Source organism: Acidimicrobiales bacterium, assembly GCA_036399815.1.
Classification (GTDB): Bacteria; Actinomycetota; Acidimicrobiia; order Acidimicrobiales; family DASWMK01; genus DASWMK01.
Window position 1 is genome coordinate 1 of record DASWMK010000010.1, and the last position, 53,458, is coordinate 53,458.

51 protein-coding genes and 1 tRNA gene are annotated in these 53,458 nt (G+C 75.0%); 31 read left to right on the plus strand and 21 right to left on the minus strand.

Translation table 11 applies throughout. The features are described from left to right. Positions 1 to 65: 65 nt before the first annotated feature. On the plus strand, positions 66 to 767 hold the full coding sequence (locus VGB14_00500; protein HEX9991382.1) for a PHP domain-containing protein: 702 nt from the start codon (positions 66 to 68) through the stop codon (positions 765 to 767). Positions 768 to 872: 105 nt separating this feature from the next. Beyond that, the gene (locus tag VGB14_00505) at positions 873 to 1,706 is read left to right on the plus strand and encodes an undecaprenyl-diphosphate phosphatase (GenBank protein ID HEX9991383.1); all 834 of its coding nucleotides are present in this window, start codon (positions 873 to 875) and stop codon (positions 1,704 to 1,706) included. Between the two features lie 11 nt (positions 1,707 to 1,717). On the opposite strand, the gene cpaB is transcribed toward VGB14_00505, so the two are convergent. The 3 genes from cpaB to VGB14_00520 form a co-directional block, all read right to left on the minus strand. After that, positions 1,718 to 2,350: a Flp pilus assembly protein CpaB gene (gene cpaB, locus VGB14_00510; protein ID HEX9991384.1), complete on the minus strand. Its 633-nt coding sequence runs from the start codon at positions 2,348 to 2,350 to the stop codon at positions 1,718 to 1,720. A gap of 574 nt (positions 2,351 to 2,924) precedes the next feature. Then, on the minus strand, positions 2,925 to 3,749 hold the full coding sequence (locus tag VGB14_00515) for an S-methyl-5'-thioadenosine phosphorylase (GenBank protein HEX9991385.1): 825 nt from the start codon (positions 3,747 to 3,749) through the stop codon (positions 2,925 to 2,927). Beyond that, positions 3,750 to 4,190: an FmdB family zinc ribbon protein gene (locus VGB14_00520; GenBank protein ID HEX9991386.1), complete on the minus strand. Its 441-nt coding sequence runs from the start codon at positions 4,188 to 4,190 to the stop codon at positions 3,750 to 3,752. 91 nt (positions 4,191 to 4,281) lie between these two features. On the opposite strand from VGB14_00520, the gene galU reads away from it, so the two are divergent. The 9 genes from galU (at position 4,282) to VGB14_00565 (ending at position 11,419) form a co-directional block, all read left to right on the plus strand. Next, a complete protein-coding gene (gene galU / locus VGB14_00525) occupies positions 4,282 to 5,166 on the plus strand; it encodes a UTP--glucose-1-phosphate uridylyltransferase GalU (GenBank protein HEX9991387.1) in 885 nt (294 codons plus the stop codon). A gap of 46 nt (positions 5,167 to 5,212) precedes the next feature. After that, positions 5,213 to 5,665 (plus strand): SRPBCC family protein, encoded by a 453-nt coding sequence (locus VGB14_00530; GenBank protein ID HEX9991388.1) that lies wholly within the window; start codon positions 5,213 to 5,215, stop codon positions 5,663 to 5,665. Continuing rightward, a complete protein-coding gene (glp, locus tag VGB14_00535; GenBank protein HEX9991389.1) occupies positions 5,662 to 6,888 on the plus strand; it encodes a gephyrin-like molybdotransferase Glp in 1,227 nt (408 codons plus the stop codon). The genes VGB14_00530 and glp overlap by 4 nt, the downstream gene beginning before the upstream one ends. Positions 6,889 to 6,899: 11 nt before the next feature. Further along, entirely contained in the window at positions 6,900 to 7,904 is a 1,005-nt protein-coding gene (moaA, locus tag VGB14_00540; protein HEX9991390.1) for a GTP 3',8-cyclase MoaA, read from the plus strand. A 51-nt stretch (positions 7,905 to 7,955) separates the two neighbouring features. Next, positions 7,956 to 8,459 (plus strand): cyclic pyranopterin monophosphate synthase MoaC, encoded by a 504-nt coding sequence (gene moaC, locus VGB14_00545; GenBank protein ID HEX9991391.1) that lies wholly within the window; start codon positions 7,956 to 7,958, stop codon positions 8,457 to 8,459. Positions 8,460 to 8,648: 189 nt separating this feature from the next. Then, complete coding sequence (locus VGB14_00550; protein ID HEX9991392.1) at positions 8,649 to 9,155, plus strand: hypothetical protein; 507 nt, start codon at positions 8,649 to 8,651, stop codon at positions 9,153 to 9,155. Between the two features lie 4 nt (positions 9,156 to 9,159). Further along, positions 9,160 to 9,840 carry a hypothetical protein gene (locus VGB14_00555; GenBank protein ID HEX9991393.1) on the plus strand — a complete coding sequence of 227 codons (681 nt, stop codon included), beginning with the start codon at positions 9,160 to 9,162 and terminating at the stop codon, positions 9,838 to 9,840. 44 nt (positions 9,841 to 9,884) lie between these two features. Beyond that, positions 9,885 to 11,288, plus strand: a complete 1,404-nt coding sequence (locus tag VGB14_00560; GenBank protein HEX9991394.1) for a hypothetical protein — start codon at positions 9,885 to 9,887, stop codon at positions 11,286 to 11,288. 58 nt (positions 11,289 to 11,346) lie between these two features. Further along, positions 11,347 to 11,419: transfer RNA gene (locus VGB14_00565), tRNA-Ala, on the plus strand. Between the two features lie 24 nt (positions 11,420 to 11,443). Here VGB14_00565 and VGB14_00570 read toward each other — a convergent pair. Beyond that, positions 11,444 to 11,851 carry a type II toxin-antitoxin system VapC family toxin gene (locus VGB14_00570; protein HEX9991395.1) on the minus strand — a complete coding sequence of 136 codons (408 nt, stop codon included), beginning with the start codon at positions 11,849 to 11,851 and terminating at the stop codon, positions 11,444 to 11,446. Between the two features lie 58 nt (positions 11,852 to 11,909). Here VGB14_00570 and VGB14_00575 point away from each other — a divergent pair, with 58 nt between their 5' ends. Further along, a complete protein-coding gene (locus tag VGB14_00575) occupies positions 11,910 to 13,085 on the plus strand; it encodes an alpha-hydroxy-acid oxidizing protein (protein HEX9991396.1) in 1,176 nt (391 codons plus the stop codon). Positions 13,086 to 13,098: 13 nt separating this feature from the next. Here VGB14_00575 and VGB14_00580 read toward each other — a convergent pair whose 3' ends face one another. Next, a complete protein-coding gene (locus tag VGB14_00580; protein HEX9991397.1) occupies positions 13,099 to 14,166 on the minus strand; it encodes a hypothetical protein in 1,068 nt (355 codons plus the stop codon). Positions 14,167 to 14,278: 112 nt separating this feature from the next. On the opposite strand from VGB14_00580, the gene VGB14_00585 reads away from it, so the two are divergent. Together VGB14_00585 and VGB14_00590 are read left to right on the plus strand one after the other, a co-directional pair. Beyond that, positions 14,279 to 15,244 carry an SHOCT domain-containing protein gene (locus VGB14_00585; protein HEX9991398.1) on the plus strand — a complete coding sequence of 322 codons (966 nt, stop codon included), beginning with the start codon at positions 14,279 to 14,281 and terminating at the stop codon, positions 15,242 to 15,244. Positions 15,245 to 15,293: 49 nt separating this feature from the next. Then, positions 15,294 to 16,493, plus strand: coding sequence for an aminotransferase class I/II-fold pyridoxal phosphate-dependent enzyme (locus tag VGB14_00590; GenBank protein HEX9991399.1), 1,200 nt, complete (start codon positions 15,294 to 15,296; stop codon positions 16,491 to 16,493). A gap of 9 nt (positions 16,494 to 16,502) precedes the next feature. Here VGB14_00590 and VGB14_00595 read toward each other — a convergent pair whose 3' ends face one another. Then, a complete protein-coding gene (locus VGB14_00595; GenBank protein ID HEX9991400.1) occupies positions 16,503 to 16,982 on the minus strand; it encodes a hypothetical protein in 480 nt (159 codons plus the stop codon). Between the two features lie 144 nt (positions 16,983 to 17,126). On the opposite strand from VGB14_00595, the gene VGB14_00600 reads away from it, so the two are divergent. The 5 genes from VGB14_00600 (at position 17,127) to VGB14_00620 (ending at position 26,824) form a co-directional block, all read left to right on the plus strand. Continuing rightward, positions 17,127 to 18,914, plus strand: a complete 1,788-nt coding sequence (locus VGB14_00600; GenBank protein HEX9991401.1) for a S8 family serine peptidase — start codon at positions 17,127 to 17,129, stop codon at positions 18,912 to 18,914. A 9-nt stretch (positions 18,915 to 18,923) separates the two neighbouring features. Continuing rightward, positions 18,924 to 21,533: a GGDEF domain-containing protein gene (locus tag VGB14_00605; GenBank protein ID HEX9991402.1), complete on the plus strand. Its 2,610-nt coding sequence runs from the start codon at positions 18,924 to 18,926 to the stop codon at positions 21,531 to 21,533. A 53-nt stretch (positions 21,534 to 21,586) separates the two neighbouring features. Then, positions 21,587 to 24,160 carry a SpoIIE family protein phosphatase gene (locus tag VGB14_00610; protein ID HEX9991403.1) on the plus strand — a complete coding sequence of 858 codons (2,574 nt, stop codon included), beginning with the start codon at positions 21,587 to 21,589 and terminating at the stop codon, positions 24,158 to 24,160. A 60-nt stretch (positions 24,161 to 24,220) separates the two neighbouring features. After that, the gene (locus tag VGB14_00615) at positions 24,221 to 24,904 is read left to right on the plus strand and encodes a hypothetical protein (protein ID HEX9991404.1); all 684 of its coding nucleotides are present in this window, start codon (positions 24,221 to 24,223) and stop codon (positions 24,902 to 24,904) included. A gap of 72 nt (positions 24,905 to 24,976) precedes the next feature. Next, entirely contained in the window at positions 24,977 to 26,824 is a 1,848-nt protein-coding gene (locus VGB14_00620) for a DUF5131 family protein (protein ID HEX9991405.1), read from the plus strand. Here the strand turns inward: VGB14_00620 and VGB14_00625 are convergent. The 9 genes from VGB14_00625 to VGB14_00665 all read right to left on the minus strand — a co-directional run bounded on the left by VGB14_00625 (position 26,779) and on the right by VGB14_00665 (position 36,076). Beyond that, the gene (locus VGB14_00625; GenBank protein ID HEX9991406.1) at positions 26,779 to 27,531 is read right to left on the minus strand and encodes an enoyl-CoA hydratase/isomerase family protein; all 753 of its coding nucleotides are present in this window, start codon (positions 27,529 to 27,531) and stop codon (positions 26,779 to 26,781) included. The two genes, VGB14_00620 and VGB14_00625, sit on opposite strands and share 46 nt — an antisense overlap. Next, positions 27,528 to 27,698, minus strand: a complete 171-nt coding sequence (locus VGB14_00630) for a hypothetical protein (GenBank protein HEX9991407.1) — start codon at positions 27,696 to 27,698, stop codon at positions 27,528 to 27,530. Before VGB14_00630 ends, VGB14_00625 begins: the two co-directional genes overlap by 4 nt. 71 nt (positions 27,699 to 27,769) lie before the next feature. Beyond that, positions 27,770 to 30,127: a 1-deoxy-D-xylulose-5-phosphate synthase N-terminal domain-containing protein gene (locus VGB14_00635; GenBank protein ID HEX9991408.1), complete on the minus strand. Its 2,358-nt coding sequence runs from the start codon at positions 30,125 to 30,127 to the stop codon at positions 27,770 to 27,772. Continuing rightward, the gene (locus VGB14_00640) at positions 30,124 to 30,831 is read right to left on the minus strand and encodes a gamma-glutamyl-gamma-aminobutyrate hydrolase family protein (GenBank protein HEX9991409.1); all 708 of its coding nucleotides are present in this window, start codon (positions 30,829 to 30,831) and stop codon (positions 30,124 to 30,126) included. The genes VGB14_00635 and VGB14_00640 overlap by 4 nt, the downstream gene beginning before the upstream one ends. Next, on the minus strand, positions 30,831 to 32,186 hold the full coding sequence (locus VGB14_00645) for a glutamine synthetase family protein (GenBank protein HEX9991410.1): 1,356 nt from the start codon (positions 32,184 to 32,186) through the stop codon (positions 30,831 to 30,833). The genes VGB14_00640 and VGB14_00645 overlap by 1 nt, the downstream gene beginning before the upstream one ends. After that, a complete protein-coding gene (locus VGB14_00650; protein ID HEX9991411.1) occupies positions 32,186 to 33,745 on the minus strand; it encodes an amino acid permease in 1,560 nt (519 codons plus the stop codon). The genes VGB14_00645 and VGB14_00650 overlap by 1 nt, the downstream gene beginning before the upstream one ends. Positions 33,746 to 33,810: 65 nt before the next feature. Next, positions 33,811 to 34,602 carry a glucose 1-dehydrogenase gene (locus tag VGB14_00655; GenBank protein HEX9991412.1) on the minus strand — a complete coding sequence of 264 codons (792 nt, stop codon included), beginning with the start codon at positions 34,600 to 34,602 and terminating at the stop codon, positions 33,811 to 33,813. A gap of 29 nt (positions 34,603 to 34,631) precedes the next feature. After that, positions 34,632 to 35,618 (minus strand): hypothetical protein, encoded by a 987-nt coding sequence (locus VGB14_00660; GenBank protein ID HEX9991413.1) that lies wholly within the window; start codon positions 35,616 to 35,618, stop codon positions 34,632 to 34,634. A 14-nt stretch (positions 35,619 to 35,632) separates the two neighbouring features. After that, entirely contained in the window at positions 35,633 to 36,076 is a 444-nt protein-coding gene (locus tag VGB14_00665; protein ID HEX9991414.1) for a hypothetical protein, read from the minus strand. Between the two features lie 108 nt (positions 36,077 to 36,184). Between VGB14_00665 and VGB14_00670 the strand changes: the two genes are divergently transcribed. Further along, the gene (locus VGB14_00670) at positions 36,185 to 37,135 is read left to right on the plus strand and encodes a haloalkane dehalogenase (protein ID HEX9991415.1); all 951 of its coding nucleotides are present in this window, start codon (positions 36,185 to 36,187) and stop codon (positions 37,133 to 37,135) included. Here VGB14_00670 and VGB14_00675 read toward each other — a convergent pair. The 3 genes from VGB14_00675 to VGB14_00685 form a co-directional block, all read right to left on the minus strand. Further along, complete coding sequence (locus tag VGB14_00675) at positions 37,093 to 39,147, minus strand: molybdopterin-dependent oxidoreductase (GenBank protein HEX9991416.1); 2,055 nt, start codon at positions 39,145 to 39,147, stop codon at positions 37,093 to 37,095. The genes VGB14_00670 and VGB14_00675 overlap by 43 nt on opposite strands. 64 nt (positions 39,148 to 39,211) lie before the next feature. Further along, positions 39,212 to 40,564, minus strand: a complete 1,353-nt coding sequence (locus VGB14_00680; protein HEX9991417.1) for a HAMP domain-containing sensor histidine kinase — start codon at positions 40,562 to 40,564, stop codon at positions 39,212 to 39,214. A 3-nt stretch (positions 40,565 to 40,567) separates the two neighbouring features. Next, a complete protein-coding gene (locus tag VGB14_00685; protein ID HEX9991418.1) occupies positions 40,568 to 41,254 on the minus strand; it encodes a response regulator transcription factor in 687 nt (228 codons plus the stop codon). Between the two features lie 114 nt (positions 41,255 to 41,368). On the opposite strand from VGB14_00685, the gene VGB14_00690 reads away from it, so the two are divergent. Beyond that, a complete protein-coding gene (locus VGB14_00690; protein HEX9991419.1) occupies positions 41,369 to 42,001 on the plus strand; it encodes a hypothetical protein in 633 nt (210 codons plus the stop codon). A 25-nt stretch (positions 42,002 to 42,026) separates the two neighbouring features. Here VGB14_00690 and VGB14_00695 read toward each other — a convergent pair whose 3' ends face one another. Together VGB14_00695 and VGB14_00700 are read right to left on the minus strand one after the other, a co-directional pair. Further along, complete coding sequence (locus VGB14_00695; GenBank protein HEX9991420.1) at positions 42,027 to 42,911, minus strand: hypothetical protein; 885 nt, start codon at positions 42,909 to 42,911, stop codon at positions 42,027 to 42,029. Then, the gene (locus tag VGB14_00700; GenBank protein HEX9991421.1) at positions 42,908 to 43,399 is read right to left on the minus strand and encodes a GNAT family N-acetyltransferase; all 492 of its coding nucleotides are present in this window, start codon (positions 43,397 to 43,399) and stop codon (positions 42,908 to 42,910) included. Before VGB14_00700 ends, VGB14_00695 begins: the two co-directional genes overlap by 4 nt. Positions 43,400 to 43,448: 49 nt before the next feature. On the opposite strand from VGB14_00700, the gene VGB14_00705 reads away from it, so the two are divergent. The 4 genes from VGB14_00705 to VGB14_00720 all read left to right on the plus strand — a co-directional run bounded on the left by VGB14_00705 (position 43,449) and on the right by VGB14_00720 (position 46,581). Next, complete coding sequence (locus VGB14_00705; protein HEX9991422.1) at positions 43,449 to 44,411, plus strand: MOSC domain-containing protein; 963 nt, start codon at positions 43,449 to 43,451, stop codon at positions 44,409 to 44,411. Beyond that, positions 44,408 to 44,794, plus strand: coding sequence for a RidA family protein (locus VGB14_00710; protein HEX9991423.1), 387 nt, complete (start codon positions 44,408 to 44,410; stop codon positions 44,792 to 44,794). The genes VGB14_00705 and VGB14_00710 overlap by 4 nt, the downstream gene beginning before the upstream one ends. Then, positions 44,791 to 45,432 carry a class II aldolase/adducin family protein gene (locus VGB14_00715; protein ID HEX9991424.1) on the plus strand — a complete coding sequence of 214 codons (642 nt, stop codon included), beginning with the start codon at positions 44,791 to 44,793 and terminating at the stop codon, positions 45,430 to 45,432. Before VGB14_00710 ends, VGB14_00715 begins: the two co-directional genes overlap by 4 nt. 105 nt (positions 45,433 to 45,537) lie before the next feature. Beyond that, positions 45,538 to 46,581, plus strand: coding sequence for a right-handed parallel beta-helix repeat-containing protein (locus VGB14_00720; GenBank protein HEX9991425.1), 1,044 nt, complete (start codon positions 45,538 to 45,540; stop codon positions 46,579 to 46,581). Between the two features lie 28 nt (positions 46,582 to 46,609). Here VGB14_00720 and VGB14_00725 read toward each other — a convergent pair whose 3' ends face one another. Continuing rightward, positions 46,610 to 48,643 (minus strand): ATP-binding domain-containing protein, encoded by a 2,034-nt coding sequence (locus VGB14_00725; protein HEX9991426.1) that lies wholly within the window; start codon positions 48,641 to 48,643, stop codon positions 46,610 to 46,612. A 112-nt stretch (positions 48,644 to 48,755) separates the two neighbouring features. On the opposite strand from VGB14_00725, the gene VGB14_00730 reads away from it, so the two are divergent. From VGB14_00730 to VGB14_00755, 6 genes are read left to right on the plus strand one after another with little or no spacing between them, the layout of a single operon-like run. Beyond that, positions 48,756 to 49,211, plus strand: a complete 456-nt coding sequence (locus tag VGB14_00730) for a DoxX family protein (protein ID HEX9991427.1) — start codon at positions 48,756 to 48,758, stop codon at positions 49,209 to 49,211. 47 nt (positions 49,212 to 49,258) lie between these two features. Continuing rightward, positions 49,259 to 49,450, plus strand: a complete 192-nt coding sequence (locus tag VGB14_00735) for a ferredoxin (GenBank protein ID HEX9991428.1) — start codon at positions 49,259 to 49,261, stop codon at positions 49,448 to 49,450. A 9-nt stretch (positions 49,451 to 49,459) separates the two neighbouring features. Further along, complete coding sequence (locus tag VGB14_00740) at positions 49,460 to 50,683, plus strand: FAD-dependent oxidoreductase (protein ID HEX9991429.1); 1,224 nt, start codon at positions 49,460 to 49,462, stop codon at positions 50,681 to 50,683. Between the two features lie 54 nt (positions 50,684 to 50,737). Then, entirely contained in the window at positions 50,738 to 52,192 is a 1,455-nt protein-coding gene (locus tag VGB14_00745; protein ID HEX9991430.1) for a hypothetical protein, read from the plus strand. 10 nt (positions 52,193 to 52,202) lie between these two features. Beyond that, complete coding sequence (locus VGB14_00750; protein ID HEX9991431.1) at positions 52,203 to 52,838, plus strand: lysoplasmalogenase family protein; 636 nt, start codon at positions 52,203 to 52,205, stop codon at positions 52,836 to 52,838. A 22-nt stretch (positions 52,839 to 52,860) separates the two neighbouring features. Next, positions 52,861 to 53,352, plus strand: coding sequence for a DUF4333 domain-containing protein (locus VGB14_00755; GenBank protein ID HEX9991432.1), 492 nt, complete (start codon positions 52,861 to 52,863; stop codon positions 53,350 to 53,352). Positions 53,353 to 53,458 lie beyond the last annotated feature (106 nt).

A 53,458-nucleotide genomic window follows, 5' to 3' on the forward strand; every position in this document is an offset into this window, starting at 1 on the left:
CGCACCCGCCGTGCATCCCGTGCCGGGCGATCCCCCGCCGGCGGTGGCCGATAGCCTCTGGCCGCGTGCCCGCCGTCGACCGCCATCCCCACCTCGCCGCGCCCCGGCGGCCCGGGTGGGTGCGGGTCGACCTCCACTGCCACACGATGTGGTCGGGCGACGCCACGACCACGCCGGACGAGCTGGCCGAGGCGGTGGCCGACGCCGGCATCGACGTCCTCTGCGTGACCGACCACTCGACGATCAACGGCGCCGTCGAGCTGCAGGGTCGGCTGCCGTGCCGGGTCGTCGTCGGCGAGGAGCTGCGGACGCCGGCCGGCGAGGTCATCGGGCTGTTCCTGACCGAGCGGCTGCCGTTCGGCCTGGACGCCGCCGCGGCGGCGGCGCGGATCCGCTCGCAGGGCGGCGTCGTCTACGTGCCGCACCCGTTCGACCCGCTGCGCCACCACCTCCGGCGGGCGGCGCTCGACCGGCTCGTCGACGACGGGCTGGTCGACGTCATCGAGGTGCTCAACGCCAAGACGTCGCTCGCGCACGCCTCGGCCGAGGCGGTTGCGTACGCCGAGGCGCACGGGCTTCCGGGCGGGGCCGGCTCCGATGCCCACGTGCCCGAGGCGATCGGCGCCGCCTACGTCGAGATGCCGGACTTCGACGGACCGGCGTCGTTCCTGGCGTCGTTGGCCGAGGCCGTCGTGGTCGGCCATCACGCCGACCCGCCCAGGACCTGGCGGCCCCGCGTCGTCCCGTCGACCAACGCGCTGACGTGACCACCACCGCCGCAGCCGGGTCGGCCCCCGGCTGACCCATCGGCGCCACCAGCCGAACGCCCCGACCCGCCGCCGAGCGCCGCCACCGACGAACGAGACCGACCCGTGCCGATCCTCCATGCCATCGTCCTCGGAGCCGTCCAGGGCCTGTCCGAGTTCCTGCCGATCTCGTCGAGCGGGCACCTCGCGCTCGTGCCGTGGCTGTTCGGGTGGAACGACTTCGGCGGCGACGAGGCCCTCGCCAAGGCGTTCGACGTCGCCCTGCACCTCGGCACCCTGGCCGGGGCGCTCACCTACTTCCGCCGTGACGTCGCCCTCTACACCAGAGAGGGCCTGCGGGCCGTGCTGCCCGGGCGACCGGCGAGCCACGACGGGCGTCTGGCGTGGATGCTGCTCCTCTCGGCCCTGCCCGCGGCGGTGACGGGCGCGGCCCTCGACGCCACCATCGAGCGGCTCGACGACGAGATCTGGTTGATCGCGGCGCTGCTCATCGTGTTCGGGCTGGTGCTGCTGTGGGCCGACCGTCTGAAGGGCGACCGCGTGGTCGACGACTTCCGCCCTCGCGACGCCGTCCTCATGGGCGTCGGACAGGCGCTCGCGCTCCAGCCGGGGGTGTCCCGGTCCGGGGTGACGATCACGGTCGGGCGCCGGCTCGGCTTCGCCCGCGACTCGGCGGCACGCCTGTCGTTCCTCATGAGCCTGCCGATCATCGCCGGCGCCGGCCTCTACAAGCTCGCCTCCGTGGCGGCCGACGGCGGGATCCCGTCGTCCCTGTGGCCGCCGTTCGTCGCCGGCGTGCTGACCTCGGCCGTGACCGGCTGGGTCGCGGTCTGGGGCACCCTGCGCCTGGTGCGGCGGCGGTCCTTCACCCCGTTCGTCGTGTACCGGGTGGTCGTCGGCCTCGCCGTGCTCGGCGTGCTGGCCTCGACGTTCCGCTGACGCCGCGCCGGTCACGGCCGGCCCCCGAGTGCCAAGGTCACCGTGCCCTGGGTGACCGCGAACGCCACCCGCGGCGCGTCGGCGACGGGGACGGCGACCGTCACCGTGTCGCCGGCGTCGCCCACGCCGAGCACGGTGGCGCGCTCGGCGACGACGACGGTGGGGTCGGCGTCGCCGGCGATGACGGGGTCGAAGGTGGCGAGGACGTCGACGGAGTCCCCGACGGCGAGTGGGGGACCCGAGCCGGCCAGCGGGACGGCGATCGCCCGGGTGCCCGGCGGGAGCAGCGCGGCGACGCCCGACAGGCCGGCCGGCGCGAGGCGGCCGGCGACGAGGGGCTCACCCGTGAACGTGGGCGACGTGGCCGTGCGCCCGACGGGGACGGCGGCGAACGCGCCGGGCGGGACGAGCCCCGACGGCCAGGTGCGGACCTCGGCGTCGGCGGCGCCGACGACGGCGCCGGCCGGGATCGGGCGTGTGGCGACGGCGACCGGGCGGGAGGTGCCGAAGCGGCGGAGGGCCGACTCGGCCCGGCCGACCAGCGACGCGACGACGGCGCCGGTCAGCGCGGCGAGGACGGCGATCGCCAGCAGGGCGGGGACCGGCCGGCGCAGCCGGAGCCGGAGCAGGTGGGGGTGGAGCACGGGCGCGCGTCCTCCAGGCGGTGCGGGTTCGCTCGGGGGAAGCGGTGCGCCACACCCTACGGACGCGGTGTGACAGGAACCGGGGGAAGCGGTCCGCTACACGGTATGGCAGGGGTGTGACACAAACGGGGGAGGTGGTCCGGTCACACGGTACGGCAGGGGTGCGACAGCAAAAGGGGAGGTGGTCGGGTCACACGGTGCGGCAGGGGTGTGACACAAACGGGGGAGGTGATCGGGTCACACGGTACGGCAGGGGTGCGACAGCAAAAGGGGGAAGCGGCCGGTCACACCGTACGGCGGAGGCTGACGAGAACGGGGGGAAGCGGTTGGTCACACGGTACGGCAGGGGTGCGACAGCAAAAGGGGGAGGTGGTCGGGTCACACGGTGCGGCAGGGGTGCGACGAGAATCGGGGAAGCTGCCGCCCGGTCACACAGTACGGCAGGGGTGTGACACAAAGGGGGGGAAGCGGCCGGTCACACCGTATCCCAGGCGTGTCACGGCGCCGGCCGGCGTTGGCACGGACCGCCGGCGCCGGAGAGACCCCAGCCGCGGACGACGGCGAACGAGGGCGGCTACCCCGCCGGCGGGTCGGGGTCGATGCCGTTGGGGGCGTCGGCGCAGGCGCAGGAGCGGTCGGCGGGGACGGCCGGCAGGGCCCGGAACAGCAGGCGGCGGACCCGGTCGACGTTGTCGTGCAGGAACCGGAACACCTGCTCGTGGCTGACCGGCTCGATCGACGGGTCGTCCTCGAGGCCGGTGTCGTAGTCCGTCACCAGGGCGATCGCTGCGTAGCACATGCCCAGCTCACGGGCCAGGTAGGCCTCCGGGTACTGGGTCATGTTGATGACCTCCCACCCGGCCGAGCGGTACCAGCGGGACTCGGCCTTGGTGGAGAACCTCGGCCCCTGGACGACCACCACGGTGCCGCCGTCGTGGACGGTGATGCCCTCGGCCCGCCCGGCGTCGACGGCGACCCGCCGCAGCTCCGGGCAGTACGGCTCGGCGAAGGACACGTGGTTGACGGTCGGCCCGTCGAAGTAGGTGTCGTCCCGTCCCCACGTGCGGTCGACGAGCTGGTCGCACACGACGAACGACCCGGGCGCCACGTCGGGCTGGAGCGACCCCGCGGCGCACGGGCCGAGCACCCGACGCACGCCGAGGGACCGCAGCGCCCACAGGTTCGCCCGGTACGGGATGCGGTGCGGCGGCAGCTCGTGCTTCGTCCCGTGGCGGGGGAGGAAGGCGACGCGGCGATCGCCGACCGTGCCGACGACCACGGGCGCGGACGGGGGGCCGTAGGGGGTGGCGACCTCGACGGTGTCGACGTCGTCGAGGAACGAGTAGAACCCCGACCCGCCGAAGACCCCGAGCTCGGCCCCGGCTCCGGGGGCCGCCACCTACGCCGACTTGGCCGACGGCGACGTGGAGCCCGACCCGGACGACCCCGAGCCAGAGCCGGAGCCCGAGCCCGACGACGAGCCCGACCCCGACCCCGACGACGAGCCCGACCCCGACCCCGACGACGACTCGCCCGACGAGGACGAGGACGAGGACGACGACGAGGAGCCCGACTCGCCCTTGCCGCCGCCGCCCGAGCCGCCCGAGCCACCGGAGGCGCGGCTGTCGGTCTTGTAGAAGCCGCTGCCCTTGAAGCTGATGCCGATGGCGCTGAACACCTTGCGCAGCGACCCGCCGCAGTTGGGGCACTCGGTCAGCGGGTCGTCGCGGAAGGACTGGACGACCTCGAGGTGCTCCCCGCAGTCCCTGCACCGGTACTCGTAGGTGGGCAACCTGGCCTCCGCGCTCGTGAGCTGGCACTCGACCCGTGCGAGTGCCAAGTGTAACGACGGCGCCCGTTGCCGTCATCCCTCCGGGGTACCGTCGGGCGTCAGCTTCAGGGTCGAAGGCCGATCGAGGAGGAGGGGTGTGGTGAGAGGGACCGTCCGCAAGGCGGTGATCCCGGCCGCGGGGCTCGGCACCCGCTTCCTGCCGGCCACCAAGGCCCAGCCGAAGGAGATGCTGCCGGTCGTCGACAAGCCGGCCATCCAGTACGTGGTCGAGGAGGCCGTCCGAGCGGGCATCGACGACATCCTCATCATCACCGGCCGGGGCAAGCGCAGCCTGGAGGACCACTTCGACCGCACCTTCGAGCTCGAGTACTACCTGGAGCAGAAGGGGAAGTTCGACGACCTCAAGGCCGTCCAGGACCTGGCCGAGATGGCGGACATCCACTACGTGCGCCAGGGCGAGCCGCTCGGCCTCGGCCACGCGGTCGCCGTCGCCAGGAAGCACGTCGGCGACGACCCCTTCGTCGTCATGCTCGGCGACGACATCATGGACGAGCGGTCCCGGGTGCTCGAGGGGATGATCGAGACCTACGACCGGTACGGCCGCTCGGTGGTGGCGCTCAAGGAGTTCCCGAGGGACGAGATCTCCTCCTACGGGTGCCCGGCGGTCGAGCCGGTGGGCGACGAGCTGGTGCGCCTGCTCGACATCGTCGAGAAGCCGGCACCGGAGGACGCGCCGTCGACCCTCGCCGTCATGGGCCGCTACGTGTTCACCCCCGAGATCTTCGACGCGCTGTCGACGGTGAAACCGGGGGTCGGCGGCGAGGTCCAGCTCACCGACGCCATCGCCATCCTGCTCGGCGAGCAGACGGTGTACGGGTACCTGTTCGACGAGGGCCGCTACGACATCGGCAAGAAGCTCGACTACCTGCGGGCGACGGTCGAGCTGGCCATCGACCGCGAGGACCTCGGCCCCGAGTTCCGCGCCTTCCTCGTCGACCTCGTCGACCGCAGGGGGCTGCGGTAGCCGCTCGCGCCGCCCGTTCCCGGCCGGCGGGTGGGAGCCTGGGCGAGTGCGCGTGGAGTCCGACCGCCGCTACCGCTTCCCGGTCCAGCCCGGCGACCTGTGGGCGGCGATCGGCGACACCGGCCGCTACCGCCGGTGGTGGCCGTGGCTGCGCCGGTTCGAGGGGCGGGGCCTGGTCGAGGGCGACCGGTGGCGCTGCGTCGTGCAGCCCCCGCTGCCGTACCCGGTGCGGTTCACGGTCGAGCTCGACGAGGTGGTCGAGGGCCGGCTGGTGGCGGCGACGGTGGACGGCGACGTGACCGGCACCGCCCGCCTCGAGATCGGCGAGCACGACGAGGGCTGCGAGGCCCGGCTGGTGTCGAGCCTGGCGCCGAACGGGCGGGTGCTGCGGGTGGCGGCGACCGTCGCCGCGCCCGTCGTCCGCTTCGGCCACGACTGGGTGCTCGACGCCGGCGCCCGCCAGTTCCGGTCCCAGGTCGTGCCCGGGCGGCGGTCGTGATCCCCCTCCACGAGGCGAAGGCGCACGTCGAGGCCCGCTGCCCGCGCCTCCCGGCCCGCCGGCTGCCGCTCGGGCAGGCGGGCGGGCTGGTGCTGGCCGAGCCGGTGGTCGCCGCCCACCTCGTCCCCCCGTTCGACAACACGGCCATGGACGGGTTCGCCGTCCGGGCGGCCGACACCGCCGGCGGGTCCGCCCGGCTGCGGGTGGTCGGCACCCTGGCCGCCGGCGGGGCGTTCGGCGGCGAGGTCGGCGAGGGGCAGGCGGTGCGCATCATGACCGGGGCGCCGATGCCGGCCGGGGCCGACGCCGTCGTGATGGTCGAGCGGACCGAGGTCGACGGCGACACCGTGCTCGTCCGCTCCGAGGCCCGGCCCGGCGACCACGTGCGGCGGGCCGGCGACGACGTCCGCCCCGGCGACCAGGTGCTCCCGGCGGGCACCCCGCTCGGGCCGGCGCCCATCGGCGTGCTGGCCAGCCTCGGGGTCGCCCACGTCACCGCCGTGCCGAGGGCGACGGTCGGGGTTCTGTCCACCGGCGACGAGCTGGTCGACGGGGCCGGCGACCTCGCCCCCGGCCAGATCAGGGACTCGAACCGGCCGGCGCTGCTCGCCGCGGTCGCCGCCGCCGGCGCCGACGCCGTCGACCTCGGGATCGCGAGGGACGACGAGGCGGCCATCGAGGCGGCCGTCGACGGCGCCGTGCTGTCCTGCGACGCGCTGCTCACGAGCGGCGGGGTCAGCATGGGCGACTTCGACTACGTGAAGAAGGTGCTCGACCGGGTGGGCGACATGCGGTGGATGCAGATCGCCATCCGGCCGGCCAAGCCGTTCGCCTTCGGGGTGGTGACCTCCGACGACGGCCGGCTGGTGCCGGTGTTCGGCCTGCCCGGCAACCCGGTGTCGTCCCTGGTGTCGTTCGAGGTGCTGGCCCGGCCGGCCCTGCGGCGGATGATGGGCCACGGCCCGGCGACGGCGGAGCGGCCGCGGGTGCTGGCGTTGGCGCCGGACGGCATCCGCCGGTCGCCCGACGGGAAACTGCACCTCGACCGGGTGGTCGCCGAGCCGGCGCCCGGCGGCGGCCTCGCCGTGCGCCCGGTGCGGGCCCAGGGCTCCCACCAGCTGGCGGCGACCGCCCTGGCCAACGGCATCGCCGTCGTCCCCGACGGGAACGGCGTCGAGCCGGGCGGCCTGGTCGAGACGCTGCTCCTCTGGGGGACGCCGTAGCCTTGGCCCGGATGAGCAGCCCCCTGGTCGACGGCTTCGGGCGCGTCCACCGCGACCTCCGCATCTCCGTCACCGACCGCTGCTCGTTCCGCTGCACGTACTGCATGCCGGCCGACGGCCTGCCGTGGCTGCCCCGCGAGGACCTCCTCACCTTCGAGGAGATCGAGCGGGTCGCCCGGCTGCTGGTCGAGCGGCACGGCATCTCGGCCATCCGCCTGACCGGCGGGGAGCCGACCGTCCGCGCCGGGCTGCCGACCCTCGTCGGCATGCTCGCCGGCCTCCGGGTGGGCGGCGACGGGCCGCCCGTGGACCTGTCGCTCACCACGAACGGCGCGTCGCTGCGGCTGCTGGCGCCCGACCTCGTCGCCGCCGGCCTGCGCCGGGTGAACGTGTCGTGCGACTCGCTGCGCCGGGACCGGTTCGCCGAGCTGACGAGGCGGGACGCGCTCGACCGCGTGCTGGACGGGATCGACGGGGCGATCGAGGCCGGCCTGGCGCCGGTGAAGGTCAACGTCGTCGTGATGAAGGGCGTGAACGACGACGAGGTGCTCGACTTCGCCGAGTTCGGGCGGGAGCGGGGGGTGACGGTCCGCTTCATCGAGTACATGCCCCTCGACGCCGACGGCCGCTGGACCGGTGGGCAGGTGCTGGCGGCCGAGGAGATCGTCGCCGCCATCGACGCCGTCCACCCGATCGAGCCCGTCGTGCGGGGGTCGGCGCCGGCCGAGCGCTACCGCTACGTGGACGGACGGGGCGAGGTCGGCGTGATCGCCAGCGTCACCCGGCCGTTCTGCGGCGACTGCGACCGGGTGCGGCTGACCGCGGAGGGCGCGCTCCGCTCGTGCCTGTTCGCCGTCGACGAGCACGACCTGCGCTCGCTGCTGCGGTCGGGCGCCGGCGACGACGAGCTGTCGGCCGTCGTCGAGCGGGCCGTGGGGTCGAAGTGGGCGGGGCACGCCATCGGGTCGGTCGCGTTCGTCCGCCCCCGGCGCAGCATGAGCCAGATCGGCGGCTGACCACCGGCCCCGGGCCGGAACGGCCCGGTGGGTGCCCTAGACTCGCCGACCATGTCGGAGCGCGGCCTGACCCACCTCGATCCCCTCGGGCGGGCCCGGATGGTCGACGTGACGCCCAAGGAGGCGACCCACCGGCGGGCCATCGCCCGGGCCAAGGTCCACATGCAGCCGGACACGACGTCGCTCGTCGCCCGGGGCGCCATCACGAAGGGTGACGTGCTCGCCGTCGCCCGCGTGGCCGGCATCCAGGCGGCCAAGCGCACGCCGGACCTGATCCCGCTCTGCCACCCGCTGCTCGTCGGGTCGGTGCTCGTGAACTTCCGGATCGAGGACTCGTACATCGAGGTCGAGGCCCAGGTGGACACCGTCGACCGCACCGGGGTCGAGATGGAGGCGATGACGGCCTGCGCCATCGCCGCCCTCACCATCTACGACATGTGCAAGTCCGTCGACCGGTCGATGGTCATCGGCGACGTGACCCTCTGGGAGAAGACGGGGGGCCGGTCGGGCCCGTACCGGCGCTCGCCCGGCCTGCTCGACGACCTGGGGGACTGACCGCGCGCCCCGGCCGGGGCCGTCCGTCACCGACGGTGAGTTGGATTCGCGGCCCCGTCCGTAGTAGAACTGCAACGTTCGCCGCTGGAACGTAACCCCAGAGACCGGGCCCGGGCGGGTACGCCACCATCCACCGCGAGGAGAAGTGGCAGCGGTACGGTCCTCGACCAGTAAAGGCAGGCGCGGAGCGTGACCATTGTGGTGCTGTTGATCCTCGCCATCGTGTGGGCCGTGGTGCTGGTGCCACCGTGGCTTCGCAACCGGAGCGAGAGCCGGCCCGGCGACTCGATCTCGTCGTTCCGCCAGCAGCTGTCCGTCCTCGAGCGCACGACCCCGGGCGCCACCCCGCTGCGCCGCCCGGTCCCTGCGCCGGTCGCCCCGCCCCAGCCGTACATCCACCCCGCCGTCGCCCGCCGTCGCCGCGTCGTGTCGTCCCGGCGCCTCGCCCGCAAGCGCCGCCGAGACATCTTCACCGGCCTCCTCGTCCTCATGGTCGCGACGCTGGCGCTGAGCTTCGTCCCGGGGCTGCAGATGCTGCGCACGGTCCACTTCGTGCTCGACGCGCTGTTCGTCGCCTACATCGCCCTCCTCGTCCGGGCCCAGCGCCTGGCCGCCGAGCGGGAGATGAAGGTGCACTACCTGCCCGGCACGGTCGCCGCCGAGCCCGCGCTGTTGCTGCGCCGCTCGGCGAACTGAACCGGTGGCCGTTCCCGGCCACCCTGCAGGAGGGGCGGACGCCGACGGGTCCCGTCGCGCCGACCTCGGTCGCCAGATCGACGGCATCCGGGCCGGCCTCGACGCCGCCCACGCGGCCAGGGAGCAGAGCCTCCCGGCCTGCCGGCGGGTCATCCGGGCGGCGGGGTCGTCCATCCGGGCCGTGCACCGCCTCGAGCCCCAGCGGGCGGCGGCGCTGGCCGATGAGGCCGAGGCCGAGCTGCGCCAGGCCCAGCACGTGCTCGCGCCCTACCCGGCGCTCGTGCACGCCGGGTTCCTCCACGACGCGGAGAAGGAGTACGTCGAGGCCCGGCTGACCGCCGCGCTGGTCGAGAACCGGCCGCTCGCCGGGCCGGCCGAGCTGGGGGTGGACCCGGCGGCGTGGATGCGGGGCCTCGCCGAGGCGGCGAGCGAACTGCGCCGCCACCTGCTCGACCGGCTGCGGGAGGGCGACCTCGACCGGGCCGAGCACCTCCTCGCGGCGATGGACGACGCCTACGATGCGCTCGTCACCGTCGACTACCCCGACGCCCTGACCGGTGGCCTGCGTCGCACGCTCGACGCCCTGCGGGCCGTGCTCGAGCGGAGCCGGGGCGACGTCACCACGGCGGCCGTGCAGGCCAGGCTCCAGCGGGCCATCGACCCGACCCTCGGCTCGGACCTTTAACCTTTCTTTAGGAACCCGGCCCGCCCCGCCGCCGTACCGACGGCATGAGCTGGAGGACCCGCCCCCGTCTGTTCGTCGCCGCCGCGGCCGTCGTCGCGTCGGCCCTCCCGACCGCCGCCGGAGCCGCGGACGATGTGTCCGCCGCGGCGAACGCCGCGACAACGGAGCTCGTCAGCGTGTCGAGCGAGGGTCGCCAGGGCAACGACATCAGCGGCCGCTTCTCGCCGCCCGACCTGAGCGCCGACGGCCTCGTCGTCGCCTTCGACTCCCAGGCGAACAACCTCGTGGCCAACGACGGGAACGGGTTCGTCGACGTCTTCGCCCACGACCGCGAGTCGGGCATCACCGAGCTACTCAGCGTCAGCACCAACGAGGTGCAGGCCAACGACGACAGCCAGAACCCGTCGGCCGACGCCACGGGCGACGAGATCGCCTTCGACTCCGACGCCAACAACCTCTTCCCCGACGACCGCAACAACGCGCGGGACGTCTTCGTCCGCGACCGGGTGGCGGGCACGACCGAGCTGATCAGCGTCAACAACCAGGGTCGTGAGGGCAACGCCTCCAGCTCGGCGCCCGACATCACCGCCGACGGCCGCTTCGTCGCCTTCTCCTCCAACGCCTCGAACCTCGTGCGGGGCGACACCAACGCGACGACCGACATCTTCGTGCGGGACCGGTCGAGGGGCCGGATCGAGCGGGTCAACGTGGCGAGCGACGGGACGGAGGCGAACCTGTTCAGCGGCGGGCCGTCGATCAGCGACGACGGCCGTTACGTCGCCTTCTCGTCCTTCGCCGACAACCTCGTGGCCAACGACGACAACGGCACGGTGGACGTGTTCGTCCACGACCGGTCGACCGGCGAGACGTTCCTCGTCAGCGAGGCGGCCGACGGCACCTCGGCCGAGGGCCTGAGCGCCGGCCCGGCCATCAGCGGCGACGGCTCGGCCATCGCCTTCTTCTCCGAGGCGGCCGACTTCGTGCCCGGCGACGACAACGGGACGCGGGACATCTACGTCTGGCGGCGGGGCAACGGCGACCCGAGCGTGGAGCGGGTTTCGGTGAGCAGCGCCGAGGAGGGGGCGAACGGCCAGAGCTCGTTCAGCCAGCGGGGCTCGTCGTCGCTGCCCGACATCAGCAGGGACGGCCGCTACGTCAGCTTCGACTCCTTTGCCGACAACCTCGTCCGCAACGACACGAACGAGGTGGCCGACGCCTTCCGCCGCGACGTGTTCCGGGGCATCACCATCCGGGTCAGCGTGAGCGACCGGGAGATCCAGGCCAACCGGGTCAGCACCGACACGGCCATCTCGGCCGACGGCCAGGTGGTGGCGTTCGTGTCGCAGGCGACGAACCTGGTGCGGGGCGACACCAACCGCTGCCCGCTGTTCCCGGACTTCGGGTCGTGCCCCGACGTGTTCGTCCGGGACCTCCGCCCGCTCGGCTGAGCACCGCCACCTGCCACGCAGCGAGCCCCCGGGGGCCGGGTATCCTGTTCCCTCCCCCGGGGGTGTAGCTCAGTTGGAAGAGCGCCACGTTCGCAACGTGGAAGTCGGCGGTTCGAGTCCGCTCACCTCCACCGCCGGGCTCGGGGCACCGTCGGCTACGGGCCTTCGCCGGTCAGTGCTTCGATGGGCGCGAGCGGCACGACGTCGCTCACGGCGGCGGCGAGGCGGTCGTCCAGGGTCACGAGCGCGTCGGCCTGGAGCTGGGTGAGGGCGACGTACTCGGCGTCGAAGGTGTCGGGCCACCCGAGCTGGTCGGCGACCTTCCAGGCGACCCTCTGGAGGACGCGGTCCCCGAGCAGCCGCAGGTTCAGGCCCCGGATGTGGTCGAGGTGCGCGTCGGCGTCCGCCTTCGTCAGCTCGCCCCGGCGCACGGCGCCGTAGAGCGACGACAGCACCTGCGACCGCAGCAGGGTCGGCGCCAGGAGCCGGTGCCCGCCGGCGATCGCCGTCCGCTCGCGGGCCAGGCGCATGGCCACGTCCGGCCCGATCACGTACCTCGTCATGCCGGTCGGCTCCTTCGTCGGGCGGTGCGGGCGGGACCCCACCGTAGGAGGATGGGGCGTGGGCAACTACGGCGACTGGCAGTTCGCGATCTACCTCGAGGGGCTCGTCGGCAAGCGACCGGCGCTGCCGATGTCGTACGCGGAGCTCGCCCGGCAGGCCGAGGCCGTCATGTCGGCCGAGCTGTGGTCCTACGTGGCCGGCGGCGCCGGCGACGAGCGGACCCAGGACGCCAACGTCGCCGCCTTCGCCCGGTGGGGGCTCATGCCGAGAATGCTGGCCGGCGCCGCGCAGCGGGACCTGTCGGTCGAGCTGTTCGGCACGACCCTGCCGACCCCGCTCCTGCTCGCGCCCGTCGGCGTCATCGGCCTGTGCGGCGCCGACGGGCACGGCGACCTGGCGACGGCCGGGGCGGCGGCCGCGCTCGGCGTCCCGATGGTCGCCTCGACGCTCATGCAGGACCCGCTGGAGGACGTGGCCGCCGCGCTCGGCGACACCCCCGGCTGGTTCCAGCTCTACCCGCCGAACGACCGGGAGCTGACCGAGAGCTTCGTCCGGCGGGCCGAGGCGGCGGGGTGGGCCGCGATCGTGGTCACCCTCGACACGCTGACGCTCGGCTGGCGGCCCCGCGACCTGGCGATCGCCAGCTTCCCGCAGCTCCGGGGACGGTGCCTGGCCAACTACTTCGCCGACCCGGTCTTCCGGTCGAAGCTGGCCGTCCCGCCCGAGGAGGACGTCGAGGCGGCGACCGGCCTGTGGGCGACGATCTTCGGCAACCCCGGGCTGTCGTGGGACGACCTGGCCTGGATCCGCTCGCTCACCTCGCTACCGCTGCTGCTGAAGGGCATCTGCCACCCCGACGACGCCCGGCGGGCGATCGACCTCGGCGTCGACGGCATCTACTGCTCGAACCACGGCGGCCGCCAGGCCAACGGCGGGCTGCCCGCGCTCGACTGCCTCCCCGACGTCGTCGACGCCGCCGGTGGCGCGCCCGTCGTGTTCGACTCCGGCGTGCGCAGCGGCGCCGACGTGGTCAAGGCGCTGGCCCTCGGCGCGTCCGCCGTCGCCGTCGGCCGGCCCTACGCCTACGGCCTGGCCGTCGGCGGGCAGGAGGGGGTCGAGCACGTCCTCCGCTGCCTGCTGGCCGAGGCCGACCTCACGATGGCCATCGACGGCTACCCGACGGTCGCCAGCCTCACCAGGGACGCCCTCCGCCGCGTCGACCGGCCCGGGTAGCGGCCCGGCCCCGCTACTGGGCCGGGGCGGTGCAGCGGGGGGTGATCGTCGGCTGGGGCACGGGCGGCACGTTCAGGCCCGTCGCCGGCGTCCAGAGGATCGCCTCCAGCAGGGCGGCGCGGCCGGCCGTGGTGGCGAACAGGTCGTGGTGGGCGGGGACGCAGGCGTAGCGGAGCAGCGGCGTCCCGGCGTCGGCCAGCGCGGCGAGCCAGGTCATCCCCTGGCCGACGGCGCCGGTGCGGTCGGCGTCGCCCCAGGCGAAGTCGAACCGGGTGGTCGGGAACGACAGCCGGCCGACGTCGACCAGGCTGCTCGCCCGCCAGTCGGCCTCGGCGGTGAGGTCCTCGGGCAGCACCGAGCACGACCCCGGCCCGGCCGCGCCCTCGTCGTACGAGTCGTCGACCCGGCCCCGCATGGCGTTCTCCTCGGGCTCCAGGAACTGGAGGGGCGAGCCGTCGCGGGCGCAGCCGGCGAGCAGGTCGGCGTTCGGCGGGCCGGACGCGGTGATCACGCCGTCCACCAGGTCGCCGACGTCGTGGAAGGCCACCGCGCTGGCGGCCTGGCCGGAGCCGACGCTGTAGCCGATCACGCACACGCCGCAGACCCCGTCGCCGGCGGGCGGCGTCGACCCGGCGGCCGCGTCCCTCGCCGCCGCCCACTCGATGACGGCCGCGGGCCGGCAGGACAGGGCGGCGAACCCTCCGGCGCCGGTGTTCCACTCGGCGTGCCAGGCGACGGCGATCTCCTCGATCCCGTTCTTGGCCAGCCGCTTCCAGAGGGTGCGACCGCCGCCGCCGGCCAGCCAGAAGTCCCGGCCGCCGCCGCCGCCGAAGGTGACGAGGACCCCCCGCCGGGCGCCGGTGAACCGGCCGATCGCCAGCGTGCCCGTCGCCGCCGGCACGGTCGCGTAGGGCTCGGCGCACGTGACGGCGACGTCGACGCAGGAGAAGCCGCCCGGGCAGTCCTCGGTCCCCGGCCCGGTGACCTCGACGGTCCCGACCGGCGCCGTGGCCACGGCGGCGGAGACCGGGGGCGCGGGCGGACCGCTGACCAGGGCGCCGGCCACGACCCCGAGGGCCACCGCCGCGCGCCGGACCCTCCCGATCCGAGACCGCACCGTGGGTGACGGTAGCCGAGCCCGACCTGCCAGACTGGCCGTTCCTGGGAGCGAGGGGCGAGGACGGAGGACCGAGATGGAACCGGGCTGGCTGACCGACCCCACGGGCGCGCACGAGCTCCGCTACTGGGACGGGGCGTCGTGGACCGAGCACGTCGCCGACGCCGGCGCCACCGGCGTCGACCCGCTCCCCGCCGACGCGCCGCCGCCCCCGCCGCCGATGCCCGCGGCCGCGCCCCCGCCGCCGCCCGCCCCGCCCGTCGCCGAGGCCGCCCCGGCCGCCGAGCAGCCGGCCCCGAGCGGCCGCGGCGGGTGGAAGGACAAGCTCAAGGCGGCCGCCCAGCAGGCCGCCACCCAGGGCAAGGCCATCGCCGACAAGACCAAGACGGCCATCGCCGAGCAGCAGGCCAAGCGGGTCGAGCAGTGGAAGGACGACCCGAGCACCCTGTGGTTCGGCCAGAGCCAGAGCGCGGCCACCAAGGCCACCGGCATGTCGAAGGCCTTCTACCGGATCACCAAGGACCGGATCTGGATCGACACCGGCGTGCTCGGCGTGAAGTCCGAGTCGGTGCCGCTGTGGGCCGTGCGCGACCTCGACGTCCGCCAGAACGTCCTCCAGCGGGGCAACGACGTCGGCGACGTCGTCCTCCGGCTCGAGGACCCGGCCTACGGCGTCGACCCGACCGGGGCGTTCGACGTCACCGCGCACACCGAGCCCGGCGCGCTGACCAGCGGCGAGGTCGTCCTCGACAACATCGAGGGGCCGTACCAGGTGCGCGAGCTGCTGATGCCGCTGATCAGCGAGGCCCGCCAGAAGAAGCTGGTCGAGCGCCAGAGCCAGTTCCTCCACGTGAACCCGGGCATCGGCGTCGTCGCCGGGATGGCGGGGATGCAGCCGTCACCGCCGCCCCCCGCCCCGGCGCCGGCCCCGCCGGCCGGCGACCTGGCCGACCAGCTCCGCAAGCTGGCCGACCTGCGGGACCAGGGCGTGCTGACCGAGGAGGAGTTCGCCGCGCAGAAGGCCCGCCTGCTCGCCGGCTGACCCGACGGGCCCCGGGCGGCCCGCCTCACCCTCGACCGGAGGGTGAGGGTTGACCGTCCGGACGACCCCGGCGGCAAGAATGGGCGCCATGCGGGTCAGCGCGAAGGCCGGGACGTTCACCGAGTCCGTCATCCGGGAGATGACGCGGCTGGCCCAGGCCCACGACGCCGTGAACCTGGCCCAGGGCTTCCCGGACTTCTCCTGCCCGCCCGAGCTGAAGCGGGCGGCCGCCGCGGCCATCGACGCCGACGTCAACCAGTACGCCGTCACCTGGGGCGCCCCTGGGTTCCGCCGGGCCATCGCCGAGAAGGTGGCGAGGACCTATCCCGGCTGGGAGATCGACCCCGACCGCCAGGTGTGCGTGACCTGCGGGTCCACCGAGGCGATGATCGCCACCCAGCTCGCCCTGCTCGACCCGGGCGACGAGGTCGTGATCTTCGAGCCCTGGTACGAGAACTACGGGCCCGACGCCGTGCTCTCGGGCGCGGTGCCGAGGACGGTGCCGCTGCGCGGGCCGGACTGGGCCTTCGACGAGGCCGAGCTGCGCGCCGCGTTCGGGCCGAGGACCAGGGCGATCGTCGTCAACACGCCCCACAACCCGACCGGCAAGGTGTTCCGGGCCGACGAGCTGGCCGTGATCGCCGACCTGTGCCAGCGCTGGGACGCGTGGTGCCTCACCGACGAGATCTACGAGCACATCCACTACCTCGGCCCCGGCGGCCACCTGCCCCCGGCCCGGGTGCCGGGGCTCGAGGACCGGACCGTCACCATCAACGCCATGTCGAAGACCTACGCCGTCACCGGCTGGCGGGTGGGCTGGACGGTGGCGCCGGTCGACGCCACCAACGCCATCCGCAAGGTCCACGACTTCCTGACCGTCGGGGCGCCGGCGCCGCTCCAGGAGGCGGGCATCGCGGCGATGGGCCTGCCGGCGTCGTACTACGACGACCTGGCCGAGGCCTACCGCGAGCGCAGGGATGTGCTCTGCCAGGCGCTGGAGAAGGTCGGCTTCGTCCTCCGGCCGCCCGACGGCGCCTACTACGTCATGTGCGACACGGGGGCCGTCGACCCCGGCGCCGACGACATGGCCTTCTCCCGGCGGCTGGTGACCGAGCACGGCGTCGCCGTCGTGCCTGGGTCCAGCTTCTACGCCGACCCGGCGCTCGGCCGCCGTCAGGTGCGCTTCGCCTTCCCGAAGCGGCTGGAGACCCTGCGCGCCGCCGCCGACCGCCTCGCCGGGCTGGCCTGACCCTCGCGCTCAGCCGCGGTGGACGGTCGCCCGCCAGCGCCCGGTGACGGGCACGGCGCTCAGGCGGGCGGTCGCCCGGAGCAGCCAGTCGAGGACCGCCTCGTGGCGGGTGCCGGCGGGGACGGCGACGACGAGGCCCCGGCGGGGATGGTCCTGGAGGACCCGCCAGCCCTCGGGCACGGGGAGGCCGCCCTCGGCCAGCACCGCGGCCGCCCGCCCGCCGGCGGGGTGCTGGATGCCGACCTGCTCGGCCTCGGGCGGGCCCCGGCGCCGGGCCGCGGGCGCTGTCCAGGTGGCCACCGGGACGATCGGCCCCCGGCCGGAGAACACCCCGAACAGGCCGGGCGAGGCGGGCGGGGCGTCCTCGGGGTCGATCCCCGGTTGGAGGTTGACCCAACCGGCCTGGCGGTCGGCCAGCTCGTCCATGCGGGCGACGACGGGGCCGAGCCCGTTCCAGTCCGCTTCGAGCACTTCCGGAGCGCCGCTCACGGTGGTGAGTGTGCCCAGCACGCTCGGTCACCCATCGTGGCTCGCGGCGCGCTTGCCAACACGAACCGTGGTCGGTACCCTCACACACCGTGTCTCCTCCTCACGTTCTGTGCGGGGGGGACGATAGGGAGGACGGGAGGTCCGATGCGGGCGACGCGAGGAATCAGCTGGGGTGGCAACCGGAGTGGCGGCCGGCTGCTGGCTGCGCTCCTGCTGGTCGTGGCGGTGCTGCCGGTCATGCCGGTCGTCGGCGCGACGGCGGGGCCGCTGGTCGACGTCATCGTCCGGGGCGCGCCCGGGCGGGGCGCCGCCGCCGAAGCGGCGGTCGGGCGGGTGGGCGGCACCGTGCGGGCCCGCCTCGGCGTGGTCGACGGGGTCGCGGCGAGCGTGCCGGCGAGCGCCGTCGGCCGGCTGGCCGGCGCGCCGGGCGTGGTCGGGGTCACCCCTGACGCGGCCCTGCAGCTGGCCGGCGACTCGTGGTCGGGCTGGAGCGCCAAGGACGACGCCGGCTCGCTCTACAACCTGACCGACGCCATCGGTGCCCGCTCGGTGTGGTCCCGCAAGGACGCAGCCGGGCGGCGGCTCACCGGCGCCGGGGTCGGCGTGGCGCTGATCGACTCGGGCGTCGTGCCCGTCGAGGGCCTCACCACCCCCGGCCGGGTGGTGAACGGCCCCGACCTGTCCTTCGAGTCCCAGGCCGAGAACCTCCGCTACCTCGACACCTTCGGCCACGGCACCCACCTCGCCGGGATCATCGCCGGGCGGGACACGGGCGTCGACATGACGAGGACGCCGAAGGACGACCGCTTCGTCGGCGTCGCCCCCGACGCCACGCTCGTGAGCCTCAAGGTGGCGACGGCCGACGGCGCCACCGACGTCTCCCAGGTCATCGCGGCCATCGACTGGGTCGTCCAGCACCGCTACGACGACAACCTGAACATCCGCGTGATCAACCTGGCCTTCGGGACGGACTCCGTGCAGTCCTACGTGCTCGACCCGCTCGCCTACGCCGCCGAGGTCGCCTGGCGGCGCGGCATCGTGGTCGTCGTGTCGGCCGGCAACGACGGCCCCCTGGCCCCGGTCACCGACCCCGCCAGCGACCCGTTCCTGCTCACCGTCGGGGCTGCCGACCACCGGGGCACGACCTCGACCTCCGACGACACCGTCGCCGACTTCTCGAGCGGCGGCACCGACGCCCGCCGGCCCGACCTGCTCGCCCCGGGCCGATCGGTGGCGAGCCTCCGCAACCCCGGCTCCCTGATCGACCAGGCGTTCCCCGGCGGCCTCGTCGGCGACGGCGCCGGCCGGTTCTTCCGGGGGAGCGGCACCTCGCAGGCCGCCGCCGTCGTGGCCGGAGCCGCCGCCCTGCTCCTCCAGCAGCGGCCGTGGCTTACCCCCGACCAGGTCAAGAAGCTGCTGGTGGCGACGACGGACCGGGTCAACGGCACGTCGCTCGGCCTCATCGACGTGGACGCCGCCGCCAGCGCGGCCACCCCGTCGCTGAGCGCCGCCCGGCAGGCGTTCCCCTACGGCACCGGGCTGGGCTCGCTCGAGGCCGCCCGCGGCTCGAACCACGTGGCCGACCCCGACGACGGGACCGAGCTCACCGGCGAGGTCGACATCTTCGGCCAGGCCTGGGACCCGGCGGCGTGGGCCAGCGCGGCGTTCGACGGCCGCAGCTGGTCGGGCGGCGACTGGATGGGCCGCTCGTGGTCGGGCTCGACGTGGTCGAGCGACTCGTGGACGGGCCGCAGCTGGTCGGGCCGGTCCTGGAGCGGCGAGAACTGGGCCGGCCGCTCGTGGAGCGGCCGCAGCTGGAGCGACAACGAGTGGCTCGGGCGTTCGTGGTCGGGCCGGTCCTGGAGCGGGCGCTCCTGGTCGGGCCGGTCCTGGAGCGGCAGGAGCTGGTCGACCGCTTCCTGGGGCACGTAGGCCCCGCGCATGACCGACGCGCCGGCGCCGGCCGGCCCGGCCGGCGGCCGGCCCTGGCTGAGCGGGCCAGGGCAGGTCTGGCTGCTCACGCTCCTGCTGGCGGCCGCGGCCGTCGCCCTCCTCACCGGCCTGAAGGGCGGGCCGGTGTGGGAGGGCCTGTGGCTGCCCTGGTGGGCGCTGCTCGTCATGTTCGTCGGGGCGGAGGTGTTCGTCGTCCACCTCCCGTTCCGGCGCGACTCGCAGTCGGTGTCGCTGAGCGAGGTGCCGCTCGTCCTCGGGCTCATGTCGGTCGCCCCGGTGACCCTCGTGCTCGTGCGCGTGCTCGGCGCCTTCCTGGCCCTCGTCGTCCACCGCCGCCAGGTCGGCCTGAAGCTCGCGTTCAACATCAGCCACTTCGCCTTCGAGGCGTGCCTGGCCACGATCATCTTCCGGTCCCTGATCGGCGGCGGCGACCTGTCCTCGTCGAGGACCTGGATCGCGGCGTTCGCCGCCACCCTGGTGACCGACCTGTCCTCCGCCGTCGTCGTCACCGCCGCCATCAGCCTCTACGAGCAGCAGTTCGACGGCGGGCGCACGTGGCCGGTGCTGGTCGTGGGCGGCGTGGCCGCAGCGACGAACACGTCGATCGCCCTGCTCGGGATCATCGTCCTGCGCTACGACCCCCGCGGGATGCTGCTCCTCGCCGTCGTCGCCGCCACGGTGTTCTGCGCCTACCGGGCCTACACGTCGCTCAGCCAGAGCTACAACCGGCTGGAGCAGCTCTACGGGTTCACGCGCGCCGTCGGCAGCTCGATCCAGGCCGACGCCGTCGTCGAGGCCATGCTGGCCGAGGCCAGGGGGCTCCTCCGCGCCGAGCTCGCCCAGGTCGTCCTGTTCCCGACCCACGACGAGCCCGGCATCAGCATCGTGCTCGGCACCGACGGCACGGCGGTCGTCGCCGACCGGCCGCCGGCCGGCACCGAGCCGGGGACCGGCGCATGGTGGGAGCAGGTCGTGGCCGGCGAGGGCGTGTGCCTGCGCCGGCCGGTGCGGGGCAGCGTCCGCCGGCAGCTCGGCGAGGCCGGGCTGAAGGACGCCATGGCCGCGCCGCTGCGGGGCGAGGTCGGCGTGATCGGCGTGATGCTCGTCGCCAACCGGCTGGGCGACGTCGAGACGTTCTCGGTCGACGACCTGAAGCTGCTCGAGACGCTGGCCAACCACGCCAGCGTGTCCCTCGAGAACGGCCGCCTGGTCGACCGCCTCCGCCACGAGGCCATCGAGAAGGAGCACCAGGCCCTCCACGACTGGCTCACCGGGCTGCCCAACCGGCGCCTGTTCCACCTCCGGGTCGACGAGGCGCTCTCGGCCGTCGACCGGGGCGTCGTGGCCGTGATGCTCATGGACCTCGACCGGTTCAAGGACATCAACGACACGCTCGGCCACCACATCGGCGACGTGCTGCTCGAGGAGGTGGCCGTCCGCCTCCAGGAGACGCTCCACGGGCGGGCCGTCGTGGCCCGGCTGGGCGGCGACGAGTTCGCCATCATGGTCCCCGGCGTCGCCGGGGAGACCGAGGCGACCTCGGTGGCCGCCGAGATCGTGCGGGCCCTGGAGCGGCCGTTCACCATCCAGGGCTTCTCGCTGTCGGTGAGCGCCAGCATCGGCCTCGCCCTGTCGCCGGCCCACGGCGACGCCGCCGCCGTCCTCCTCCAGCGGGCCGACGTCGCCATGTACAGCGCCAAGCTCCGGCGCAGCGGGCTCGAGGTGTACGCCACCGAGCGGGACCAGTACAGCCCCCGCCGCCTGGCCCTCGTCGGCGACCTCGGGCGGGCCATCGAGGAGGGCCAGCTGGTCGTCCACTACCAGCCCCAGGCCGAGCTGGCCACCGGCCGGGTGGTGGGCGTCGAGGCCCTCGTGCGGTGGTTCCACCCCGACCACGGGCTGCTCCCGCCGGACGAGTTCGTGCCGCTGGCCGAGCAGACCGGGCTCATCCGGCCGCTCACCCTGTTCGTGCTCGAGACCGCGCTCGGGCAGTGCGCGACGTGGCGGGAGGCCGGCCTGCCGGTGAACCTCGCCGTCAACCTGTCGGTGCGCAGCCTGCTCGACGTGTCCCTCCCCGACGACGTCGCCCGCCTGCTCGCCCGGGTGGGCGTCCCGCCCCACGTGCTGACGCTCGAGATCACCGAGAGCGACATCATGGGCGACCCCCGGCGCACGACCGAGGTGCTCGCCGCGCTCCACGACCTCGGGGTCAGCGTGGCCATCGACGACTTCGGCACCGGCTACTCGTCGCTCGCCTACGTGAAGCGCCTGCCCGTCGACGAGATCAAGATCGACAAGTCGTTCGTGTGCAACATGGCGAACGACGACCACGACGCCGCCATCGTGCGGTCCACGGTCCAGCTCAGCCACAGCCTCGGGTTGCGGGTCGTGGCCGAGGGCGTCGAGGACCGCGACTCGTGGAACCGGCTCCTGGCGATGGGCTGCGACGTCGCCCAGGGCTTCTACCTGAGCCGCCCGGAGGCCGGCCCCTCGCTCACCCAGTGGCTCAGGACCACGAACGGCGTCGCCCGCCCGCCCGTGGTGCGCCACCTCGTGCCGACCCCGGTGCTGCTCGACCGGCCGGCCGCGTCGCTCTGAGGCCGGCGTCCGGCACTCGCCACCGGGCGTGACGCGGCAGTACGGTTCCGCGGATGGCCGAGCCCAGCAGGTTCGACGCCGAGGCGGTGCTGCGCGTCAGCGAGGCGCGCTACCGCTCGCTCGTCGAAGCCAGCGCGGCCGTCGTCTGGACCACGGACGGTGACGGGCGCTTCGTCGAGGTCCAGTGGTCCTGGCAGGCGTACACGGGGCAGGCCTGGCCCGACCACGCCGGGCTCGGGTGGTTCGAGATGGTGCACCCCGACGACCGGGCACTCGTGTCCGAGCGGTGGGCGTCGGCCGTCGCCGACGGGACCATCCACGAGGTGACCGCCCGCATCTGGCACCGCGACACGGGGCTCTGGCGGTGGTGCGACGTGCGGGCGGCGCCCGTGCGCGACGCCGACGGCCGGGTGGCCGAGTGGGTGGGCACGCTCACCGACGTCCACGACCGTCGCCTGGCCGAGGAGCGGGCCGCCGAGTCCGCCGCCAGGGTCGACACCCTGCTGCGCACGGCGCCGATCGGGCTCGCCTTCTTCGACACCCGGCTGCGCTACGTCATGCTGAACGACACGCTGGCCGCCATCAACGGCCAGCCCGTCGAGGCCCACCTGGGCCGCCGGGTGAGCGAGGTCCTGCCCGACCTCGGCCCGGAGTCCGAGCGGGTCCTCGCCCAGGTGGCCGAGACCGGCGAGCCCGTGCTCGACCTCGAGGTCACCGGCCAGACCTTGGCGACCGGCGGCGAGCGCCGCGACTGGCTCGTCAACTACTTCCCGGTCCGCGACGACGCCGGCGCCGTCATCGGCATCGGCGCCACCGTCATGGACGTCACCGAGCGGAAGCGGGCCGAGCAGCGCCTCACCGAGGAGCGCCAGGTGGTCGAGACCCTCAACTGGGTCGGGGCCATGCTCTCGGCCGAGCTGGACCTGACCCGGCTGGTGCAGGCCGTCACCGACGCCGCCACCCTGCTGACCGGCGCCCAGTTGGGGGCGTTCTTCTACAACGTGGTCGACAACGACGGCGAGAGCTACCAGCTGTTCACGATCTCGGGCGTGCCCCGCGAGGCGTTCGAGGGCTTCGGGATGCCGAGGAACACCGACATCTTCCGGCCGACGTTCACCGGCGAGGCCGTCGTCCGCCTCGACGACGTCACCGCCGACCCCCGCTACGGCCACATGCCGCCCCACCACGGCATGCCGGAGGGGCACCTCCCGGTGCGGTCGTACCTCGCCGTCCCGGTCGTGTCCCGGAGCGGCGTGGTGCTCGGCGGCCTGTTCTTCGGCCACGCGGACGCCGGCGTGTTCGACGAGCGGGACGAGCAGCTGGCCGTCGGCATCGCCGCCCAGGCCGCCGTCGGCATGGACAACGCCGCCCTGTACGAGGCCGTGCGCCGGGCCGAGCAGCGCCAGTCGCTGCTGGCCAGGGCGAGCGGCGACCTGGCGACGTCGCTCGACGCCGAGGACGTGCTCACCCGCCTGGCCGCCCTCGTCGTGCCGGCGCTCGCCGACGTGTGCGAGGTCGACCTGCTCGCCCAGGACGGCCGGCTCGAGCGGTCGGTCCGGTCCAACGGCGGGCTGCCGCGGGAGGTCGAGCAGGTCTTCGAGCGGCGGCCGGTCGACGTCGAGCGCGACCACCCGATCGCCCACGTGCTGCGCACGGGCGAGCCCCAGCTCCTGCGCGACGTGGCCCCCGACCTGGTCGACGCGCTGGCCGCCGACGACGAGCACCTCGCCGCCACCCGGACGCTCGGCGTCCGCCAGGCCATCGTCGTGCCGCTCGTCGCCCGGGGCCAGGTGATCGGCGTGCTGTCGCTGATGGCCCGGTCCCGCGACCGGCGCTACGACCACGCCGACCTGGAGCTGGCCGAGGACCTCGCCGACCGCACCGCCGTCGCCCTCGACAACGCCCGGCTGTACCGGGAGCAGCGGGAGGCGGCCCTGATCCTCCAGCGGTCGCTGCTGCCGGCGACGGTGACGTCGCCGCCCGGCGTCCAGGTGGCGGCGCGGTACCTCCCCGGCGGCGAGGGGGTCGAGGTGGGCGGCGACTGGTACGACCTCGTCGCGCTGCCGAGCGGGCGCATCGCCGTCGCCGTCGGCGACGTGATGGGCCGCGGGATCCCGGCCGCGGCCCGGATGGGCCAGCTGCGCAACGGGCTCCGCGCCTACCTGCTCGACGAGCGGGGCCCGGCCGACGCCCTGACCCGGCTGGAGATCTTCGCCGACCCCCACCGCACGTTCGTCACCACGATCTGCGGCGTGCTCGACCCGGTCACCCGGCAGCTGTGCATCGCCAACGCCGGGCACGTGCCGCCGCTGATCCTCGTCGGCGGCCGCGAGCCCGAGTACCTCGACGTGCCGCTGTCGGTCCCGCTCGGCACCGTGGTCGGCCCGCCGATCGAGGAGGGCGACGTCACCCTCCCGCCCGACACCACGCTCGTGCTGTTCACCGACGGGCTGGTGGAGCGGCGCGACCAGCCGGTCGACGAGGGCATGGAGCGGCTCCGGCACGTCGCCGCCACGGCCGGCGGCCAGCCTGACCTCGACGCCTTCGTCGACGCGCTCCTCGCCGGCATGCTCGGCTCGGGCTACAACACCGACGACGTCGCCGTCCTCGCCGTCTGGCTGCCATAGTCGGGGCGCCCGGCCCGCCCGGCTACCATCGGTGCCGCAGCGGGTGCCGGAGGTGGAATCGTGTCACGTCCCGACGTCCCCATCGCGCGCCGCCGCTTCGTCCAGCTCGGCGCGGGCACGGCGCTCGGCGCCGTGGTCCTCGGCGGACGGGCCCGCCGGGCCGCCGCCGCCCCGCCGACCCCCGAGTTCGGCCGGCTGATCGACCCCTACGCCAGCTACGACGGCCAGGACACCTGCGACCCCGACCCCAAGCCCGGGGTGGTCGACTTCCGCAACATGGTCCTCGCCGCGTACCCGGGCACGGCCGACTGGGGCATCTCCCGGGAGTGCTCGTCGGGCGGCACGAGCGAGCACAAGGAGGGCAGGGCCTGGGACTGGGGGGTGCCCGACGCCGCCGACCGGGCCGCCGTCGACGACCTGATCGGGTGGCTGCTCGCCACCGACCGCTTCGGCAACCAGCACGCCCGGCTCCGCCGCCTCGGGATCATGTACTTCATCCACGACCGCAAGATCTGGCGCGCCTACCCGCCCGGCCCCGGCTTCGACCAGCGGGCCTGCGACCCCCACGCGAGCTTCGACGACTGCCACTTCGACCACGTCCACTTCTCGTTCAGCTGGCGGGGCGCCAACCGCAAGACGTCGTGGTGGCACCCCAACTCGACGTTCCCGCACTCGTCCGACCGCTCCTGGCAGCCGGGCGTGGCCGACGCCGGCACGCCGCGGCCGGCGGTGGAGGGCTGCTGAACGTCGCCACCGTCGGGGCGAACGCCAGTACGATCGTGCCGCCTGGTCCAGTCGCGGTCGGAGGTGAGGCGGGTGGCGGACAGCGCGATCGAGTGGACGGAAGCGACCTGGAACCCGACCACCGGGTGCGATCGGACCTCGCCGGGGTGCGACCACTGCCTCGCTCCTGACACGCCGGTGCTGATGGCGGACATGAGCTGGCGGCCGATCGGCAAGGTGGTGCCCGGCGACGAGCTGGTCGGGTTCACGGAGTCCCCCGGGACGGGGCAGAACCGGGTCTACGAACGGGCGACCGTCGTGCGCTGCTGGTCCACGACGGCGGACGCCGTGGAGCTCCTGGTGCCGGGCCGTTCGCTCGTCGCCAGCGTCGACCATCGGTTCCTCGCCAGAGCTCGACCGTATTGGCGGCCGGCGGAGCGGCTGGGCCTGTCGAGCGGCCTCGTCGACATCGGCATGCCGGCGCTGACGCCCGACGTCGACACGGAGGCCTACCTGTCCGGGTACCTCGCCGGTGCCGTCGCCGGGGACGGCACGTTCCGCATCGACGGCTCGGGCAGGAAGGGCACCAGGCAGTCGTACCTGCGCGTCGCCGTCCTGACGACGGACCAGCCGATCCTCGACCGCATGGCGCGGGCGTTCGCCGTGCTCGGGTGCGACGGGATCCACGTGCGTCCGTTCGACGCCGGGCGGGGCAGCCGTTTCGACCGTGGCGCGAGGCGGGCGCCCATGTCGAAGATCGAGACGCGCCGGATGAGCAACCTCGTGGCCGTCAGGGAAGCCTGCCTCGAACGCGATGACCCCACGTGGAAGGCGGGCTACCTCGCTGGGCTGCTCGACACCGACGGGTGCTACAGCGGCAACAACCTCCGGTTCAGCCAGACGAAGCAGAACGACGTCCTCGAGCGGGCGCGGCGGTACATCCACGACCTCGGCTTCGCGTCGAGGCGGGAGGACTTCCGGAGCGCCTCGGGCAGGAGCGAGCGGCTTCTCGGCAACATCGAGGAGAAGCTCCGGTTCCTCTCGACCGTCCAGCCGGCGCTGACGCGCAAGGCCGCCGACTTCTACGGTCGTCGCTTCCCGGGGAGGCACACCGTGAGCGTGGAGGGCGTCCGCCGGGTCGGCCGGCGGGACCTCGTCGACATCGAGACCTCGTCGGGGACCTTCATCGCCGCGGGACTGGCGACCCACAACTGCTACGCCCTCACCCTGGCCCGCCGGCTCAAGGCGATGGGGCAGCCGAAGTACCAGGTCGACGGGGACCCGCGCACGAGCGGGCCGGGGTTCGGGCTCACGCTCCACCCCGACACGCTCGACCTGCCCCGCACGTGGGCGCAGCCGAGGACCGTGTTCGTGAACAGCATGAGCGACCTGTTCCACGAGGGCGTGCCGTTCCCGTTCGTGGAGCAGGTGTTCGAGGTGATGGCGTCGACCCCCCGGCACCAGTACCAGGTGCTGACCAAGCGGTCGAAGCGCCTCGCCCGGCTGGTGCCCGCCCTGCCCTGGCCGGCGAACGTGTGGATGGGGGTCAGCGTCGAGAGCGACCGGTACCGGTTCCGGGTCGACCACCTGCGCGAGGTGCCGGCGGCCGTGCGGTTCCTCTCGTGCGAGCCGCTGCTCGGCGACCTCGGCGACCTCGACCTCGGGGGCGTGCACTGGGTGATCGCCGGCGGCGAGTCGGGCGCCGGGGCCCGGCCCATGGACCTCGCCTGGGTCGAGGCGCTGGCCGGGCGGTGCGCGGCTGCCGGGGTGCCGTTCTTCCTCAAGCAGCTCGGGACCCGGCTGGCGGCGCAGCTGGGGGCGAGGGGGAAGGGGCACGACCTCGCCGACCTGCCGCCCTGGCTGCGCATCCGGGAGTACCCGGCCGGGCGGGGCCCTCAGCGGAAGGCGGCGACCCGCTCCTCGGTGTCGTCGATCGGGTAGGCGGCCGACGCCTCGTAGGCCAGCGCCTCCGCCGTGGTGGCGCCCTCGCCGGCGCGGTACAGGTCCTTGTAGGCGGCGAGCGAGCCCCGGCTGTTGGCCGCGATGCGGGCGGCCAGGTCGGCGACGGCGGCGTCGAGGTCGGCCAGCGGGTGGGCGGCGACGGCCAGGCCCCAGGCGGCCGCCTCGGCGCCGGTGAACGTGCGGGCCGTGTAGCTGAGCTCCCTCGCCCTGGCCGGGCCGACGGCGGCGGGCAGGCGGGCGCTCATGCCCCACGTCGGCCGCAGCCCCCACTTGGCGTGGGTGTCCCCGAGGCGGGCCTCCTCGGCGGCGACGACGAGGTCGCAGGCCAGCGCCAGCTCGAGCGCGCCCGTGTAGCAGTGGCCGTTGACCTTGGCGATCGTCACCGGCCGCATCGTCGACAGCAGCCCGGTGACCCGCCGGGCCGGGCCGTCGAGGACGTCGCCGACCATGCCGCCCTCGAGCGACCGCCCGCCCAGGGCCTTCAGGTCGACGCCCGCGCTGAACGCCCGCCCCGCGCCGGTGAGGACGACGACGGCGACCCCGTCGTCACCCGCCAGGGCGGTGAGCGCCTCGCCCAGCTCGTCGAGCATCCCCGGCGTGATGGCGTTGAGCGCCTCCGGCCGGGAGAGCGTGACGGTGGCGACCGGTGCGTCGACCTCGACGCGAACCGCCTCGGCGGCGGTCAGCTCGTGCCCTCGCTCGGGTCGGGGACGCCCTCGTCGGCGCCGTCGACCCCCGGCCCGCCGGGCAGGACGTCGTAGCCCGTGCCGCCCGTGCCCTGCCCCCGGTGGGTGGCGAGGTACTCGGCGTCCTCGGGGTCCTCGGGTGACAGCTGGTCTCGGTCCTTGGGCATGCCGACGGCCTACCCGTCGGCGCGCCCGGCTACGCGTCGGCTCCGGGGGCGGCGTCCTCCGCCGCCGTGACCTACCCGCCGGCGCGCTCCAGTGCCACGAGGGCGGCCGTGGCGATGGCGCCGGCGTCGAGGCCGTGGAGGCCGTAGAGGTGGTCCCTCGGGCCGGACTGGCCGAAGGTGTCCACGCCGGCCGCCACCACCGGCGCCCCGAAGACCGAGCCCAGCCAGGCCATGGCGTGGCTGGCGGCGTCGTGGACGCACACGATCGGCGCTCGGCGCTCGCCGGGGGGCAGCAGCGACGCCAGGTGGAACCCGTCGCCGGCCGGGGCGGCGGCGCCGACGGCGGACCGCATGGCCTGCTGCCAGCCCCGGTAGAGGCGGTCCAGGCTCGTCACCTCGACCACGTTGGCGGCCACGCCCTCGCCGGCCAGCTCGTCGGCCGCGGCCAGCACCTCCGGCAGCACGGCGCCCGAGGCGAACAGGTGCACCACCGGCTGCCCGGCCCGCCCGGGGTCGCCCGAGGCGTCGACCAGGCGGTACCCGCCACCGAGCACGGCCGCCCGCAGCGCTTCGTCGCCCAGCCGCTGCCGGGCCGCCTCGAACGGCGACTGGTCGAGCGGGCGGGTCGTGAGCCGCAGGTACAGCGACTCGCCGCCCTCCCGGTCGGTGAGCCGGGCCAGGCCGTCGCACAGGATCCAGTCGAGCGCGGTCGCGTACGCCGGCTCGGCCAGGGTCACGCCCGGCAGCTCCAGGCCGATCGACGGGGTGATCGTCGACTGGTGGGCGCCGCCCTCGTAGGACAGGGTCACCCCGGCCGGCGTGCCGACGACCACGAACCGGGACGCCGAGTAGACGCCGTAGATGAAGGCGTCGAGCCCGCGGCACACGAACGGGTCGTACAGGGTGCCGACCGGGAACAGCAGCTCCCCGAACAGCTCCGCGGACAGCCCGAGCTGGCCGAGCAGCAGGAACAGGTTCATCTCGCTGATGCCGAGCTCGATGTGCTGGCCCTTCGGCGACTCCCGCCACCGCAGCAGCCGGCCCTCGCCCAGCCAGTCGGGCACGTCCCTGGGCGCGAACACGCCGACCTTGTTGATCCAGCCGCCGAGGTTGGTGGACACCGACACGTCGGGCGACGTCGTCACCAGGCGGGGCCCCACGTCCCCGTCGCGGCCGAGCCCGACGAGCAGCCGCCCGAACGCCTCCTGGGTCGACACCGGCTTGCGCAGCGGCCCGAGCCCGACCTCCCTCGGCACGTGGACCGTGGGCTGGGGCGGCGGGGCCGGCCGCTCCAGCCGCTCGGCCACCCGCCGGCACCACTGGCCCTCGACCGACCAGTCGGGGAACGGGTCCCACTCGTGCTCGGGGGCGAGGCCGACCCCCTCCCGCACCCGCTGGACCTGCTCGGCGGTGAGCAGCGCGGAGTGGTTCAGCGGGTCGCCGGCGATCGGCAGGCCCCAGCCCTTGATCGTGTAGGCGAACAGCACCGACGGCCGGTCGGTGGTGGCGTCGGCCGCCTCGTAGGCGTCGAGGAGCTGGGCCAGGTCGTGGCCGCCGAGGTTCTGGATGAGCGGGGCGAGCTCGTCGTCGGGCACATCGACCAGCGCCGACTTCACGGCCGCGTCCGCGCCGCTGAGGAACCGGTCGCGCAGCTCGGCGCCCCGCAGCGCGAACAGGCTCTGGTACTCCTCGTTCGACATCTCGTCGATGCGCCGGCGCAGGGCGTCGCCGCCGTCCCGCTCGAAGGCGGCCTGGAGGCGCTTGCCGTACTTGGCCTCGAGCACCTGCCAGCCGTGGTCGGCGAAGGCCTGCTCCAGCTGGCGGGCCTTGATGCCGGGGACGACCCGGTCGAGGGACTGGCGGTTCAGGTCGACGACCCACAGCACGTTGCCGAGCCCGGCCGTCGCCGGGTCGGAGATCGCCTCCCACACGTTGCCCTCGTCCAGCTCGGCGTCGCCCACGAGGGCGATGAACCGGCCCCGCCCCGGCTCCCGCCCGGCGCGGGCGTCCAGGTAGCGCTTGACCGCGGCGGCGAACAGGGGGGCGGCGGCGCCGAGGCCGACCGACCCGGTCGACCAGTCCACGGGGTCGGGGTCCTTGGTCCGGCTCGGGTAGGCCTGGAGCCCGCCGGCGTCCCGCAGGGTGGTGAGGTAGCGGCGGTCGAGCCGGCCGAGCAGGTAGTTGATGGCGTGCAGCACCGGCGAGGCGTGGGGCTTCACCGACACCCGGTCCTCGGGGCCGAGGTGGGCGAACCACAGCGCGGTCATCAGGCTGACCATCGACGCCGACGACGCCTGGTGCCCGCCGACCTTCACCCCGTCGGAGTTCTGGCGCTCGTTGTTGGCGTGGTCGACCATGCGCACGGCGAGCCAGAGGACCCGCCGCTGGATGGCGTCGAGGATGCCGAGCTCGCGGTCGTCCAGGTTCACCGCAGCGCCGCCACGAATGCGTCGAACAGGCCCTGCTGGGCCGGGTCCCGGTCGGCCGTCTCCTCCGGGTGCCACTGCACGGCGACGACCCAGCCGTCCTCCGCCTCGCAGCCCTCGACGAGCCCGTCGTCGGTCCAGGCCACCGGCACGAGGCCGTCGGCCAGCGCGTCCACGGCCTGGTGGTGGTGGGACATGCCCGTCACCCGCTCGCCCCCGAGGGCCTTGGCCAGCTTCGACCCCGGGTCCACGCCGACCTCGTGCAGCGCGCCGACCCCGCCGTTCGGCGCCCCGTGGGCGACGAGGCCGGGCCGGCCGGTGATGTGCTGGTCGAGCGTGCCGCCGAGGGCGACGTTCAGCACCTGCATCCCCCGGCAGATGGCGAGGACGGGCCGCCCGAGGTCCAGGGCGGCTCGCGCCAGCTCCAGCTCGAAGCGGTCGAGGACGGCGTCCACCCCGTAGGTCTCGGGCCGGGGCTCCTGCCCGTAGAGCTGGGGGTTGAGGTCGGCGCCGCCGGTGAGGACGAGCCCGTCGAACGGCGCCAGCCAGGCCGCCGCCTGCTCGGTCGTGAGCGGGACGGGGGGCAGCACCGCCCCGCACGCGCCGGCCCGCTCGAGGGCGTCGGTGTAGCCCTTCGGCGACGCCACGGCCGGGTTGTGCCACCGCTCGACCCGGCCGGCGTCGAGGGCGCGGCCGGTGACCGCCACTAGAGGCGTTCGAAGCTCCGGCGGAGCTCCCAGTCCGTCACCACCCCGTTGAACGTCACCCATTCCTGCCTCGCCGTGTTGAGGAGATGGAAGTGGACGTCCTCACCGAAGGCCTTGACGGCCACCTCGCTGCGCTCGAACCGGTCGATCGCGTCGACCAGGGTCCACGGTACCCGGGGAACGTCGTCCGCCTCGTAGGCGTTGCCCTCGAACGCCGGCGGCGGCTCGATGCCGTGCTCGATCCCGTGCAGCCCGCCGGCGATCGTCGCCGCGAACGCGAGGTAGGGGTTGCAGTCGGCGCCGGGGATGCGGGACTCGACCCGTAGGCCGGGCCCGTGGCCGACCACCCGCAGCCCGCACGTCCGGTTGTCGGGGGCCCACACCACGGCCGTCGGCGCCCACGACCCCGGCTGGTAGCGCTTGTAGGAGTTCACGTAGGGGGCGAAGCAGAGGGCCAGCTCCGGCGCGGTGGCCAGCAGGCCGCCGAGGTAGTGCCGGAACGGCTGGGACAGGTGGTGGGGCGCGTCGCCGTCGTGGTCGAGGGGCTCGTCGCCGTCGACCGACCAGAGGCTGGAGTGGACGTGGCACGACGACCCGCACTCGGCCATGTCCCATTTCGCCATAAACGTCAGCGACCGGCCGTTGAGGGCGGCGATCTCCTTGGCCCCGTTCTTGTAGACGGTGTGGCGGTCGGCCATCTCGAGCGCCTCGGCGTAGCGGAGGTTGATCTCGTGCTGGCCCCGCCCGGCCTCGCCCTTCGAGAACTCGACGGGCACGCCGGCCGCGTCCATCCCGTTGCGGATCTGGCGGATGAGGTACTCGTCCCTCGTCGTCTGGAGGATGTGGTAGTCCTCGATCCAGTCGCTGTGGGGCCGCAGGTCGCGGTAGCCCCGCCCGGCCGCCTCCTCGTAGGAGTCCCTGAACAGGAAGAACTCCAGCTCGGCGCCGCACTTCACCCGGTAGCCGGCGGCCGCCGCCCGCTCCACCTGGCGGCGCAGCACCTGGCGGGGCGCCACCTCCACCGGCTCGCCGCCGGGGTGGAACAGGTCGCAGATGACGAGCGCCGTCCGCTCCAGCCACGGCACGAGGCGCAGGGTCGACAGGTCGGGCCTGGCGTTGACGTCGCCGTAGCCCTGGTCCCAGTTGGCGAAGCGGTAGCCGGGCAGCGGGGTCATGTCGACGTCGACGGCCAGGAGGTAGTTGCAGGCCTCGATGCCGTCGGCCAGCACGTGGTCGACGAAGAAGTGGCCGGTGACCCGCTTCCCCATGAACCGGCCCTGGAGGTCGGGGAACACGGTGAGGACGGTGTCCACCTCGCCGTCGCTGACGAGCTGCTCGAGCTGGGCGACGTCCATCACGCCTGCCCGACCGACGTCAGCTCGTGCTCGATGGCGGCCAGCTCCTCGGGGGTGCCCTGGACCTGCGGCCCGGTGAACCACCGGCGGGCCGACAGCAGCCACCAGCCGCCGCTGAACAGGAGGACGACGCCGACCGCCACCGGCGCGTAGTTGAACGTGTCGACGTTGATCGGGCTGAACTGCGGCAGCACGAACAGCACGCAGATGAACACCACCCAGGCGACGGCCAGCCAGCCGATGGGCCGGCTCCACCGCCCGAGGTGCCACGGGCCGGGCTGGAAGCGGTCGCCGGCCCGCAGACGCAGGAAGATCGGGATGATGTAGGCGATGTACAGGCCGATGACGGCGATCGAGGTCACCGCGAAGTAGGCCGTCGGGCTGTACAGGTAGGGGAGGCCGAGCAGGAACGCGCCGACGGCGGCCAGCCAGATCGAGTTCGTCGGCGTCCTCGTCCTCGGGTTGATGCGGTGCCAGAACCTCGACGCGGGCAGGGCGCCGTCCCGGGAGAAGGCGTAGATCATGCGGGAGTTGGCCGTCACCGACGCCATCCCGCAGAAGAACTGGGCGCCGACCACGATGAACAGCAGGAGCTCGCCGAAGTTGCGGCCGACGGCGTCGATGAAGATCTGGGCCGGCGGCACGCCGGTGTCCGAGGCCAGCGCCCCGTCGTAGTCCTGGATGGCGAAGGTCACCCCGAGGAGCAGCACCCAGCCGGCCACGAGCGACACGACGATCGACATCACGATGCCGCGGGGGCCGCTGACGTCGGCGTCCATCGTCTCCTCGGTCATGTGGGCCGAGGCGTCGTAGCCGGTGAACGTGTACTGGGCCAGCAGCAGCCCGATCAGGAACACGTACGCGCCCGACCCGGCGAAGCCCCAGCCCGTGTTGTTCACGAACTCGGTGAACACGAAGTCGGCCGACTGGTGGGTGTCGGCGAACAGCACGAGCGAGCCGACGATCACGAGCACGCCGCCGATGTGCCACCACACGCTCACGTCGTTCAGCAGGGCGACGAGGCGCACGCCGAACGTGTTCAGCAGGCCGTGGAGGAACAGCACGACCCCGTAGATCAGGATGATCCGGTTGTCGGTGACGTCCATGCCGGTCGTCAGGTTGAGCAGGGCGCCGACGAAGAAGGCGAGCCCGAAGTCGATGCCGGCGGTGACCCCGATCTGGCCGAGCAGGTTGAACCAGCCCGTGAACCAGCTCCACGCCGGCGCGTTCGACCGGGCCAGCTTCGCGGACCAGTAGTAGAGGCCGCCGGCCGTCGGGTAGCTCGAGCACACCTCCGCCATGGCCAGGCCGACGATCACGACCATGATCCCGACGAGCGGCCAGCCGATGCTCATCACCACCGGGCCGCCCACGTTCATGCCGAACCCGTAGAGCGTGAGGCACCCGCTCAGGATCGAGATGATCGTGAAGCTCACGGCGAAGTTCGAGAAGCCGCTCATCTTGCGGAGCAGCTCCTGCGCGTAGCCCAGCTCGTGGAGCCGCTGGACGTCGCGGTCGACGCCGCCCGTGCGGCCGGACCGCTCGAGGACCTCGGACATGTGCTCCCTCCCCGGGTGCGCGCCCCCACGCTCCTGGTGCACGCTGCTCCCCGCCCGGGCGCATGTCAAGGACCGGCGGCGTCCTCCGGTGTCACGTACGCGGCGGTGGTGCCGCCGTCGACGACCAGCGCCGCGCCGGTCATGTACGACGAGTCGTCGCAGGCGAGGAACAGCGCCGCCCTGGCCAGCTCCTCGGCCCGGCCGAGGCGGCCCATCGGGATGTGGGTGAGGCGCCTGGCCCGGCGGGCGGGGTCGCTCATCAGCTCCTCGAGCAGGGGGGTGGCGACCGGGCCGGGGCAGAGCGCGTTGGCCCTGATGCCCCTGCGGGCGTACTCGACGGCGATCTCCCTGGTGAGCGACAGCACGGCGCCCTTGCTCGCCGTGTAGGCCACCTGCGCGGTCGCCGCGCCCATGAGGGCGACGAACGACGCCACGTTGACGATCGTGCCCCCGCCCGAGGCGAGCATGGCCGGGATGCCGTGGCGGCACCCGAGCCACACGCCCTTCAGGTTCACGGCCATCACCCGGTCCCAGGTCGGCTCGGGCGTGTCGAGGGTCCCGCCGTCGTCGGCCGGGAAGATGCCGGCGTTGTTGTAGAGGACGTGCAGGCCGCCGTAGGCGTCGACGGTCGCCGCCACCATGGCCTCGACCGACGCCGAGTCGGCCACGTCGACGGGCACGAACGTCGCCTCGCCGCCGCCCGCCGCGACCGCGTCGACGGTCGCCCGCCCGGCCGCCTCGTCCACGTCGGCGACGACGACCCTGGCGCCCTCGGCGGCGAACAGCACCGACGCCGCCCGGCCCATGCCGTTGCCGGCCCCGGTGATGAGCGCCACCCTGCCGTCGAGCCTCCCCATGGGCCGGCGACGTTACCGGGCGGCGCGCCCTACCAGGCGAGGACGACGTCGCCGGCGTCGGTGGTGACCGACCCGGCCGCCATCACCACGTCGAGGTGGTGGGACGTGAGGTGGGTGCGCTCGACGATCGTGTCGGGCAGCTCGGCGCCGAGGCCGAGGTGGAGGCCGACCCGGCGCTCGTGCCACTGCATCCCGGCCGGCACGACGCGGGACGCGGCGGTGGCGGCGCGGGACTGGCCGATGCCGACCTCGGCGACGAGGCGCAGCTGCGGCACCCGCTCCATCACCATCTCGACGTCGCGGCAGAGGCCCACGTCGTCGCCGCCCACGGCCACGACCTCGCCGGAGCGAAGGCCGAGCCGGAGGGCGCCGGCGTGGATGCGCCCGTACTTGAGCCCGAACGGGATCGACCCGATCACCCAGCCGTCGACGACCAGCTCGCCGTCGACGGCGTCGGGCCGGCAGGCCACCTCGCCGACGGGCAGCAGGTAGTCCCCGTCGGTCGACCCGTCGCAGCGCACCCACGCGCCGGCCGACCACCGGAGCCAGCCGCCCGGCCGGCCCTCGTAGGCGAACGACCGGCAGCCGGCCACCCGGCCGGCGACCTCGCCGCACCAGCCGACCAGGTCCTCACGGCGCTCGGCGAACAGGATCGGGAAGACCTCGTCCCACACGTCGAAGCACAGCCGCACCCGGTCGTTGGGCCACGACGCGAACGGCCGGACGGCGTCCCGGTAGTCGACGCCGTCGTGGTCGAACCGGCCGTCGGTGACGACGAATTCGAGGTAGCCGACCTCGCCGTCGTCGGTGGTCGCCTCGGCCACCCGCCGCACCTCGGCCGGGTCCGCCAGCCCGGCCGCGAAGAGGTGCTCGACCTCGAGGAGCGGCGCGATCCGGGCCACCGCCTCGGCGTGGTGGGCCGGCTCGTACATGACGACCCACCGCCGCACCCGCCCGGGCAGGTGGGCGGCGAAGTTGCGGACGGCGACGGCCCAGGACCGCTCGGCCGCGGCCACCTCCCGGCGGCCGGCTACGCCCAGTGCGACAGCTTCGACCACGCCAGCTTCGGGTCGGGCGCCATCTGGCCGCCCGGGTCGTCCTCGGTGAACCGCGACAGGTCGAGGTCGGACCGGACGGCGCCGGCCCCGCCGGCCTCGGGGTCGAGGTACGGGTCGGTGAGGCCGACGACGGTGCCGGCGCCCGGGTCGACGTCGACCGCGAACCGGGGCCGGGTCAACGTGAAGCTGCCCTGGGCGCGCTCGAACTCGAACACCAGGCGGATGCGGTCGCCCGCGTAGAACGCCCTCGTCCCGCCGTAGGTGTGCCCCGCGCCCCTGCGCTCGTGGAGCAGCTGGCGGACGCGCTCGTCGTCGAGCGCGGCGGCCATCGCCGCGAGCCGCCGGTCGCCCGTCTCCTGCGCGCCGCGGCGGATCCGCTCGAGCTCGCCCCCGTACTCGCCACCGACGTCGGACATTCGCCGTACCCCCTCGCTTCGTCGCCCTGCCCGCCGGATCGTAGCGAAGCCGGCATATCCCGCGGCGGTCGCCGGGCCGGGCCCGCCACCGCGTGGCAGGGTGGCGCGGTGAGGGCGCTGCGCACCCCCGACGAGCGGTTCGACCGCCTGCCCGGCTACCCGTTCGAGCCCCACTACGTCGAGGTCGACGCGGGGGACGGGTCGGGCGACCGGCTGCGGGTCCACCACCTGGACGAGGGCCCGGCCGACGGCCCGGTCGTGCTCCTCCTGCACGGCGAGCCCTCGTGGTCCTACCTGTACCGGCACATGGTGCCGGTGCTCGTCGACGCCGGCCTGCGGGCCGTCGCCGTCGACCTCGTCGGCTTCGGCCGCTCCGACAAGCCGGCCGAGCGCGCCGCGTACACCTACCAGCGCCACGTCGACTGGGTGCGGGAGGCCGTGTTCGACCGGCTCGACCTGCGCGACGTCACCCTCGTCGGCCAGGACTGGGGCGGGCTCGTCGGGCTCCGGCTGGTGGGCGAGCACCCCGACCGCTTCGCCGGCGTCGTCGCCGCCAACACGTTCCTCCCCACCGGCGACCGCGACCCCGGGCCGGCGTTCCGGGCCTGGCAGCGGTTCAGCCAGGAGACCCCCGACTTCCACGTCGGCGGCATCGTGCGGGGCGGCTGCCGCACCGAGCTGGCGCCCGAGGTGGTCGCCGCCTACGACGCCCCGTTCCCCGACGACTCGTACAAGGCCGGCGCCCGCCAGTTCCCGATGCTCGTCCCCGCCTCGCCCGACGACCCGGCCGCCGAGGCCAACCGCCGGGCCTGGGAGGGGCTGGCCCGCTTCGAGCGCCCGTTCCTCTGCGCGTTCTCCGACCAGGACCCGATCACGGCCGGGGCCGACCGGGTGCTGCGGGCGAGGGTCCCCGGCGCCGCCGGCCAGCCCCACACGACCATCGAGGGCGCCGGCCACTTCCTCCAGGAGGACCGGGGGCCCGAGCTCGCCGCCGTGGTCGTCGACTTCGTGCGGGCTCAGCCGGGCGCGGGCTCGACCTCGACCAGCGTGTCGAGGTAGGTGGCGCCGCCGCCCAGGTCGGCGACCCGGTCGGCGGTCAGCGAGTTCACCGAGGCGCCGGTCGCCGGGTCGGACCACCAGCCGAACGGCAGGGCGACGACGCCGGGCCGGACCCGGCCGTCCACCCGGGCGGGGACGACCAGGCTGCCCCGGTCGTTGAACACCCTGACCCGGTCGCCGTCCGCGATGCCCCTGGCCGCCGCGTCCCCCGGGTGGAGGTCGAGCACGGGCCCGCGCTCGGCGCCCGAGGACCGCACGGCGTTGGCGTAGCCGGTGTTGAGCAGCCGGAGGGACTTGGCGGAGACGAGGGCCAGCGGGAACCGCCGGCGCAGCTCCGGGTCGCCGCCCGGGCCCTCGACCGGCGGCTCGAAGTCGGCGACGGCGAGGTCGCAGCGGCCCGTCCGGGTCGGGAAGCCCCCGTGCGCGAACGGCACCCGGTCCTCCGGGACCCGCAGGCGCGCCCACCCCCGCTCCGCGAGCACCTCGTAGGTGATCCCCTCGAGGTGGGGGTGGTCGCTGTCGAGCACCTGGCGGGCGAGGTCCTCGTCGGTGTCGGCGAAGCACGGGTCGTCGAAGCCCATGCGGGCGGCCAGGCGGCGGAACAGCTCGGTCACGGGCAGGGCGTCGCCGGGGGCCGGCACGGCCGGCCGGTTCAGCATCAGGTCGAGGTGGCCCCACGAGTCGAGCACGTCGAGGTGCTCGACCTGGCTCGTCGCCGGCAGCACGACGTCGGCGAAGCGGGCGGTGTCGGTCACGAACAGGTCGTGGACGACCGTGAACAGGTCGTCCCTGGCCAGCCCCCGCCGGACGAGCCCGCTGTTCGGGGCGACGGCGGCCGGGTTGCTGCCGTGGACGACGAGCGCCTTCACCGGCGGGTCGAGGTCGGGGTCGGTCAGGGCCCTGCCCAGCTCCACCATGTTCACGGCCCTGGTGGGCCGGGCCGCCAGCTCGGGCATGGCCAGGCGGTCCCGGCGGAGCGCGGCGAACGCCGGGCTGGTCATCGACGCGAGGCCGCCGCCCCGGTCCCGCCAGGCGCCGACCAGCGCGGGGAGGCAGGCGACGGCGTGGATGCCGGCGCCGCCCCGCTCGTGGTGCTCCATGCCGATCAGCACCCGGACGACCGACGGCCGGGTCGTGGCGTAGGCCCTGGCCAGGCGGGTGATCTCGTCCGCCGGCACGCCGGTGACGGCTGCCGCCCGCTCCGGCGGCCAGGCGGCGGCCCTGGCCCGGAGCACGTCCGCACCCGTCGTGTGGCGCTCGACGTAGTCGGCGTCGTCCAGGCCCTCGGCCAGGATCACGTGGGCCATGGCGAAGGCGAGGGCGGCGTCGGTGCCGGGCAGCGGGGCGACGTGCCAGTCGGCGGCGGCCGCCGTCCTCGTCCGCACCGGGTCGACGACGACGAGCGTGGCGCCCCGCTCCCTGGCCCGGCGGACGTGGGGCCACAGGTGCTGGTTGGTGACGGCGGTGTTGGTCCCCCAGAGGACGACGAACCGGCTGAGGGCGACGTCCTCGGGGACGACGCCGAAGGACGTGCCGAGGGCGGCGGCCACGCCGGCGGTCGCCGTCGACCCGCAGATCGTGCGGAGCAGCCGGCTGGCCCCGAGCCGGGCGAAGAAGCGCTCGCTCATGGACGCCCGCTGGAGCAGGCCCTGGGTGCCGGCGAAGCTGTACGGGAGGACGGCCTCGCCGCCCCACCGGGCCACGACCCGGCCGAGGCGGTCGGCCACCTCGTCGAGCGCCTCGTCCAGCGGGACGGGGGCGAACCGGGCCTCGCCCTTCGGGCCGACCCTGCGCAGGGCGGTGAGGAGCCGGTCGGGGTGGTGGACGCGGTCGTCCAGGTAGCCCCGCACCTTGGAGCACAGGAAGCCGGCGGTGAACGGGTGGTCGTCGGCGGCGCGGAGGTCGACGGCCCGGTCGCCCTCGACCGTCACGACCCACGAGCAGCGGTCGGGGCAGTCGTGCGGGCAGGCGCCCCGCACCTCCCGCCTGCCCGTCGCCGGTCCGGGTGCCACGATCGCCTGCCCTCCTCTCGCCGCCGACGGACCCCCGACGCTACCCACCCCGGCGCCGGCAGGGTCAGGTGCGCTGGCGCCGGCGGCGGCCGATGCGGCGGCCGCCGTTGTCCGACGGCTTGGCCCCCGTGGCGGCGTCCGCCCGCGGCGGGGCGAAGCGCAGCTCGATGCGGGCCCCGCCGCCGTCGCGGTTGCCGAGCACGATGCAGCCGCCGGCCGCCTCGGCCGTGCGCCGGGCGATGTCGAGCCCGAGACCGGTCGACCCGCCGCCGCTGCGGCCCCGCTCGAGGGCGCTCGCACCGGGCAGCCCCGGGCCTTCGTCCTCGACGACGAGGGCCGGCGCCCCGTCGATGTCCTGGATGCTCACGCAGAACCGCGTGCCCTCGTCGGTGTGGGCGAAGACGTTGCCGAGCAGGGCGTCGAGGGCGGCGGCCAGGTCGTCCCTCGTGACGGCGACGGGGCAGGGGCCGTCGGGGATGGCGGTCGTGAACTCGCGGTCCTGGTCCTCGGCCAGCACCTCCCAGAAGGCCACCCGCTCCCGGGCGACGGCCGTGAGGTCGGTCTCGGCCCGCACGCCCTCCCGCACGGGGCGGCGGGCCTCGGTGATGAGCCGGTCGACGGCCCTGGCCAGGGCGTCGACGTCGGCGGCCAGGCGCTCGGCCTCCTCGGGGTGGCGCAGGCTCTCGACGTCGAGGCGCAGCGCGGTGACCGGCGTGCGCAGCCGGTGGGACAGGTCGGCCACCGCCTCCCGCTCGGCCGTCAGCAGCTCGTCGATCCGGTCGGCCAGGAGGTTCAGCGCGTGGCTGACCTCCACGATCTCGGGCGGGCCGGCCGGCTGCACGCGCGCCGCCAGGTCGCCCCGCTCCAGCCGGTTGGCCACCCCGGCCAGGTCCCGCACCGGGGCGACGATCGAGCGGGCCAGGCGGTCGGCGACGACCATGGACAGGGCGACCAGCCCGACGCCGAGCACGCCGAGCAGCAGCCAGGCCGTCCGCACCCCGGCCGTCAGGGTCGAGTCGGGGACGAAGACGCGGATGACGTCGGTCGTCCCGCCCGCGACCTCGACGGCGATGAGGATCTGGCGCCCGCCGACGTCGTCGGCGATGAACGACCGCCCCTCCCGGGCCCGCAGCACGTCGGTGTCGGCGTCGGCCGGGTGGCCGAGCATGGTGCCGTCGCCCAGGTAGACGGTGATGTCGTTCGGGCTGCGGGCGTCGCTGCTCTCGACGATCCGGGCGAGCGTCTCCCGGTCGGTCACGCCGCCCACCGTCGAGATCAGGCCGGTCGCCTCCCGCTCCGCCGCGCTCGTGGCCCGGTCGACGGCGATCGTGCGCACCAGCACGGCCAGCGGCACGACGAAGGCGAGCACGATCATCGACGTGAGCGCGGCGGCGGCCAGCGCCAGCTGCCGGCGCACCGGTCAGGCCTGTTCGGGGTCGACCAGCCTCACGCCGACGCCGCGGACGGTCCGGAGGTACCGCGGCTCGTTGGCGGACTCGCCCAGCTTGCGGCGCAGCCACGAGAGGTGGACGTCGACCGTCTTGTCGGCCCCGCCGAAGGGCTGCTGCCAGATGTCGGCCAGGAGCTGGCGCTTGGAGACCACGTCGCCGGCCCGGGCCGCGAGGTAGTGGAGGAGGTCGAACTCCTTGCGGGTGAGGTCGAGGGCCCGGTCGCCGAGGTGGGCCTCCCGGCTGCGGGGGTCGACGCGGAGCTCGCCCACCTGGATGGCCCGGTCGCCGTCCTCGTCCCGGGAGCGGCGCAGCAGGGCCCGGATGCGGGCGTCCAGCTGGTCGGCCGAGAACGGCTTCACGACGTAGTCGTCGGCGCCGGCGTCGAGGGTCCGCACGATCTCGTGCTCGTCGTCCCTCGCGGTGGCGACGATGACGGGGACGGCGCTGACCGCCCGCAGCATCTTCAGCACCTCCCGGCCGTCGACGTCGGGGAGGCCGAGGTCGAGGACGACGACGTCGGGCGGGTCCTCGAGGACCTGGTGGAGCCCGGCCATGCCGGTCGATGCCGACCGCACCGCGTGACCGCGCTCGTCGAGCGCCCTGGCGACGGCCTGCCGGATGGCGGGGTCGTCCTCGATCAACGCGATGACGGCCATGGGGGAAACGGTACGCAGGCCGCGGACGTCGGGCGAGGGACGGTACGCACCCACAAGGGGGATTTAGTCGCCCGTTAGGCCGGATCGGGGGCCCCGTCGGCGACAATTGCCGCCGTGCGCCGTCGCAGCATCCTCATCGCCGTCTGGCTGGCCGGCACCGTGCTGGCGACGTCGCTCGCCTGGTCGGCGGTCAGCCTGGTCGGCGCGAGGGTGGGCGAGCAGCAGGCCGCGGCCACCGACCTCGTCGTCGCCGAGCGGGCCCCGTCGACCCAGGGCGCCGGGTCGCCGTCGACCACCACGACCGCCGTCGTCGTCACCGAGGTGGCGAGGGGCGGGCAGGCGTCGTTCACCTGCGTGGACGGGGAGCCGGCGCTGGTCGACGCCTCCCCGAACCTCGGGTGGGAGCGCGACACCCGGGCCCCCGACGGCCAGGTGTGGTTCGACCACGACGGCGACGACTCCGCCATCCTCGCCACCTGCGAGGCCGGCGTGCCGATCGTCGAGGTCAGCGAGGACGACTACGACGAGGACGAGCCGGCGACGTCGACGACGGTCGCCACCACCGCCGCCCCGCCCGCCACCACGGCCCCGGCGGCCACCGCCCCGCCGACCTCGTTCGACGACCACGGCGCCGACGACGACCACGTCGACTCCACCGACACGACCTTCGACGACCACGGCGGGGACGACGGCGGCGGTGGGGACGACGACGGCGGCGGCGACGACCACGGCGGCGACGACGACTGACCCCTGAGGGGGGCGGCCGCCGCGCTCAGGCGCGGATGGCGGCGCTCGCCTCGGCGAGGGCCTCGTCCAGGCGGCCCTCGCTGTTCACGACCACGTGGTCGTAGTAGGGGCGGTAGTGCTCCACCTTGGCGGCGTTGCCGAGGCGCTCCTCGATCTGCTCCGGGGTGTTCACCCCCCGCTGGAGCAGGCGGGTGGCCAGGTCCTCCCTGGGCGCCGTGATCAGCAGGGTGACGGCCTCGGGCAGCAGGCGCTTCACCCAGCGCACCCCGCCGAGGTTCATCACGCCCAGCGCGCTGGCCCCGCCGACGACCGGCGGGAGGGCGACGTCCCAGGCCAGGCCGTAGCTCATGCCGAACTCGAAGTGGCGGTACTCGAGGAACCCGCCGGCCGCCGCGGTCTCGGCGAACGAGTCGGCCGACACGAACACGTACTCGGCGTCGTCGTCGGGGCTGCGGCGCTGGCGGGTGGTGTGCCGGCGCACGTAGTGGAGCCCCTCGTCCCGGACGAGCGCGTGGGCCAGGGTGGTCTTGCCCGACGCGCTGGGGCCGTCGACGAGGACCAGCCGGCCGGCCCCTTCGCCGGCCGCCGCGAGGCGGGCGCGCCACGTCCCGGCGGCGGCGTGCATGGCGACGAGGTGGTCGTAGGGCCAGCGCAGGACGTCGGCCTCGTCCACGGCCAGCGCCGTCGTGACGACCTCGGCCTCGGTCGCCGACCCGGCGCACACGGCGACGAACGTGCCGACGTCGGCGACCTCGTCCACGTGCACGACCCAGCCGTCCCGCGAGAACGAGCGCCGGGCGGCCACCCCCGGCTCGGGGTCGACCTCCACCGGCCGGCCGCCCAGCCGCTCGCAGGCGTCGACGACGGCCGCCGGGTCGTCGCACCACGACCGCACCTCCACCCCGCTCACCAGCGCAGCTCCAGCTCGAGCTCGTCGCGGATCGGGATCCCGTCGTCGCCGGTCTCCGGGATCTCCGGCTTCAACCGCCGCGACCCGGCGACGGCGCCGACGTGGGCGGCGGCGAGCACCATCCCCCGCCGCTGGTACCACCGGAAGGCGGCCGTGTTGTCGTTGGTGGTGATCAGCCAGAGCCGCCGGCAGCGGCGGCGCCTGGCCTCGGCGGCGGCCGCGGCGAGCAGCGCCGAGCCGGCGCCCCGCCCGGGGACGGCGGCGTGCAGGGTGACGACCTCGAGGTCGTCACCGTCGGGCCGCCACGTGAGCAGGGCGAGGCGGTCGCCGCCGGGCGCCTCGGCGACGAGCCCGTCGAGGTCGGCGGGGTGGAACAGGCGGCCGCGGGAGACGACCCTGGCGCTGTGGTGCGCGGCGAGGAACGCCTCCACCCAGCCGCGGTCGGCCGCGCCGGCGGTCCGCGCCTGCACCCGGTCGGCGTCGTCCACCGCCGCAGTCTGGCCCACGGGCGGGGCGGGACCGGCCAGACTGGCGGCCGTGCCCGTCGAGACCTGCGCCGGGTGCCGCTTCGACGGCGCCGACGTCACCACCACCGACGCCACCCGGTCGGTGCGCACGGCCGCCACCCGCTGGCGCCACCACCTCGAGGGCATCGGGCTCGACGCGCTCACCGCCCGCACCGCCGGCCGCTGGTCGGCGGTCGACCACCTCGCCCGGGACCGGGACCTCACCGCGGCGATGGCCGACGTGCTGGCCGCCATGGCCGGCGACGCCCCGCCGGTCGCCCGCCTCGACCTGCCCGACCCGCCGGCCGCCGAGGAGCCGGTGGGCGTCGTGATCGAGACGCTCGACGAGGCGGCCGCCCGCCTGGTGGAGGCGGTGGCGGGCTTCGGCCGGGACGGGTGGCGGCGCACGGCGACCGTCGACGGGGTGGAGGTGGACGCCGCCTGGGTGCTGCGCCACGCCGCCCACGCCGCCGAGCACCACCCGCTGCTCGCCGGCCGGGCCCTGCGCGACGCCGGCGCCGGCGCGCCGACCGCGACCGGCTCGGTGGCCCAGGTCAGCGTCAACCGGGGCGGCGTCCCGAAGGAGCCGGTGCCGTCGGCCCGGATCGGGCGGCGGGGCCTGGCCGGCGACCGCCAGGCGACCCGGCGCCTGCACGGCACGACTTGGCAGGCCGTGTGCCTGTGGTCGCTGGAGCGGATCGACGCGCTGCGGGCCGAGGGGCACGAGGTGTTCCCGGGCGCCACCGGCGAGAACCTGACCGTCGCCGGGCTCGACTGGTCGACCGTCCGGCCCGGCGTGCAGCTGCGGGCCGGCGGCGCCCTGCTGGCCGTCACCGCCTACGCCACGCCGTGCCATCAGAACGCCCGCTGGTTCCTCCGCGGCGACCCCATGCGCATGCGCCACGAGCGCCACCCGGGCTGGAGCCGGGTCTACGCCACCGTGCTGGAGGACGGCGAGGTCCGCACCGGCGACCCGGTGGTGGTGGAGCCGTGAGCGACCGCCGCCGGGTGTCGTCGGGGTCGCCCTACGAGCCGGTGATCGGCTTCAGCCGGGCCGTGCGGGTCGGCGACCGGGTGGTCGTGGCCGGCACCGGGCCGATCTGGCCCGACGGGTCCTGCGCCCCCGACCCGGGCGACCAGGCCCGCCGGTGCCTGGAGATCATCGAGACCGCGCTGCTGGCCGCCGACGCCTCGCTGGCCGACGTCGTCCGCACCCGCATGTACGTCACCGACGCGGCCGTGGCCGACGCCGTCGGCCGGGCCCACGGCGAGGTGCTGGGCGAGGTCCGCCCGGCGTCCACCATGGTCGTCGTCGCCGGCCTGGTCGACCCCCGCTGGGTGGTCGAGATCGAGGCCGAGGCGGTGGTCGAGCGCTGACCGTCACCCCCGAGGACGTCCTCGCCGCGGCCAAGGGGATGCTGGCCGCCGGCCTCGTCGCCGGCACGGCCGGGAACGTCTCCGGGCGGCTGGCCGACGGCACGGTGTGCGCCACCCCGTCGTCGCTGCCGTACGGGCCGATGGAGGTGGCCGACCTGGTCGTCGTCGACCGGGACGGCACCGTCGTCGACGGGAGCCGCCCGCCGACCTCCGAGCTCGCCCTCCACCTCGCCTGCTACCGCGCCTTCCCCGAGGTGCACGGGGTCGTGCACGCCCACCCGGTCCACGCCAGCGCGTTCGCCGTCGTCGGCCGGCCCGTGCCCGCCGTCATCGAGGAGGCCGTGCTGTTCGTCGGCGGCGACGTGCCGGTGTGCGGCTTCCGCGCGACCGGGTCGGCCGCGCTCGGGGAGGAGGCCTGCCGCCACCTGGCCGACCGGGGCGCCGCGCTGCTCGCCAACCACGGCCTGGTCGCCGTCGGCCGCGACCCCGACGACGCCCTCCACGTGGCCACGGTGGTGGAGCGGGTGGCCCACGTCGCCTGGGCCGCGTCGGCGCTCGGCGCCGCCGTCCCCGTCCCCCCGGACGCCGTCGGCGCGCTGGCCCGCGCCTACCGCGCCCGGCGCGCGTCGTCGCCGTAGCCGGCGCTACGTTCCGCCCCGGGCGGCGGCCTGTCCGACGACGACGAAGGAGCACTGATGCGGCTACGTCGGTTGCTGGGAGCCGGCCTCGCGGCTGGCCTGGGGATGCCGGTCGCGCTGGCGTCACCGGCCGCGGCGGCGACGATCGTCGTCGGCCCGGGGCAGTCCATCCAGGCCGCCATCGACCGGGCCGACCCCGGTGACGTCGTCGTGGTCGAGGCGGGCGTCTACCGCGAGCAGCTCAACATCTACGAGGACAACATCACGCTGCGGGGCCAGAACGCCGTCCTGAAGCCGCCGCGCCAGCTGCGGCCGAACAACTGCGCCGACGGGCCCGGCCAGCCGAGCCGCGACGGCATCTGCATCTTCGCCGGCGTGAACGAGCAGGGCACCATCCAGATCTCGAACGTGCGCGTGTCGGGCTTCTCGGTCCTGAACTTCCCGGGGACCGGCATCCTGGCCCTGTTCGGCGACCGGGTGACGATCGAGGACAACCGGGCCGTCGACAACGGCGAGTACGGCATCGCCGCCTTCAGCTCGCAGCGCACGACGTTCCGCACCAACCGGGTCGAGGGCAGCTCCGAGGCCGGGCTCTACCTGGGCGACACGACGGGGCCGGGGAACCTCGTCACCGGCAACTACGCCGCCGGCAACGGGCTGTTCGGCCTGTTCGTCAGGGACGCGCTGGGCGGCACGGTCAGCGGCAACACCGCCGTCGACAACTGCTCGGGCTTCATGTTCCTCGACACCCCGTCGAACGGGGTGGGTAACACCGCCGGCTGGCGGATCACCGAGAACGTCGCCTCGCACAACGACGAGGTGTGCACGCCCGACGACGAGGGCGACCCGCCGGTGGCCGGCGCCGGCATCGTCCTCCTCGGCGCCCAGAGCACCACCGTCGAGGAGAACACCGTCCAGGACCACGACGGGCGCGGCAACCCGTCCATCGCCAGCGGCGGCATCGTCCTCGCCGACGCCACCGAGCTCGGCGGCGGCGTGGCGGCCGCCAACGTCATCCGCTTCAACACGGCCCGCCGCAACCTCCCGAACGACATCGACGCCAGCGGTGCCGCCGGGGTCAACATGATCAAGCACAACGTCTGCCAGCGGAGCGACCCGGCCGAGCTCTGCCAGCAGTCCAGCCCGTAGCGGGCGGGGCCGGGGGGCGGCCGCCCGCTCAGGCGGCGGCCGCCCCCCGCAGGGCCCCCGGCAGCGGCCGGGCGTGCACGAGCGTGAGGTGCTGCACGGCCCTCGTCATGGCCACGTAGAGGGCTCGGACCCCCCTCGGCTCGGCGGCGACGACGGCGGCCGGCTCGACCACCACGACGGCGTCGAACTCGAGGCCCTTCGCCGCCGCCGGCGGGAGCAGGGTGACCCGCTCGCCGAGGCCGACCCGCAGCCCCGACCCGACGGCCACGCCGGCGTCGCGCAGCGCGGCCTCGAGCGGCCCGAGGTGCTCGGCGACGGCGATCACGCCGACCGACGACCACCGCTCGGCCGCCGCCGCCACCGCCCTCGCCGCCGCGGGGACGAGGTCGCCGGGGGTCGGCGCGGTGACGACCGCCGGCGGGTCGCCGGCCGTGCGCACCGACCGGGCGGGGCGGACGTGGGGCGCGGCCTCGGGCAGCAGCCGGTTGGCGACGTCGAGGATCGGCCCCGGCACCCGGTAGCCGAGGCCGAGCTCCTCGATGCGGGCCTCGGCCGGCCCCCGGAGGTGGACGAGCGCGTCCTCCCACCGGTCCTGCCCCCACGGGCTGGTCGCCTGGGCCAGGTCGCCGAGCACGGTGAGCGACCCGGTCGGGCTGCGGCGGGCCACCATCCGCAGGGCCATGGCCGACAGGTCCTGGGCCTCGTCCACGACCACGTGCCCGTAGGTGGCGGGCACGCCGTTCAGCAGGGCCTCGGCCTCGTCGAGGAGGGGCACGTCGGCCGCCGTCCACGGCTCGTCGTCCACCCGCTTGGCCGCCGGCCGGCGCAGCAGCGCCTGCTCGGCGGGGGAGAGGACCCCCTCGGCGGCGCGGGCCATGGCCCGCCGGTTGGAGAGGAGGCGGCGGACGAGGGCGGCGGCGCTGAGCGCCGGCCACATCCGGCCGACGGCGGCGGCGAAGGCCCGGTCGGCCCGCAGCTCCTCGAGGAAGCGGTCCTCGGGGGCCGGCAGCGCGGCCTGGCGGCGGTGGACGTCCCAGGCCAGGCGGTGCATGCGGCCCCGGAACACCTCCCGGCCGGCGGCGAAGGTGCCCGTCCGCTCCACCGTCGAGGCCATCACCTCGGCCACGTCGGCCGCCGGGACCCTGGCCCGGCCCGACGTCAGGACGACGTCCACGTCGCCGTCGGGCGGGGCCAGGTGCTGGTGCATCGCCCTGGCCAGCACGGTCGCCATGCGGGCGTCGCCCTTCAGGGTGGCGGTGGCCGCGCCGTCCTCGGCCCGCACCCGCCACCGGGCCCCGGCCAGGGTCTCGACCGTGGCCTGCACGACCGCCGTCTCGCCGAGGGACGGGAGGACGGCCGAGATGTAGCGCAGGAACACCCGGTTCGGGCCGACGACGAGCACCCGCTGCTCCTCCAGCACGCCCCGGTGCTCGTAGAGGAGGAAGGCGGCCCGGTGGAGGCCGACCGCCGTCTTCCCCGTGCCCGGGCCGCCCTGCACGACGAGGAGGGTGTCGAGCGGGGCCCGGATGACCACGTCCTGCTCGGCCTGGATGGTGGCGACGATGTCGCGCATCTCGCCCGTCCTCGCCCGCTCCAGCTCGGCGAGGAGGGGGTCGGGCACGCCGCCGCCGGTCACCGAGTCGGGGTCGTCGAAGCGCTCGTCGAACAGGTCGACCACCCGGCGGGCCTCGACGAGGAACCGGCGCCGCCGGTCGAGGCCCATGGGGTCGCGGACCGTCGCCCGGTAGAACGGCGTGCTGACCGGCGCCCGCCAGTCGACCACGACCGGCTCGCCCGACCCGTCCTCCACGTGGCGCCGCCCGACGTGGAACGTCTCGCCGTCCTCGGTGTCGAGGCGGCCGAAGCACAGCACCGTGCCGGCCTCGTCCATCGTCGCCAGCCGCCGGCGCAGGTGCCAGGCCGCGATCGCGCCGTCGACCGCCCCGGCGCTCAGGTCGTCGGCCGCCGCCATCCGCGCCGTGCGCTCCCGCATGGCGGCCAGGCACTCGTAGGCCCGGTCGAGGTGGGCCTGCTCCTCGTCCAGGTCGGGGTGGGCGCTCACCTGCCCTCCTTCCTCGCGCACGCGCGACGACGAGCCCCGAACGGCGAGGACCGGGGGGTCCACCGTGCGGGGCTTGGGGCGGGAAGGGTAGCGGGCTGCGTAGGGTGCCGCCATGCGCACCACGTGGCTCGACGTCTGGGAGTGGCTCGCCGTGCTCCGGATCGGCCTCGGCCTGTGGTGGCTCGAGAGCTGGCGGCACAAGGACAAGCGGGGCTGGTTCGAGCGGGGGACCGGGATCGCGTGGGCGTCGTCGGTCGCCGAGAAGCACCGCTGGGGGTTCGTGCGCACCGGCTTCCAGCGGGTCGTCGCCCCCCGCCCGAAGGTCATGGCCCACGTGGTCGTGTGGGCCGAGCTGGCCATCGGCCTCGGCCTGGTGTTCGGCTTCCTCACCCCGATCGCCGCCGTCGGCGGGCTCGTGCTCAACGTCCTGTACTTCACGCTGATGGTCCACGACTGGGCCGAGCAGGGGCAGAACGCGATGATGGCGCTCATCTCGGTCGTCGTCCTCGGGGCCCACGCCTGGGCGACGTGGTCGCTCGACGACGCCCTCGGGCTGTTCGGCGCCTGAGGCGCGGATACGCTCGCCTCGACGACGGCGGAAGAGGGGGTTGAACGGTGAAGGTGGTCGTTGACTTCGACCTGTGCGAGTCGAACGCTCGCTGCATGGTGGCCGCGCCCGAGGTGTTCGAGGTGCGCGACGACGACTTCCTGTACGTGCTCCAGGAGAGCCCACCCGAGGAGCTGCGGGCGAAGGTGGAGGAGGCGGCCAGGGTCTGCCCCCGGCACGCCATCACGATCGAGGGCTGACCGGGGGCTGTGCGGTCGGTCGTCGTCGTCGGGGGGTCGCTCGCCGGCCTGAGCGCCGTCGAGCAGCTCCGCACGGCGGGGTTCGACGGCGAGGTCGTCGTCGTCGACGGCGAGCCGCACCGGCCCTACGACCGGCCGCCGCTGTCCAAGGAGGTCCTCACCGGCAAGTGGGGGCCGGAGCGGACCACGCTGCGCTCCGACGACCAGCTGGCCGCCCTCGACGTCCAGTGGGAGGCGGGCCGGCGGGCCACCCACCTCGACCTGGGCGGCCGCCGGGTCGAGCTCGACGACGGCCGCGCCCTCGACTTCGACGGCCTGGTGATCGCCACCGGAGCCGTCCCCCGGCGCCTGCCCGGCACCGAGGGGATGGCCGGGGTGCACGTGCTGCGGACCCTGGACGACGCCATGGCGCTGCGGGCCGAGCTCGAGGCCGGCCCCCGCCGGGTGGTCGTGGTCGGCGCCGGGTTCATCGGCGGCGAGGTGGCGGCCTCGGCCCGCACCCGGGGGCTCGAGGTCACGATCCTCGAGGCCCTCCCGGCGCCGATGATCCGGGTGCTCGGCGAGGAGATGGGCCGGTTCGTGGCCGACGTGCACCGCGACCACGGCGTCGACGTGCGCTGCGGGGTCGGGGTGGCCGGCTTCGAGGGCGACGGCCGGGTCGAGGCCGTGCGCCTCGGCGACGGCACGGTGGTCGACGCCGACGTCGTCGTCGTCGGCATCGGCGTCACGCCCGACACGGGCTGGCTGCACGAGTCGGGGCTCCCGCTGGCCGACGGCGTCGTGTGCGACGAGACCTGCCTTGCGGCGCCGTGGGTGGTGGCCGCCGGCGACGTCGCCCGCTGGCCCCACCCGATCACCGGCGCGCTGGTGCGGGTCGAGCACTGGGACCACGCCATCGCCCAGGGCCGCCACGCGGCCAGGCGGCTGCTGGCCGGCGACGGCCCCGGCGAGCCGTTCCGCCCCGTCCCGTGGTTCTGGAGCGACCAGTACGACCGCAAGTTCCAGGTCGCCGGCTGGTGGGACCCGCACGGCGAGACGAGGGTGGTCGACGGGTCGCCGGCCGACCGGGCCTTCGTCGCCGTGTGCGAGCGGGACGGGATGGTGGCGGGCGTGCTCGGCGTCAACAAGGCCAGGGCCGTCGCCGCCTACCGGGCCCGGCTCGAGGCCGGCCTGCCGTGGGACGACCCGGCGGCCAGCGATCCGGCCGCACTGTTCCCGCCCCGCCCGGCCTAGGATCAGGGGACCGCGCCGGCGGCCAGCCGGCGCCCGGGAGGGGGATCTCCGAACATGCGCCTGTTCCGCCGCGCCGCGGCGGCGACCGTGCTGGTCGCCGGCCTCGTCGGCCTGCCAGCCGCGGCCACCGCCACGGGCTCGACCGCCGCCGCCGGCAGCGGCAGCCCGAACCTGACGCCGGTCGCCCACGTCCCGCTGACCGGCGGCCCGTCCGCCCCGGGCGGCGGCGGCAGCGACATCGAGTTCACCACCGTGGACGTCACCGGCCTCCCGGGCTCGGGCGGCGCCACCGGCGTGCACACCTTCGCCCTCGCCGGCAGCCTCGGCCGCGGCCTCCAGATCGTCGACGTCACCAACCCCCGCCGGCCGAGCGCGCCCCGCGTGTACGACTGCCGGGTGAGCCAGGGCGACGTGCAGGTCTTCCGGCGCGGCACCCGCACGCTCGTCATCTACGCCGCCGACTACGGCGTCACGCTCGGCTCGGCCTGCTACACCCAGCTCACCGCCCTCGGCGTCAACGTCGGCAACGGCCTCGGCTCGGTCATCGTGGACGTCACGAACCCGTACCGGGTGAAGGCCGTCGGCTTCGTCAAGGAGCCGACCGGCAGCCACAACACGACGATCCACCCGTCGGGCAGCTTCCTCTACAACTCGAACAGCGACTTCGACAGCAACGGCACGATCGAGGTGTTCGACCTGCGCGGGGCGCGGCTGCGCTCGCCGGTCAAGGTACGGACGATCACGCTCACCGGCGGGTCCGACAGCCACGACATCACGTTCAACGAGGCCGGGACGAGGGCGTACTCGGCGGCCCTCAACCACACGGTCATCCTCGACACGACCGACCCGGAGAACCCGTCGGTGATCGGCCGCATCGTCGACCCGACCATCCAGATCCACCACCAGGCCGACCCGGTCACCGTCACCGACCCCGTCCTCGGCATCCGCACCCTGCTCGTCGTCACCGACGAGGTGAACGGCGGCGGCAACGCCCCCTGCCCGGGCGGCGGCCTGCACATCTACGACGTCACCGGGCCCCGCGAGACGGCGCCGGTCAAGCTCGGCGCCTGGTTCATCTCCGCGGTCACGGCGGCCGACGGCCGGGGCTGCACCTCGCACGTCCTGCGCATGCACCCCGACGAGGGGATCATGACGATCGCCTGGTACCGCATGGGCGTCCGGGTGCTCGACATCTCGGGCCTCGGGTCGGTCACCCAGGGCCAGACGGCGTCGCCCATCGAGGAGATCGCCTACTACGTCTTCGACGACGCCAACACGTGGTCGGCCAAGACGCCGTCGATCGCCGCCAACGGGTCCTTCTACCTGTTCGGCAACGACATCGCCCGGGGCCTCGACGTGTTCCGCTTCGACCCGACCGCGGCCCAGGCCGACGACCCTGGCGTGTGGGTGCCGGCCGCCGTCGGCTCGGCCCTGCCGACCGCCGCCCGCTCGGTGACGGCCCAGCCGACCGGGCAGCGCTTCACCTGCGTCATCCCCCTCGACGCCTGACCTCGGCGCCGTGACGGCCGCCGCCGGCATCCTGCTGGCGGCGGCCGCCGTCGGCGCCGTCGCCGACTGGGCGGCGGTCGGCACCGGCCGCCGCCGGCTGGAGGCGGTGGCCAAGCCCGCGACCCTGGCGCTGCTCGTCGGCGCGGCGGTCGCGCTCGACCCCGCGTCCGGGGCGGCGAGAGCGTGGTTCGTCGTCGCCCTCCTCGCCTCCCTGGCCGGCGACGTCGCCCTCCTGCCCGCCGTGGAGCGCTTCACGGCCGGGCTGGCCGCCTTCCTCGCCGCCCACCTCGCCTACGTCGCCGGGTTCCTGGCCGACGGCCACCACGCCGCCCCGCTCGCCGCCGGCGCCGTGCTCGTCGTCGCCGCGCTGGCCACGGCCGGGCGGGCCGTCGTCCGGGGCGCCCGCCGCCGGTCGCCGGCCCTCGCCGGGCCGGTCGCCGCCTACGCGCTCGCGCTGGCGGCCATGGTCGTCGCCGGGTGGAGCACGGGCGAGGCGGCCGCGCTGGCCGGCACCACCCTGTTCCTCGTCTCCGACGGGCTGCTGGCCTGGGACCGGTTCGTCGCCGCCGCGCCCGGCGGCCGGGTCGCCGTCCACGTCACCTACCACCTCGCCCAGGGCCTGCTGGTGGTCTCCCTGGCGTCCTGAGCCGCCGCTACCCTCGCCCCCCGTGCGCCGCATCGCCGCGATCGCGCTCCTCGGGCTCCTCGCCGCCTGCTCGCTGAGCGACGACCTCGACATGGTGAAGGCCGAGTCGGCCCTGCGCAGCGAGATCGCCCGCCACTACGGGGTCGCCGTCGACGAGGTCGCCTGCCCCGACGAGGTGGCGATGGAGGACGGCGGCACGTTCACCTGCCGGGTGACGGTGGCCGGCCAGGAGCTGCCCGTCGAGGCCACCCAGGACGACGGCGACGGCAACGTCACGTTCGAGGCGACGGCGGCGGTGATCGACGTCGTCGAGAAGACGGCCGAGCTCCAGGAGGCGATCGCGGCGGAGAACGCGGGCGCCCACCTCCGCCTCTACTGCGGCGACCGGCCCGTGCTGGTGCTGGAGCCGGGCGGCACGTTCGACTGCCTGCTCGAGGGGCCGGACCTGCCGCTGCGGCGGGTGGTCGTGACCGTCGAGGACGTCGACGGGGCGACCACGTTCACGACCGGCTGACGGCGTCCAGGCGGGCGAACCACCGCCCGCCCGCGCACCACGTGCCGGCGAGGGCCAGCCCGGCCGGGCCGGCCAGGCCGGCGGCGGCGTCCACCGCCACCCTGGC

Coding starts and splice junctions, on each gene's coding strand:
- VGB14_00600 (HEX9991401.1), top strand. CDS start 17,127: ATGCGGGCGACGCGAGGAATCAGCTGGGGTGGCAACCGGAGTGGCGGC.
- moaA (HEX9991390.1), top strand. CDS start 6,900: ATGAGCAGCCCCCTGGTCGACGGCTTCGGGCGCGTCCACCGCGACCTC.
- VGB14_00630 (HEX9991407.1), bottom strand. CDS start 27,698: ATGCCCAAGGACCGAGACCAGCTGTCACCCGAGGACCCCGAGGACGCC.
- moaC (HEX9991391.1), top strand. CDS start 7,956: ATGTCGGAGCGCGGCCTGACCCACCTCGATCCCCTCGGGCGGGCCCGG.
- VGB14_00665 (HEX9991414.1), bottom strand. CDS start 36,076: ATGTCCGACGTCGGTGGCGAGTACGGGGGCGAGCTCGAGCGGATCCGC.
- VGB14_00720 (HEX9991425.1), top strand. CDS start 45,538: ATGCCGGTCGCGCTGGCGTCACCGGCCGCGGCGGCGACGATCGTCGTC.
- VGB14_00560 (HEX9991394.1), top strand. CDS start 9,885: ATGAGCTGGAGGACCCGCCCCCGTCTGTTCGTCGCCGCCGCGGCCGTC.
- VGB14_00610 (HEX9991403.1), top strand. CDS start 21,587: ATGGCCGAGCCCAGCAGGTTCGACGCCGAGGCGGTGCTGCGCGTCAGC.
- VGB14_00585 (HEX9991398.1), top strand. CDS start 14,279: ATGGAACCGGGCTGGCTGACCGACCCCACGGGCGCGCACGAGCTCCGC.
- VGB14_00645 (HEX9991410.1), bottom strand. CDS start 32,186: ATGGACGTCGCCCAGCTCGAGCAGCTCGTCAGCGACGGCGAGGTGGAC.
- VGB14_00650 (HEX9991411.1), bottom strand. CDS start 33,745: ATGTCCGAGGTCCTCGAGCGGTCCGGCCGCACGGGCGGCGTCGACCGC.
- VGB14_00730 (HEX9991427.1), top strand. CDS start 48,756: ATGCGCACCACGTGGCTCGACGTCTGGGAGTGGCTCGCCGTGCTCCGG.
- VGB14_00570 (HEX9991395.1), bottom strand. CDS start 11,851: ATGACGAGGTACGTGATCGGGCCGGACGTGGCCATGCGCCTGGCCCGC.
- VGB14_00685 (HEX9991418.1), bottom strand. CDS start 41,254: ATGGCCGTCATCGCGTTGATCGAGGACGACCCCGCCATCCGGCAGGCC.
- VGB14_00655 (HEX9991412.1), bottom strand. CDS start 34,602: ATGGGGAGGCTCGACGGCAGGGTGGCGCTCATCACCGGGGCCGGCAAC.
- VGB14_00745 (HEX9991430.1), top strand. CDS start 50,738: ATGCGCCTGTTCCGCCGCGCCGCGGCGGCGACCGTGCTGGTCGCCGGC.
- VGB14_00605 (HEX9991402.1), top strand. CDS start 18,924: ATGACCGACGCGCCGGCGCCGGCCGGCCCGGCCGGCGGCCGGCCCTGG.